Source organism: Variovorax sp. KBW07 (assembly GCF_003852515.1).
GTDB lineage: Bacteria > Pseudomonadota > Gammaproteobacteria > Burkholderiales > Burkholderiaceae_C > Variovorax.
Genome location: NZ_QAJK01000037.1, coordinates 1 through 54883, shown reverse-complemented (window position 1 = coordinate 54883; position 54883 = coordinate 1). Strand labels below are relative to the sequence as shown.

Annotated in this window: 57 protein-coding genes and 2 tRNA genes (1 of these 59 cut by a window edge); 23 read left to right on the top strand and 36 right to left on the bottom strand. The window is 65.4% G+C overall.

The genetic code is table 11. From position 1 onward, the window contains the following. Positions 1 to 416: the 3' portion of a YafY family protein gene (locus DBV14_RS08245; protein WP_124458698.1), read on the top strand. It extends 298 nt beyond the left edge of the window; only the last 416 of its 714 coding nucleotides appear in the window; its start codon lies beyond the left edge, outside the window; the stop codon is at positions 414 to 416. Between the two features lie 52 nt (positions 417 to 468). Here DBV14_RS08245 and dnaB read toward each other — a convergent pair whose 3' ends face one another. From dnaB to ppsA, 7 genes are all read right to left on the bottom strand, one after another. Next, positions 469 to 1875: a replicative DNA helicase gene (gene dnaB / locus DBV14_RS08240; protein WP_124458697.1), complete on the bottom strand. Its 1407-nt coding sequence runs from the start codon at positions 1873 to 1875 to the stop codon at positions 469 to 471. A 178-nt stretch (positions 1876 to 2053) separates the two neighbouring features. Beyond that, entirely contained in the window at positions 2054 to 2506 is a 453-nt protein-coding gene (gene rplI / locus DBV14_RS08235) for a 50S ribosomal protein L9 (protein WP_124458696.1), read from the bottom strand. 12 nt (positions 2507 to 2518) lie between these two features. After that, positions 2519 to 2800: a 30S ribosomal protein S18 gene (gene rpsR / locus DBV14_RS08230; RefSeq protein WP_007830781.1), complete on the bottom strand. Its 282-nt coding sequence runs from the start codon at positions 2798 to 2800 to the stop codon at positions 2519 to 2521. A 21-nt stretch (positions 2801 to 2821) separates the two neighbouring features. Then, positions 2822 to 3136: a primosomal replication protein N gene (gene priB, locus DBV14_RS08225; RefSeq protein ID WP_124458695.1), complete on the bottom strand. Its 315-nt coding sequence runs from the start codon at positions 3134 to 3136 to the stop codon at positions 2822 to 2824. Between the two features lie 4 nt (positions 3137 to 3140). After that, the gene (gene rpsF, locus DBV14_RS08220) at positions 3141 to 3515 is read right to left on the bottom strand and encodes a 30S ribosomal protein S6 (protein ID WP_124458694.1); all 375 of its coding nucleotides are present in this window, start codon (positions 3513 to 3515) and stop codon (positions 3141 to 3143) included. Between the two features lie 115 nt (positions 3516 to 3630). Beyond that, positions 3631 to 4125 (bottom strand): hypothetical protein, encoded by a 495-nt coding sequence (locus DBV14_RS08215; RefSeq protein WP_124458693.1) that lies wholly within the window; start codon positions 4123 to 4125, stop codon positions 3631 to 3633. A 239-nt stretch (positions 4126 to 4364) separates the two neighbouring features. After that, positions 4365 to 6758 (bottom strand): phosphoenolpyruvate synthase, encoded by a 2394-nt coding sequence (ppsA, locus tag DBV14_RS08210; protein ID WP_124458692.1) that lies wholly within the window; start codon positions 6756 to 6758, stop codon positions 4365 to 4367. Between the two features lie 189 nt (positions 6759 to 6947). Here ppsA and DBV14_RS08205 point away from each other — a divergent pair, with 189 nt between their 5' ends. Continuing rightward, complete coding sequence (locus DBV14_RS08205) at positions 6948 to 7769, top strand: pyruvate, water dikinase regulatory protein (RefSeq protein WP_093237002.1); 822 nt, start codon at positions 6948 to 6950, stop codon at positions 7767 to 7769. A 63-nt stretch (positions 7770 to 7832) separates the two neighbouring features. Here DBV14_RS08205 and DBV14_RS08200 read toward each other — a convergent pair whose 3' ends face one another. From DBV14_RS08200 to ahpC, 7 genes are all read right to left on the bottom strand, one after another. Further along, the gene (locus DBV14_RS08200) at positions 7833 to 8663 is read right to left on the bottom strand and encodes a heme ABC transporter ATP-binding protein (protein ID WP_260396875.1); all 831 of its coding nucleotides are present in this window, start codon (positions 8661 to 8663) and stop codon (positions 7833 to 7835) included. Beyond that, positions 8660 to 9697 carry an iron ABC transporter permease gene (locus tag DBV14_RS08195; protein WP_124458691.1) on the bottom strand — a complete coding sequence of 346 codons (1038 nt, stop codon included), beginning with the start codon at positions 9695 to 9697 and terminating at the stop codon, positions 8660 to 8662. The genes DBV14_RS08200 and DBV14_RS08195 overlap by 4 nt, the downstream gene beginning before the upstream one ends. Beyond that, positions 9694 to 10593, bottom strand: coding sequence for a hemin ABC transporter substrate-binding protein (locus tag DBV14_RS08190; protein ID WP_124458690.1), 900 nt, complete (start codon positions 10591 to 10593; stop codon positions 9694 to 9696). The genes DBV14_RS08195 and DBV14_RS08190 overlap by 4 nt, the downstream gene beginning before the upstream one ends. 23 nt (positions 10594 to 10616) lie before the next feature. Further along, complete coding sequence (locus tag DBV14_RS08185; protein WP_124458689.1) at positions 10617 to 11726, bottom strand: hemin-degrading factor; 1110 nt, start codon at positions 11724 to 11726, stop codon at positions 10617 to 10619. Between the two features lie 44 nt (positions 11727 to 11770). Beyond that, on the bottom strand, positions 11771 to 13984 hold the full coding sequence (locus DBV14_RS08180) for a TonB-dependent hemoglobin/transferrin/lactoferrin family receptor (protein ID WP_124458688.1): 2214 nt from the start codon (positions 13982 to 13984) through the stop codon (positions 11771 to 11773). 170 nt (positions 13985 to 14154) lie between these two features. Further along, on the bottom strand, positions 14155 to 15711 hold the full coding sequence (gene ahpF / locus DBV14_RS08175) for an alkyl hydroperoxide reductase subunit F (RefSeq protein ID WP_124458687.1): 1557 nt from the start codon (positions 15709 to 15711) through the stop codon (positions 14155 to 14157). Positions 15712 to 15802: 91 nt separating this feature from the next. Continuing rightward, complete coding sequence (gene ahpC / locus DBV14_RS08170) at positions 15803 to 16366, bottom strand: alkyl hydroperoxide reductase subunit C (RefSeq protein WP_028258851.1); 564 nt, start codon at positions 16364 to 16366, stop codon at positions 15803 to 15805. A 260-nt stretch (positions 16367 to 16626) separates the two neighbouring features. On the opposite strand from ahpC, the gene bfr reads away from it, so the two are divergent. The 12 genes from bfr to hemP all read left to right on the top strand — a co-directional run bounded on the left by bfr (position 16627) and on the right by hemP (position 25224). Continuing rightward, the gene (gene bfr / locus DBV14_RS08165; protein ID WP_124458686.1) at positions 16627 to 17103 is read left to right on the top strand and encodes a bacterioferritin; all 477 of its coding nucleotides are present in this window, start codon (positions 16627 to 16629) and stop codon (positions 17101 to 17103) included. A gap of 129 nt (positions 17104 to 17232) precedes the next feature. Then, positions 17233 to 17877, top strand: coding sequence for a PepSY-associated TM helix domain-containing protein (locus DBV14_RS08160; RefSeq protein ID WP_124458685.1), 645 nt, complete (start codon positions 17233 to 17235; stop codon positions 17875 to 17877). 72 nt (positions 17878 to 17949) lie between these two features. Then, the gene (locus DBV14_RS08155) at positions 17950 to 18450 is read left to right on the top strand and encodes a DUF2271 domain-containing protein (RefSeq protein WP_185545967.1); all 501 of its coding nucleotides are present in this window, start codon (positions 17950 to 17952) and stop codon (positions 18448 to 18450) included. Positions 18451 to 18535: 85 nt separating this feature from the next. Next, positions 18536 to 19345 carry a DUF4198 domain-containing protein gene (locus tag DBV14_RS08150; protein ID WP_124458683.1) on the top strand — a complete coding sequence of 270 codons (810 nt, stop codon included), beginning with the start codon at positions 18536 to 18538 and terminating at the stop codon, positions 19343 to 19345. Positions 19346 to 19371: 26 nt separating this feature from the next. Then, a complete protein-coding gene (locus DBV14_RS08145) occupies positions 19372 to 20382 on the top strand; it encodes an FAD:protein FMN transferase (protein WP_185545964.1) in 1011 nt (336 codons plus the stop codon). Next, complete coding sequence (locus tag DBV14_RS08140; RefSeq protein WP_124458682.1) at positions 20379 to 21749, top strand: sulfite reductase subunit alpha; 1371 nt, start codon at positions 20379 to 20381, stop codon at positions 21747 to 21749. The genes DBV14_RS08145 and DBV14_RS08140 overlap by 4 nt, the downstream gene beginning before the upstream one ends. A gap of 140 nt (positions 21750 to 21889) precedes the next feature. Continuing rightward, positions 21890 to 22570, top strand: coding sequence for a Fe2+-dependent dioxygenase (locus tag DBV14_RS08135; protein WP_124458681.1), 681 nt, complete (start codon positions 21890 to 21892; stop codon positions 22568 to 22570). A gap of 121 nt (positions 22571 to 22691) precedes the next feature. Continuing rightward, positions 22692 to 22964, top strand: coding sequence for a bacterioferritin-associated ferredoxin (locus DBV14_RS08130; RefSeq protein WP_124458680.1), 273 nt, complete (start codon positions 22692 to 22694; stop codon positions 22962 to 22964). Between the two features lie 101 nt (positions 22965 to 23065). Continuing rightward, complete coding sequence (locus tag DBV14_RS08125; protein ID WP_185545966.1) at positions 23066 to 23758, top strand: energy transducer TonB; 693 nt, start codon at positions 23066 to 23068, stop codon at positions 23756 to 23758. Positions 23759 to 23780: 22 nt separating this feature from the next. Beyond that, positions 23781 to 24497, top strand: a complete 717-nt coding sequence (locus DBV14_RS08120) for a MotA/TolQ/ExbB proton channel family protein (RefSeq protein ID WP_124458678.1) — start codon at positions 23781 to 23783, stop codon at positions 24495 to 24497. A 5-nt stretch (positions 24498 to 24502) separates the two neighbouring features. Then, positions 24503 to 24916, top strand: a complete 414-nt coding sequence (locus DBV14_RS08115) for a biopolymer transporter ExbD (protein ID WP_124458677.1) — start codon at positions 24503 to 24505, stop codon at positions 24914 to 24916. 95 nt (positions 24917 to 25011) lie between these two features. Further along, positions 25012 to 25224: a hemin uptake protein HemP gene (hemP, locus tag DBV14_RS08110; RefSeq protein WP_056520696.1), complete on the top strand. Its 213-nt coding sequence runs from the start codon at positions 25012 to 25014 to the stop codon at positions 25222 to 25224. 180 nt (positions 25225 to 25404) lie between these two features. Here hemP and DBV14_RS08105 read toward each other — a convergent pair whose 3' ends face one another. Continuing rightward, on the bottom strand, positions 25405 to 25812 hold the full coding sequence (locus DBV14_RS08105) for a heme-binding protein (RefSeq protein WP_124458676.1): 408 nt from the start codon (positions 25810 to 25812) through the stop codon (positions 25405 to 25407). A gap of 166 nt (positions 25813 to 25978) precedes the next feature. Between DBV14_RS08105 and DBV14_RS08100 the strand changes: the two genes are divergently transcribed. Next, positions 25979 to 26680, top strand: coding sequence for a Bax inhibitor-1/YccA family protein (locus tag DBV14_RS08100; RefSeq protein WP_124458675.1), 702 nt, complete (start codon positions 25979 to 25981; stop codon positions 26678 to 26680). A 47-nt stretch (positions 26681 to 26727) separates the two neighbouring features. Here the strand turns inward: DBV14_RS08100 and rlmD are convergent, their stop codons facing one another. The 5 genes from rlmD to surE all read right to left on the bottom strand — a co-directional run bounded on the left by rlmD (position 26728) and on the right by surE (position 31713). Then, positions 26728 to 28164: a 23S rRNA (uracil(1939)-C(5))-methyltransferase RlmD gene (gene rlmD, locus DBV14_RS08095; protein ID WP_124458674.1), complete on the bottom strand. Its 1437-nt coding sequence runs from the start codon at positions 28162 to 28164 to the stop codon at positions 26728 to 26730. A 65-nt stretch (positions 28165 to 28229) separates the two neighbouring features. After that, entirely contained in the window at positions 28230 to 29258 is a 1029-nt protein-coding gene (locus DBV14_RS08090; RefSeq protein ID WP_124458673.1) for a sigma-70 family RNA polymerase sigma factor, read from the bottom strand. Between the two features lie 4 nt (positions 29259 to 29262). After that, positions 29263 to 30168 carry a peptidoglycan DD-metalloendopeptidase family protein gene (locus DBV14_RS08085; protein WP_124458672.1) on the bottom strand — a complete coding sequence of 302 codons (906 nt, stop codon included), beginning with the start codon at positions 30166 to 30168 and terminating at the stop codon, positions 29263 to 29265. Positions 30169 to 30179: 11 nt separating this feature from the next. Beyond that, positions 30180 to 30953 (bottom strand): protein-L-isoaspartate(D-aspartate) O-methyltransferase, encoded by a 774-nt coding sequence (locus DBV14_RS08080; RefSeq protein ID WP_124458671.1) that lies wholly within the window; start codon positions 30951 to 30953, stop codon positions 30180 to 30182. 1 nt (position 30954) lies between these two features. Then, positions 30955 to 31713, bottom strand: coding sequence for a 5'/3'-nucleotidase SurE (surE, locus tag DBV14_RS08075; protein WP_124458670.1), 759 nt, complete (start codon positions 31711 to 31713; stop codon positions 30955 to 30957). Positions 31714 to 31841: 128 nt separating this feature from the next. Between surE and DBV14_RS08070 the strand changes: the two genes are divergently transcribed. Then, positions 31842 to 32828 carry an NADPH:quinone oxidoreductase family protein gene (locus tag DBV14_RS08070; protein WP_124458669.1) on the top strand — a complete coding sequence of 329 codons (987 nt, stop codon included), beginning with the start codon at positions 31842 to 31844 and terminating at the stop codon, positions 32826 to 32828. Positions 32829 to 32926: 98 nt separating this feature from the next. Here the strand turns inward: DBV14_RS08070 and DBV14_RS08065 are convergent, their stop codons facing one another. From DBV14_RS08065 to DBV14_RS08055, 3 genes are all read right to left on the bottom strand, one after another. Next, positions 32927 to 33271, bottom strand: a complete 345-nt coding sequence (locus tag DBV14_RS08065; protein ID WP_124458668.1) for an H-NS family nucleoid-associated regulatory protein — start codon at positions 33269 to 33271, stop codon at positions 32927 to 32929. A gap of 274 nt (positions 33272 to 33545) precedes the next feature. Continuing rightward, a tRNA-His gene (locus tag DBV14_RS08060) sits at positions 33546 to 33621 on the bottom strand. Positions 33622 to 33705: 84 nt separating this feature from the next. Beyond that, positions 33706 to 34383, bottom strand: a complete 678-nt coding sequence (locus DBV14_RS08055; protein ID WP_260396874.1) for a YbhB/YbcL family Raf kinase inhibitor-like protein — start codon at positions 34381 to 34383, stop codon at positions 33706 to 33708. Positions 34384 to 34539: 156 nt separating this feature from the next. On the opposite strand from DBV14_RS08055, the gene DBV14_RS08050 reads away from it, so the two are divergent. Both DBV14_RS08050 and DBV14_RS08045 read left to right on the top strand, forming a co-directional pair. After that, entirely contained in the window at positions 34540 to 34788 is a 249-nt protein-coding gene (locus DBV14_RS08050) for a GlsB/YeaQ/YmgE family stress response membrane protein (RefSeq protein ID WP_185545963.1), read from the top strand. A gap of 29 nt (positions 34789 to 34817) precedes the next feature. Continuing rightward, the gene (locus DBV14_RS08045; protein WP_124458666.1) at positions 34818 to 35150 is read left to right on the top strand and encodes a hypothetical protein; all 333 of its coding nucleotides are present in this window, start codon (positions 34818 to 34820) and stop codon (positions 35148 to 35150) included. Between the two features lie 63 nt (positions 35151 to 35213). Here DBV14_RS08045 and DBV14_RS08040 read toward each other — a convergent pair whose 3' ends face one another. From DBV14_RS08040 to DBV14_RS08015, 6 genes are all read right to left on the bottom strand, one after another. Continuing rightward, positions 35214 to 35888, bottom strand: a complete 675-nt coding sequence (locus tag DBV14_RS08040; protein WP_124458665.1) for a histidine phosphatase family protein — start codon at positions 35886 to 35888, stop codon at positions 35214 to 35216. 147 nt (positions 35889 to 36035) lie between these two features. Beyond that, entirely contained in the window at positions 36036 to 37952 is a 1917-nt protein-coding gene (locus DBV14_RS08035) for a SurA N-terminal domain-containing protein (RefSeq protein WP_124458664.1), read from the bottom strand. A 75-nt stretch (positions 37953 to 38027) separates the two neighbouring features. Next, positions 38028 to 38103: transfer RNA gene (locus tag DBV14_RS08030), tRNA-Val, on the bottom strand. Positions 38104 to 38132: 29 nt separating this feature from the next. After that, complete coding sequence (locus DBV14_RS08025) at positions 38133 to 38405, bottom strand: HU family DNA-binding protein (protein WP_007830705.1); 273 nt, start codon at positions 38403 to 38405, stop codon at positions 38133 to 38135. A 210-nt stretch (positions 38406 to 38615) separates the two neighbouring features. Then, entirely contained in the window at positions 38616 to 39701 is a 1086-nt protein-coding gene (locus DBV14_RS08020; protein ID WP_124458663.1) for a tartrate dehydrogenase, read from the bottom strand. Continuing rightward, positions 39698 to 40633 (bottom strand): alpha/beta fold hydrolase, encoded by a 936-nt coding sequence (locus tag DBV14_RS08015; protein ID WP_124458662.1) that lies wholly within the window; start codon positions 40631 to 40633, stop codon positions 39698 to 39700. Before DBV14_RS08015 ends, DBV14_RS08020 begins: the two co-directional genes overlap by 4 nt. 70 nt (positions 40634 to 40703) lie before the next feature. Here DBV14_RS08015 and DBV14_RS08010 point away from each other — a divergent pair, with 70 nt between their 5' ends. Beyond that, positions 40704 to 41663, top strand: coding sequence for a LysR family transcriptional regulator (locus DBV14_RS08010; RefSeq protein WP_124458661.1), 960 nt, complete (start codon positions 40704 to 40706; stop codon positions 41661 to 41663). Positions 41664 to 41684: 21 nt separating this feature from the next. On the opposite strand, the gene DBV14_RS08005 is transcribed toward DBV14_RS08010, so the two are convergent. From DBV14_RS08005 to uvrC, 3 genes are all read right to left on the bottom strand, one after another. Continuing rightward, positions 41685 to 42572: a DMT family transporter gene (locus tag DBV14_RS08005; RefSeq protein ID WP_124458660.1), complete on the bottom strand. Its 888-nt coding sequence runs from the start codon at positions 42570 to 42572 to the stop codon at positions 41685 to 41687. Then, entirely contained in the window at positions 42569 to 43135 is a 567-nt protein-coding gene (gene pgsA / locus DBV14_RS08000) for a CDP-diacylglycerol--glycerol-3-phosphate 3-phosphatidyltransferase (protein ID WP_013540407.1), read from the bottom strand. The genes DBV14_RS08005 and pgsA overlap by 4 nt, the downstream gene beginning before the upstream one ends. A gap of 98 nt (positions 43136 to 43233) precedes the next feature. Further along, positions 43234 to 45225 (bottom strand): excinuclease ABC subunit UvrC, encoded by a 1992-nt coding sequence (uvrC, locus tag DBV14_RS07995; protein WP_124458659.1) that lies wholly within the window; start codon positions 45223 to 45225, stop codon positions 43234 to 43236. A gap of 146 nt (positions 45226 to 45371) precedes the next feature. On the opposite strand from uvrC, the gene ggt reads away from it, so the two are divergent. After that, complete coding sequence (ggt, locus tag DBV14_RS07990) at positions 45372 to 47447, top strand: gamma-glutamyltransferase (RefSeq protein WP_260396873.1); 2076 nt, start codon at positions 45372 to 45374, stop codon at positions 47445 to 47447. A gap of 92 nt (positions 47448 to 47539) precedes the next feature. On the opposite strand, the gene DBV14_RS07985 is transcribed toward ggt, so the two are convergent. Continuing rightward, on the bottom strand, positions 47540 to 48997 hold the full coding sequence (locus DBV14_RS07985) for a M20/M25/M40 family metallo-hydrolase (protein ID WP_124458658.1): 1458 nt from the start codon (positions 48995 to 48997) through the stop codon (positions 47540 to 47542). A gap of 86 nt (positions 48998 to 49083) precedes the next feature. Between DBV14_RS07985 and earP the strand changes: the two genes are divergently transcribed. The 3 genes from earP (at position 49084) to DBV14_RS07970 (ending at position 51910) form a co-directional block, all read left to right on the top strand. Next, a complete protein-coding gene (earP, locus tag DBV14_RS07980; RefSeq protein ID WP_124458657.1) occupies positions 49084 to 50184 on the top strand; it encodes an elongation factor P maturation arginine rhamnosyltransferase EarP in 1101 nt (366 codons plus the stop codon). Between the two features lie 174 nt (positions 50185 to 50358). Further along, positions 50359 to 50913: an elongation factor P gene (efp, locus tag DBV14_RS07975; RefSeq protein WP_093011949.1), complete on the top strand. Its 555-nt coding sequence runs from the start codon at positions 50359 to 50361 to the stop codon at positions 50911 to 50913. Positions 50914 to 51046: 133 nt separating this feature from the next. Continuing rightward, positions 51047 to 51910: a TIGR00730 family Rossman fold protein gene (locus DBV14_RS07970; RefSeq protein WP_124458656.1), complete on the top strand. Its 864-nt coding sequence runs from the start codon at positions 51047 to 51049 to the stop codon at positions 51908 to 51910. Between the two features lie 12 nt (positions 51911 to 51922). On the opposite strand, the gene DBV14_RS07965 is transcribed toward DBV14_RS07970, so the two are convergent. From DBV14_RS07965 to DBV14_RS07955, 3 genes are all read right to left on the bottom strand, one after another. Continuing rightward, on the bottom strand, positions 51923 to 52615 hold the full coding sequence (locus DBV14_RS07965; RefSeq protein WP_124458655.1) for a TetR/AcrR family transcriptional regulator: 693 nt from the start codon (positions 52613 to 52615) through the stop codon (positions 51923 to 51925). Positions 52616 to 52634: 19 nt separating this feature from the next. Beyond that, entirely contained in the window at positions 52635 to 53090 is a 456-nt protein-coding gene (locus tag DBV14_RS07960) for a hypothetical protein (RefSeq protein WP_124458654.1), read from the bottom strand. 82 nt (positions 53091 to 53172) lie between these two features. Next, entirely contained in the window at positions 53173 to 54702 is a 1530-nt protein-coding gene (locus DBV14_RS07955; RefSeq protein WP_124458653.1) for an MFS transporter, read from the bottom strand. Positions 54703 to 54883 lie beyond the last annotated feature (181 nt).

Sequence of the window (54883 nt, the reverse complement as noted above, 5' to 3'; positions counted from 1 at the left end):
CCGGGCTGGGCAAGATCCTGTCGGTGCTGCCGCCGGCCGCGCGTGTGTCGGCCGAGGCACTGGCGCTGTATGCGCCCGCGCTGGGCCTGCACGATGCGCTGCGCGCACGGCTGCAGACCCTACGGGAAGCGGTGCAGTCGCGCAACAAGCTGCGCCTGGACTACCGGGATGTGTCGGGCGACGCCAGCGTGCGCACGGTGCGGCCGCTGGGCTGCTTCTACTGGGGCAAGGTCTGGACGCTGTCGACCTGGTGCGAACTGCGCAACGACTTTCGCGGCTTTCGCCTCGACCGCATGGACGCCATCGAGCTGCTGCCCGAGCGCTTTCGCGATGAGCCCGGTAAGACGCTGGCCGACATGCTGCGGCAGGTGGAGACCCAGGCAGCCCACGGCAAGATCGAGCCTTTGAAGAAGTAGCCCGCCTTCGCGACCACGCACGCGCCTGGGTGACGGCGCCTTTCTCTGCCTGTCAGTACTGTTCGTTGTGGCTGTAGCTGGCCAGGTTCTCGAACTTGGTGATCGGCTTCAGGAACGCCAGCTTCACGGTGCCCGTAGGGCCGTTACGGTGCTTGCTGATGATCACCTCGGCCACGCCCGGCTCCTTGCTGTTCTTGTCGTAGTAGTCGTCGCGGTAGATGAACATGATGATGTCCGCGTCCTGCTCGATGGCGCCGGATTCGCGCAAGTCACTCATCATGGGACGCTTGTCGGTCCGGCTTTCCACGCCGCGGCTGAGCTGCGACAGCGCGATCACCGGGCACTTGAGTTCCTTGGCCAGCATCTTCAGGCCGCGCGAGATTTCGCCCACGGCCGTGGCCCGGTTCTCGTCGCCCGAGCTGCTGGTCGACATGAGCTGCAGGTAGTCGACGACGATCAGGCCGAGGCGCCCGTACTGGCGTGCGAGCCGGCGCGCATTGGCGCGCAGTTCGCTGGTCGACAGGCCCGGCGTTTCGTCGATGTGCAGCGACACAGTGCGCAGCTTTTCGATGGCTTCGGTCAGGCGCGGCCACTCTTCGTCGCTGAGCTTGCCGGTGCGCAAGTGGCCCTGATCGATGCGGCCGATGGAGCCCACGATACGCACCGCCAGCTGCGAGGCACCCATTTCCATCGAGAACACCGCCACCGGCAACCCCTCTTCGAGCGCCACGTGCTCGGCGATGTTGATCGCGAGCGAGGTCTTGCCCATCGATGGGCGCGCGGCCAGCACGATCATGTCGCCCGGCTGCAGGCCCGAGGTCATCTTGTCGAAATCGTGGAAGCCGGTGCGAATGCCCGTGATGTCGTTCGGGTTCTCGGCCATCTCGGTCACGCGGTCGAGCAGCTCGACCACCAGGGCATCCATGCTCTGGAAGCCCTGCTTCATCCGCGTGCCTTCTTCGCCGATGTTGAAGATCTTCTGCTCGGCCTCGTCCAGGATCTTGTCGACCTGCTTGCCCTGCGGGTTGAAGGCCTGCGTCGCGATCTCGTCGGCGGCGGACACCAGCTTTCGCAGGATGGAGCGCTCGCGCACGATCTCGGCGTAGCGCCGGATGTTGCTCGCGCTCGGTACGTACTGCGCCAGCGAATTCAGGTAGACCAGCCCACCGATCTCGTCGGCCTTGCCGAGGTTCTGCAACTGCTCGTAGACCGTGATCACGTCGGCCGGCTTGGTGGCGTTGATCAGCCCACCGATGGCCGCGTAGATCAGCTTGTGTTCGTGGCGATAGAAGTCGCCGTCGACCAGCAGGTCGCCCATGCGGTCCCACGCGCCGTTGTCGAGCAGCAGGCCACCGAGCACACTCGATTCGGCCTCGATGGAGTGAGGCGGAATGCGCAGTTGGGCGATCTGGCGGTCGGCCGACGAATTACCGTCGGGATAGGAGAAAACGGCGGACATGGACTTCCCTTGCAACCCTGCATGCTAAGCCGCGCACGGCGCTGCGCGTGTGGACAAGGTTGTGAATAAACGGTGATCTTCCAGTGCAATACCACCGGAGAACTTCAACCTCGGTCGCGGAAAAACAAAAGCCGCCCGGAGGCGGCTTTTTCGACAGCGCACGAGGCGCTGTTCGGGATCAGGCGGTTTCGCCGTAGACCGTGACGGTGATGTCGACCACCACGTCGGTGTGCAGCGCAACGCTCACGGTGCTGTCGCCGACGACCTTGATCGGGCCGTTGGGCAGGCGCACTTGCGACTTGACAACCTTGTAGCCTTGCTTGCCCAGTTCTTCGGCGATGTCGCCGTTGGTGACCGAACCGAACAGGCGGCCATCGACGCCAGCCTTTTGCGTGAGCTTGACGGTCGTGCCGCCGAGCTTTTCGCCCTGGGCTTGCATGTCGGCCAGCTTGGCGGCCGCAGCCTTTTCGAGTTCGACGCGCTTGGCTTCGAATTCGGCCTTGTTGGCAGCCGTGGCGCGGCGGGCGCGGCCCGTCGGGATCAGGAAGTTGCGTGCGTAGCCGTCCTTGACCTTGACGATATCGCCCAGGCCGCCGACGTTCAGAACCTTGTCCAGAAGAATGATTTGCATGGTCTCGGCTCCTTAGACGCGGTGCTGGTCGCTGTACGGCACCATGGCCAGGAAGCGAGCGCGCTTGATCGCGGTGTTCAGCTGGCGTTGGTAGATCGCGCGCGTGCCGGTCAGGCGTGCGGGGATGATCTTGCCGTTTTCGCTGATGAAGTCACGCAGCGTGTCGATGTCCTTGTAGTCGATTTCTTCGACGCCAGCGACGGTGAAACGGCAGAAGCGCTTGCGCTTGAACAGCAGCGACTGGGTGTTGCGCTTCGGGCGCTTGTCTTTGTTGAATTTCTTGAACGTGGCCATTTGGGGACCTCTTGTCGAAAATTAATCTTGCTGAAAATCCTGGATGTGCAGGACCGGATGCTTGCCGTTGCCCGGTGTCGCGAGAAATCCCTGAAAACGCCAGAGACTTCCCATCGACTGCGTTGCGAGCCGTTCGGCGATGGCGCCGAAGGCAACGGCCTTGAGGGCCGTCTTCACCTGCCTGGCTTTTCCTGCCTCGAGAAGCGTCGACTCATGGTCGAGCTTCAGATCGATGGCGGGCAAGCCGGCTGGCGTGAATCGCAGGGCTCCGAGTTCGGCGACAGAGGCGGTCAGCAAAAGCTGGTTGACCCCGGTTGCCGCAGCGGCAGCAGTCACGCCATCAGTTGTTGTTGGCGGCGTATTCGGCCTGCTGGGCCTTGCGAGCCTCTTCGCGCTCGACCGTCTTCATCATCGACGAAGGACCGGTGTCGGCCTTCTTCTTCTGAACGGTCAGGTGGCGCAGCACGGCGTCGTTGAACTTGAACGCGTGTTCGAGTTCGCCCATCACGGTTTGCTCAGCTTCGATGTTGACGCACAGGTAGTGGGCCTTGTTGAGCTTGTTGATCTGGTATGCCAGCTGACGGCGGCCCCAGTCTTCAACGCGGTGGATCTTGCCGCCGCCGGCCGTGATCAGGCCCTTGTAGCGCTCCAGCATTGCCGGAACTTGTTCGCTCTGATCCGGGTGGATCAGCAAAATGATTTCGTAGTGACGCATGGCACTCCTTGTGGATTCTTCCGTAGAAGAGGAAAAGCCACCTGCAGCGTCGGGCGCAGTGTGGCAAGGCAAAGCCGGCGATTATAGTCTTGAAATTCGCAACCTGGCAAATCGCTCAGTCGTTCAGGGCCTTGTCGAGGGCCGCGGCCTTCTCGGCGCCGACCGCGGCGCGGATCTTGGGAGCCAGCGCCACCAGGTCGTCGTAGCTGGTCGTGCCCTCGACCTGGAGATTGAGCCGGAACCCCATCAGGCCCAGGCTGCCGGTCAGTTGGGTCGCGATGGGATAGGCGTCTTTGTACCGTTGCTGCTTGCTTCGGCCGGAAGACGGCGGCACCGGGGGTGGCGCCGCAGCCTGCGCGGCAGGCCTGGAAGGCTCGGCGGGCGCCTCGCCCACCATCAGCGACGCTGTTTTGCCGCCCACCGGCTCCAGCACGCCCAGCGCGACCATCTGGTCGATGTCTTCACGCGCGATGCCCATGCCGGCGGCGAGCACGTCGTCGACCGAGCGCTTGCCGTCGAAAAGGATGAATGCGGAGCGCTGGCGCGGCGACAGCGGCACCGAGCGGTCCTTCAGGGCCTGGTGCCCCGCTTCTGTCTTGACAAGAATCATGGTGGTCTCCCCGCGAGGTGCTGGCAAGTCGCCGCGACGACCGAGGCCGCCCCAGGCAAGCTGCCGGGATGCGCCGCCCTGTGAATGTCACAAGTCTGACACCAGAAACACACTTTGATTCAATGACAGGAAGCTGACACGGGGAATCCCCCGATGGGGATTTCCGCAGTCTGTCGCACGGCGGGCACAGGGAGCGCCCGCCGCCGGGCGATCAATCGATCTGCTGCAATCAGCAGCAATCAGCGATTTGCCAGCTGCTGCCAGGTGTCGATCACGCTGTCGGGGTTCAGCGAGATCGATTCGATCCCCTCTTCCGCCAGCCAGAGCGCGAAGTCCGGGTGGTCGCTGGGGCCCTGGCCGCAGATACCGACGTACTTGCCCTGCGCCTTGCAGGCCTTGATGGCACGGCTCAGCAAGGCCTTGACGGCCGGGTCGCGCTCGTCGAAGTCGGCGGCCAACAGCTCGAGGCCGGAGTCGCGGTCCAGGCCCAGGGTGAGCTGGGTCAGGTCGTTCGAGCCGATCGAGAAGCCGTCGAAGAACTGCAGGAACTCGTCGGCCAGGATGGCGTTGCTCGGCACTTCGCACATCATGATCAGCTTGAGCTCGTTCTCGCCGCGCTTCAAGCCGTGCTCACCCAGCAGCGTGGTCACGCGCTCGGCCTGGCCCAGGGTGCGCACGAAGGGCACCATGATCTGCACGTTGGTCAGGCCCATGTCGTTGCGCACGCGCTTCAGGGCTTCGCATTCCATTGCAAAGGCCTCGCCGAAGTCGGCGCTCAGGTAACGCGCGGCACCACGGAAGCCGAGCATCGGGTTTTCTTCTTCCGGCTCGTAGCGGCTACCGCCGATCAGCTTGCGGTACTCGTTCGACTTGAAGTCCGACAAGCGAACGATCACAGGCTTGGGCCAGAAGGCCGCGCCGATGGTGGCAATGCCTTCGGCCACCTTGTCGACGTAGAAGGCGCGCGGCGACGCATGGCCGCGGGCCACCGACTCGACGGCCTTCTTCAGGTCGTTGTCGACGTTCGGGTAGTCGAGGATCGCCTTCGGGTGCACGCCGATGTTGTTGTTGATGATGAATTCGAGGCGCGCCAGGCCCACGCCGTGGTTCGGCAGTTGCGCGAAGTCGAAGGCGAGCTGCGGGTTGCCCACGTTCATCATGATCTTCAGGTCGATCTCGGGCATCACGCCGCGCTGCACTTCGGTCACTTCGGTTTCGAGCAGGCCGTCGTAGATGAAGCCGGTGTCGCCCTCTGCGCAGCTCACGGTGACCAGCGTGCCTTCTTTCAGCAGATCGGTCGCGTCGCCGCAGCCGACCACGGCCGGAATGCCGAGTTCACGCGCGATGATGGCCGCGTGGCAGGTGCGCCCGCCGCGGTTGGTGACGATGGCGGCGGCGCGCTTCATCACCGGTTCCCAGTTGGGGTCGGTCATGTCGGTGACGAGCACGTCGCCGGCCTGCACCTTGTCCATTTCGCTGATGTTGTGCACCAGGCGCACGGGGCCGGTGCCGATCTTCTGGCCAATGGCACGGCCTTCGGCGAGCACTGCGCCCTTGCCCAGCAGCTTGTAGCGCTGCTCGGCCTTGCCCTGCTGCTGGCTCTTCACGGTTTCAGGGCGTGCCTGCAGGATGTAGAGGTGGCCGTCGGTGCCGTCCTTGCCCCACTCGATGTCCATCGCGCGGCCATAGTGCTCTTCGATGACCAGCGCGTACTTGGCCAGTTGCTCGACGTCGGCGTCGCTCAGTGAGTAGCGGTTGCGCTGCTCGGCCTTGACGTCGGTGGTCTTCACCAGCTTGCCGCTGGCCTTTTTCTCTTCGGGCGTCGCGAACTCCATCTGGATCAGCTTGGAGCCCAGGTTTCGGCGGATCACGGCGCGCTTGCCGGCGCGCAGCGTCGGCTTGTGCACGTAGAACTCGTCGGGATTCACCGCGCCCTGCACCACCGTTTCGCCCAGACCGTAGCTGGAGGTGATGAACACCACGTCTTCGAAGCCCGATTCGGTATCGATGGTGAACATGACGCCAGCGGCGCCGAGGTCGGAGCGCACCATGCGCTGCACGCCGGCCGACAGAGCGACCACGTCGTGCTCGAAGCCCTTGTGCACGCGGTAGCTGATGGCGCGGTCGTTGTAGAGGGAGGCGAACACCTCCTTCATCTTGTGCAGCACGTCGTCGATGCCGACCACGTTCAGGAAGGTTTCCTGCTGGCCCGCGAACGAAGCGTCGGGCAGGTCTTCGGCGGTGGCCGAGGAACGCACGGCGAACGAGGCGGCCGGGTTGCCGGCGCTCAGCTTGGCGTAGGCCTCGCCGATGGCCTTCTGCAGGTCGGCCGGGAAAGGCTGGGCCTCGACCATGGCGCGAATCTCGGCGCCGGCCACGGCCAGCGCGCGCACGTCTTCGGTGTCCAGCGCGGCGAGCCGCTTGCTGATCTTGTCGGCCAGGCCGTCGTGGGCCAGGAACTGGCGGAATGCATGCGCCGTGGTCGCAAAACCGGTCGGTACGCGCACGCCCTGCGGCAGCTGCGAGATCATTTCGCCGAGGCTGGCGTTTTTTCCGCCAACCGCCTCGACGTCGGTCATTCTCAGGTTTTCAAACGGTACGACCAGGGCGGTCGCGTCGAAAAGTGCAGACATGGGGAAGCTCCAGAAGTTGAAACCGGCGCTGCATGCAGACGGCGCGGCACGATCGTTGTCGTTGCTTTGGGTGCGGTCGCGGTGTGCATGGAAAGAATTGGGCTGGGAAAGCGGATTCCCGATAATGGCCCGGATTGTAGGCGTGGCAAGGTCGCGCGCGCCGCAGGACAAGGCCGCAAGAGCAACACCATGCATACACGCACTGTTTTCTTCATTTCCGACGGCACCGGCATCACTGCCGAGACTTTCGGCAACGCCGTGCTCGCCCAGTTCGAGATGAAGCCCCGCCACGTGCGGCTGCCTTTCACCGACACCGTCGACAAGGCGCACCAGGCGGTGCGGCACATCAACCACACCGCCGAACTGGAGGGCGTGCGCCCCATCGTCTTCACCACGCTGGCCAACATGGACGTGCTGGAAGTGATCGAAACCGGCTGCAAGGGCATGCTGCTCGACATGTTCGGCACCTTCGTGCGCCCGCTCGAAATAGAGCTGGCCGTGAAGTCGAACCACCGCATCGGCCGTTTCAGCGATGTCAGCAAGAGCAAGGAATACAACGCCCGCATCGCCGCCATCGACTTCAGCCTGGCGCACGACGATGGCCAGAGCAACCGCGACCTGCAGGGCGCCGACGTGATCCTGGTGGGCGTGAGCCGAAGCGGCAAGACGCCCACGTCGCTCTACCTGGCGATGCAGCACGGGCTGAAAGCGGCCAACTACCCGCTGATTCCCGAAGACTTCGACCGCCGCCAGCTGCCACCGGCCCTGCTGCCGCACCGCAAGAAGATCTTCGGCCTGACGATCCAGCCCGAGCGGCTCAGCGAGATCCGTAACGAGCGCCGGCCCGATTCGCGCTACGCCAGCCTCGAAAACTGTCGCCACGAGGTGAGCGAAGCCGAAGCGATGATGCGGCGCGCCGGCATCCGCTGGCTGTCGACCACCACCAAGTCGATCGAGGAAATCGCGACGACGATCCTGCAGGAACTGCGGCCCGAGCGGCTGACGTACTGATTTTTGCTATCTTTTGAATAGCGCCCGGCGACCATCTGATGGCCGCGAGGCGCTATTTCTTATTCAGCCGAACAGGTACTGCACGGTGCCGTCGGCGCTCGTCACGGGCTGGCAGGGCGTTCCCCAGACCGATTCGATCAGGGCCGGCTCCAGCACTTCGGCCGCCGCGCCCTGCCACACCCCGCCCGACGCACCGGCCAGCACCACCACCTCGTCGGCATAGCGCCGCGCCAGGTTCAGGTCGTGCAGCACGGCCACCACGCCCACGCCGCGCTGTGCCCAGGCACGCAGCAGGCGCATCGCCGAATGCTGGTGCGCCAGGTCCAGTGCCGCGGTCGGTTCGTCGAGCAGCAGCCAGCGGGTGGCGCCGTCGGGGCGCGCGTGCCACAGCTGGGCCAGCGCCCGCGCCATGTGGACTCGGGACTTTTCCCCGCCCGACAGCGTGTTGAGCACGCGCGACGCCAGCGCCGACACGTCGGTCAGCGCCATCGCCTCGGCAATGACCGCGTCTTCGTCGTGCCCCGGCGCCTTGCGGTGCGGGTAGCGCCCCAGCGCGACGATCTCTTGCGCGGTGAAATCGAAGGCGACCGCGCTTTCCTGCGGCATCAGCGCCCGGCGCAACGCCAGCGCCGGCATGCCGTGGTCCGCGAGCGCGCGGCCGTCGAGCGTCACCTTGCCTCGCGTCGGCACGCGTTGGCCGGCCAGCACCGACAGCAGCGTCGACTTGCCAGCCCCATTGGGGCCGAGGATGGCAGTCACTCGGCCCGGCGCCAGGCTGACCGAAGCGTCCGCCAGCAGTGTCTTCGCTCCGATCCGTACTTCGACACCGTCGCAACGCAGCGCCATCGGGTCGCGTTGCAGGGTCGCCGTGGTGGCCGTGGTCTCCGTCGTCATATGCGCCCCTTGAAGTGCCGCAGCATCAACAGGAACATAGGCACGCCGATGAACGCGGTGAGCACGCCCAGCGGCAGTTCGGCCGGTGCCATGACGGTGCGCGCCACGGTGTCGGCCGCGAGCACCAGTGCCGCGCCCAACAAGGCCGAAGCCGGCAGCACCACACGATGGTCCGGCCCGGCCATCATGCGCACCCAGTGCGGCGCGATCAGCCCGATGAAACCGATGATCCCGGTCGTGGCCGTTACCGCCCCCACGGCCACCGCCGTGACGACGATGGCGCGCCGCTTGGTGCGCTCCACGTCGACGCCGAGCAGCGCCGCCTGCGCCTCGCCGAGTGCGATGGCATTCAGCGGCGCCGCGAGCGACCGTGCCGCCACGCAAGACAGCAGCACCGCCACGCCGACCAGCAGCACGGCGCTCCAGCGCGCCCCGCCCAGGCTGCCGAGCAGCCAGAACTGCAGGCTGCGCAGTTGCTCGTCGGTCGCCATCACGCTCAGGAAGCCCAGCCCCGCGCCCGCCAATGCATTGACGGCGATGCCCGCGAGCAGCATCAACGCCATGCGCGTGCCGCCTTCGCTGCGCGAGAGGCCGTAGATCAGCAAGGTGACGGACAAGCCTCCGCCGAAGGCCATGAGCACCAGCGTCCAGCTGCCCAGCGTGCGGGGCAGCACCGGCCAGAGCCATGCGCCAAGCACGATCGTGACGCCCGCCGCCAACGCAGCCCCGCTGCTGATGCCCACCAACCCGGGGTCGGCCAGTGGATTGCGAAACAGCCCCTGCATCAGCGTGCCCGCCATGCCGAGCCCCGCACCCGCCGCCACGCCGAGCACGAGGCGCGGCAGGCGGATGTTGAGAAACACCAGGTGCTCGGGCGACTTGTCGGCCCCGCCCTGCCCCAGCGAAGTGAGCACGTTCCAGAGTTGCGAAAGACTGATGGCGTAGGCGCCGGACACCGCCCCCACCACGAAGGCCGCAACGAGCAGCAGCGCGCTGCCGCCCAGCACGGCCCGTGCCGTGAACCTCTGGCTCATGCCACGGCAGCCAGGAACTTGTCGTGCAGATCGGAGATGGACGCCGGCGTGCGCGGGCCGAAGCCCAGCAGCAGCAAGGCGTCTTGCGTGATCAACGCGCGCTTCTTGTAGGCCGGCGTGAGCACCAGTTCGGGCCGCTGCCAGAACTTGTCGACGCCACCATGGGCCTCGATGCTCTGCGTGCTGGTGAGGATGATGTCGGGCGCGGCACTGGCCATGGCTTCGGCCGTCATGGGCCGGTAACCCTGGAAGCCGCCCAGCGCATTCACGCCGCCGGCAAAGCCGATCACCGAATGCGCGGCGGTCTTCTCGCCGGAGACCTGCGGGCTCGCGCTGTGCGACAGCACGAACAGCACCTTCGGCTTGCGCCCCTTGGCGGCGCCCACGCGCTGTTGCACGGTGGCCCATTCGACATCGAGCCTGGCCTGCAGTTCGCGCGCCTGCGCCTCCTTGGCGGCGGCGCGGCCCACGGCCTGCACCTTGCGCTGCACCTCGCTCCAGCTGTGGTCGGCCTCGATGATCTCGACCTTGACGCCCGCGCTGCGGACCTGGTCGAGCACCACCGGCGGGCCCGATTCGTTGGTGGCAATGATGGCGTCGGGCTTCAGCGAGAGCAGGCCCTCGGCCGACAGTTGCCGCATGTAGCCGACCTTGGGCGTGCCGCGTGCCGCCGCCGGATACAGGCTGGTGGTGTCGGTGCCCACGAGTTGCCCTTCGGCGCCGAGCAGGTAGACGATCTCGGTGATCGCGCCACTCACGGTCACGAGCCTGGGCAGGCGCGACGGTGCTTGCGCGAATGCGGGCAGCACGGCGGCGCCCAGCGACGAAGCTGAGAGCAGGCGCAGCACGGTCCGGCGGCGCGGCGCCAAGGTGCCGATTCGTTCGAAGTCGTTCATGGAGGTTATGGAGGTCACGGAATTCAGGCCTGCTGCGTTGTCTGCTGCGTGGTTCCCAGGCGCGCCAGACCGCGCACGATGTGGCGCCACTCTTCGCGCTCGGGTACGCCGGGCTTGCGCGCGCCGAAGAACATGGCCATGAGCTCGCCCTGGCCATCGAAGGCTTCGACCGAGGTCACGACACCGTCGCTGGTCGGCTTTTCGACGATCCACACGCTGGCGATGCGGTCTTCGCGCAGATGCAGGTTGAACCCCGGATCGAGCACATTGAGCCAGCGGATCGGCGGCGCGTTTTCGTCGGCGCCGCGCATTTCCATCGGCTCGATGCGCGTCACGGGGCCGCTGTGAATCTGGATGCAGCCGGGGCTGCCGACGAACACCATGATCGGCGTGCCGTCGAAAGCGGCTTCATTCAGCAGGTCGCGAATGGCGCTCAGAGCGGCGCGCTGCGTGAACTCGCCTTCGGTCAGGCGAAAGCTCTGCTGGCGCTCGACGTCGAACTTGTTCAGCAGGCCGAAGAATTCGTGCGTGTCCTGCATGCCGCGCCAGGCCTCGGCCAGCCCCACGGCATCGATGACACCGTCGTCGCGCGGCGCGGCCTTGGCTTCGGCCGGCACGAACACCACCGGTTCGTCAGCGGCGGTGTAGGTGTCGATGACCGACTGCAGCGCATCACGGTCCGTCGCATCGCGTGCAAAGATCTTGTGAACCGCCATGCCGCTCGCGTCGAAGAACTGCAGGCTCAGCGACGGCGGCACGCCGTGGTTGGCCGCCGCTTCGCTCACGGCAAAACCCGCGTGCCAGCGGCTGAAGAAAAGCCGCAGGTCGATGGCCTCGCCGAGTGCGAGCCCCATCTTGTCGCTGCCCGACACCTTCTCGTAGACACCGGTCTTTTCATGCACCGTGGTCTCGTTGCGCGTCAGCGCCAGCACGGGGCCGCAGAGTTCGAGCGCCTGCAGCAGTTCGACCCACGGCCCCTTCAGGCGCGTGGCGCGCAGGCCCTTGTCGTGCGTGCCGGTGTGCGCGGCAATGGCGGCGCCTTCGGGCAGGCCCATGGCCGCGGCGGCGTCCTTGTGGCGCATGCCCTTGGCACGCAGGGCTACAAAACGATCGCGTGTTTCTTCAGCGTTCATCGGGTTTTCCTTTTTTGGGGTGAAGTCTTCTCGAGGTCGTGGCTTCAGAAGTCGGCCACCAGCGAGACGTTGAAACTGCGGCCCGGCTGGGTGTACGCATCGCGCAGGATCGACGTCGTGGTGACGCCGCGCACGTCGCTCCAGTTCCAGTAGCGCTTGTTGGTGAGGTTGGTGACCGATGCGTTCAGGCGCAGGTCTTTTCGAATGCGCCATTGCGCACTCACGTCGAAGGTGGTGGCCGCGGGCGTCAGGAACTGGGTGCCGGTCGTGACCTCGCTGCGGTCCACGTCGGACCACTTCTTGCGCGAATGATTCGTCGCATCCAGGCGCACGCTCCACACGGGCGCCTGGTACTTGATGCCGATGCTGGCCTTCTGCGGATCGATCGAATTGAGCGGCCTGTTGTTGCTGCGGTCGGTGCCGCGCGTCTGGCCGTAGGCAAAGGGCACCGAGAAGCCGTTGCCGTTCTCGGTGAAGTCGAGCTCGCCCTTGAACTCGAAGCCGCTGATGCGCGCACGGCCGACGTTGACCGACTGGTAGATCAGCGGATCGATGCGCGGGATGCCGCGGCCGCCCACCAGGCGGTCGTTCTCGATGAGGTTCTTGTAGTCGCCGGTGAAGGCCGCCACGTCGAAGCTCAGCACGCCGGTCTTGCCGCGCACGCCAAGCTCGACGTTCTGGCTCTTCTCGGGCCGCAGGTTCGGATTGGGGATGGTCTTGTACCCCTGGATCACGTTCTCGAAGAAGTTGTTGACCTGGAAGGCGTTGGGCGCCTTGAAGCCCGAGGCGTAGTTGCCGTACACGCTGAACTGCGGCGTCGCGCGGAACAGCACGCCCAGCTTGGGCGACACCGCCGAGCCCGACAGCGACACGGCCTGCGCGCTGAAGCCGCGCTGGCTGGCATCGAGCGAGAAGCGGTCGAAGCGAATGCCGGGCGTGATGCTCCAGCGGTCGTGAATGAATTCGTCCTGCACGTAGAACGCCGACGAGGTTTCACGCGTGTCGGGGAAGCGCTTGAGCGGGTAGCTTTCGCCGGTCGGCGGCACCAGGCCGGTCTGCAGGTTCTCGACGTTGGTGCGCGTGTAGTCGAAACCGTAGGTGATCTTCTGGGCCCAGCTGTCGCCCATGCGGATCGTCTTGTCGGCCTGCAGGCCGAGCTGCCAGGTGCTCTCGTCGTAAGTGACGTCGCGCGTGCGGTCGGCGGCGGTGAAGCGGTCTTCGTAGATGAATTCGCGCGACCGGGACTTCTGGTAGCTCACCACGCCGAGCAGGTTGTCGGCCACTGCGCTGTTCAGGCGCAGCCGGCCTTCGTAGGTGAAGCGGTCGCGCTGCAGGTCGGTCTTGGCGTTCAGGCCGACGACCGATGTCGAGGCGAAGGGCGGCTTGGAAATGCCCGACAGCAGGTCGTAGCGGCTGGTCTTCTCGATGTGCTCGAGCGTGAAGCTGTGGCGCTGGTCGGCGTTGGGCGAGAGGATGACCTTGGCGAGCACGGCCGCGTTCTTGTCGCGCTGCGGATTCGGCGTGGTGCGGTCGACGTTGGCCACGTTGGCGCGGCCCATGTTTTCGAGTTCGTTCGCGCGGCCGAGGCTGGCCGACACGAGCCACTGCATCGTGTCGTTGGGCTTGCCCGCCAGCGTGACGCCGACGCGCTTGCCGCTGTCGTCGCCGCTGTAGCCGACGCTCGTGCTGCCGCCGAAGGCCTTGCCGTCGCGCAGGTACGACGAGGGGTCGCGCGTGATGAAGTTGACCAGGCCCGCCAGGCCATCGGAGCCGTAGAGCGCCGAAGCCGGGCCCTTGATGATCTCGATGCGCTCGACCAGGCTGATGTCGAAGTAGTCTCGCCCGAATGCGTTGGCGCTGAACACATAGCTGCGCGGCGTGCGGATGCCGTCGGTCAGCAGCAGCACGCGGTTGCCGTCGAGGCCACGGACGTTGAAGCCCGCATTGCCGTCGCGCCCGGTGTTGCCCTGCGCCAGCCCGAAGCGCGCGGGCGCACGCTTGACCGACACGTTCGGCAGGTCGCGCACCGCGTCGCGGATGTCGTTGATCTGCTTGGACTCGATGTCGTCGCGCGTGATGACCTCGACGCTCACGGGCAGGTCCTGGCGGGCCTGCTCCGAGCGCGAGCCGCTCACCACCACTTCATTGAGCGCGACCTGCTGCGACCAGGCGGGCGCGGCAATGCCGAAGCCGGAAGCGATCAGCAGCGGCAGGAGAGCGAGACGGTGAGGATGGGAGCGGAGGTGTGTGGCGGCCACGAAAAAGGTCCAGAAACAGTTGAACAACTGCTTGCTGGACCTTGGGCGCAAGGCTTTGCGCGCGTGACCTGGCTGGCGGCGATGGGATTGTTAATCCCGGCCTTTATTGTATGAGAATAATTCTCATCTGATACAACTTGTGCCTTACTAGCGCAGGGTCAAAGCGGGTGTCAGGCCGGTGCCGACGAGCGGATCAGGTGGTCGAACGCACCGAGCGCCGCCTTGGCGCCGTCGCCGGCCGCGATGATGATCTGCTTGAACGGCACCGTGGTGGCGTCGCCGGCCGCGAACACGCCGGGCACCGAGGTCTGGCCGCGGGCGTCGACGATGATCTCGCCGTGCTTCGACAGCTCGACCGTGCCCTTGAGCCAGTCGGTGTTGGGCACGAGGCCGATCTGGATGAACACGCCTTCGAGCTCGACCTTCTTCAGCTCGCCGGTTGCGCGGTCCTTGTAGACCAGGCCGTTGACCTTCTGGTCGCCGGTGATCTCGGTGGTCTGCGCGTTGGTGAACACGTCGACGTTCGTCAGGCTCTTGAGCTTGCGTTGCAGCACGGCGTCGGCACGCAAGGCGGTGTCGAATTCGATCAGCGTGACGTGGCCCACGATGCCGGCCAGGTCGATGGCCGCTTCGACGCCCGAGTTGCCGCCACCGATGACCGCGACGCGCTTGCCCTTGAACAGCGGGCCGTCGCAATGCGGGCAGTACGCCACGCCCTTGTTCTTGAACTCGTGCTCGCCGGGCACGTTGATGTTGCGCCAGCGCGCGCCGGTGGAAATGATGACCGACTTGCTCTTGAGCGACGCGCCGCTTTCGAGCTGCACTTCGATCAGGTCCTTGCCCGGGACCAGCGCCTTGGCGCGCTGCAGATTCATGATGTCGACGTCGTAGTCGCGCACATGCTCTTCGAGCGCGTGGGCGAACTTCGGCCCTTCGGTTTCCTTGATGGAAATGAAGTTCTCGATGCCGAGCGTGTCGAGCACCTGGCCGCCGAAGCGTTCCGAGGCCACGCCGGTGCGAATGCCCTTGCGTGCCGCGTACACGGCAGCCGCGGCGCCCGCGGGGCCACCGCCGACGATGAGCACGTCGAACGGGTCCTTGCCGGCAATCTTCTTGGCTTCGCGCTCGACACCGCTGGTGTCGATCTTGGCGAGGATTTCTTCCAGGCTCATGCGGCCCTGGCCGAACTCGGTGCCGTTCAGGAACACGGTCGGCACGGCCATGATCTGGCGTTCCTTCACTTCGTCCTGGAAGGTGCCGCCTTCGATCATGGTGGTGCGGATGCGCGGGTTCTGGACGGCCATCAGGTTCAGCGCCTGGACCACGTCGGGGCAGTTGTGGCAGGTGAGCGAGACGTAGATCTCGAACTCGAAGTCGCCGTCGAGCGCCTTGATCTGGTCGAGCACGGCCTGCTCGACCTTGGGTGGGTAGCCGCCGATCTGCAGCAGCGCAAGGATCAGCGACGTGAATTCATGGCCCATCGGCAGGCCGGCAAAACGCGGGCCGTGGTTTTCGCTCGGGCGGTTGACCGAGAACGAGGGCTTGCGGTGGTTGTCGTCGCGGCTCTCGGTCAGCTTGACCAGCGGCGACGCTTCGGCAACGTCCTTCAGCAGCGACAGCATTTCGCCCGACGCCTTGCTGTCGTCGAGCGAGGCGACGATCTCGATCAGCTGCGTGGCGCGTTCGAGGTAACTCTTCAATTGGGCTTTGGTGCTGTCGTCGAGCATGGCGGACTCACTTTCGATATCTGAAAACTATCAAACGGGGAACAAAAAAGCCCGGGGCCTCGTGAGCGCCCGGGCTTTCGCGCGGGAGCGCTTAGATCTTGCCGACGAGGTCGAACGACGGGGCGATCGTCTTGTCGCCTTCATTCCACTTGGCCGGGCAGACTTCGTTCGGGTGCGCGGCGGTGTAGACCGCTGCCTTGAGCTTGCGCAGGGTTTCCTTGACGTCGCGGGCGATTTCGTTGGAGTGCACTTCGGCGGTCTTGATGATGCCTTCGGGGTTGATCACGAAGGTGCCGCGCAGTGCCAGGCCTTCTTCGGGGATGTGCACGCCGAAAGCGTTGGTCAGCGTGTGGGTCGGGTCGCCGACCAGGGGGAACTTGGCCTTGCCGACGGCCGGCGAGGTGTCGTGCCAGACCTTGTGCGAGAAATGCGTGTCGGTGGTCACGATGTAGACCTCGGCACCCAGCTTCTGGAACTCGGGGTAGTTGTCGGCTGCGTCTTCGACTTCGGTCGGGCAGTTGAAGGTGAAGGCGGCCGGCATGAAGATCAGCACGGACCACTTGCCCTTGAGCGTTTCGTCGGACACATCGATGAACTTGCCATTGAGGTAGGCCTGGGTCTTGAAGGGCAGGACTTGCGTGTTGATCAGGGACATAGTGATTCCTTGGATGCTGCGGTTGGAAAAATAATTGCGAGCCATCAGTATAACTACCAATCTCATATTTTCAATAGTTATGAGCTATTGAAAGTATTGGAGCTTGCTATGTTTGCGATGGGCTTGGCGCGGGCTTTCGGCGGGCCTCAATGCGAACGTGTATCGCCATCACACGCATGCAGACCGGCGGAGCATGGGATTGCTTGCAAGTGCTCGTAAACCCCTCTGACAATCACCGCTTTCAGAACAAGGAAAAAACCATGAAGGGCGACCCCAAGGTCATCGAACATCTGCAGGCGCAGCTCAAGAACGAGCTGACCGCGATCAACCAGTACTTCCTCCACTACCGCATGCTCAAGCATTGGGGCCTGGACAAGCTGGCGAAGAAGGAATACGAAGAATCGATCGGCGAAATGAAGCATGCCGACAAGCTGATGGACCGCATCTTCATGCTCGATGGCCTGCCGAACCTGCAGGACCTGGGCAAGCTGAACATCGGCGAAGACGTGCCCGAACTGCTGCGCTGCGACCTGGGTGCCGAAACCGGCGCACAAGCCACCATCAAGGACGGCATCGCGCATTGCGAGTCGGTTCGCGACTATGTTTCACGCGACCTGCTGCAAGAGATTTTGGACGACACCGAGGAGCACATCGACTTCCTGGAAACCCAGATCGACCTGATCGACCGGGTTGGCCTGCAGAACTACCTGCAGACGCAGATGGGCGAGCTCGAATAAGCCTGGCTGCCGAGGCTTTAGCGCCAACAAATCAACGGGACTTCGGTCCCGTTTTTTATTGCTTTACGTAACTTAACCCACCCCAAATAGCAGTCATTCTCATCTGCGCAGATACAATCCGCGCCTTCGATGACCGCTGCCCGCTCCGACAACCGCCGACGTGCCTACTGGCTCAAGACCCTGCACGAATGGCATTGGGTGAGCTCCGCGATCTGCCTGATCGGCATGATCCTGTTCAGCGTTACCGGGTTCACGCTCAACCATGCGTCCCAGATCGAAGCCAAGCCGGTCATCACCAAGCTGAGCGGCTCCATCGACGAGGCCTTGCGCACGCAGCTCGAAAAGCAGTTACCCGCCGCCAAGGCCCAAAAGGGCAAGGCTCCGCTGCCCGCCGAACTCCAGGGCTGGGTACAGAAAAACTGGGACGTGGGCACCGCCGGCCGCGAGGCCGAATGGTCGGACGACGAAATCTATCTCTCGCTCCCCCGACCTGGCGGCGACGCCTGGCTGCGGCTGAACCTGGCCGACGGCGAGATCGAATACGAGCGCACCGAACGCGGCTGGCTCTCTTACCTGAACGACCTGCACAAGGGCCGCAACACCGGCTCGGCCTGGAGCTGGTTCATCGACATCTTCGCGGGCGCCGCACTGGTCTTCTCGATCACCGGGCTGTTCATTCTCAAGATGCATGCGGGCAACCGCCCCTTCACATGGCCGATGGTCGGCATGGGGCTGGTGGTGCCGGTGCTGCTCGCGCTGCTGTTCATTCATTGACCTGTTGGTTCACCGATTCAAAAAAAGAGGTTTCACGTGCACGTTCGCTGCTATTCACTCGCGCCGATTGCCATGTCGGCCCTGCTCGCCGCTCCCGCATTCGCGGCCGGCCTCGCGGTCAACATCGAGATCCCGCGCCTGAACGTTTCCGAGTACCACCGCCCCTATGTGGCGACCTGGATCGAACGCGCCGACAACACGGTGGCCGGCACGCTGGCCGTCTGGTACGACGTGCGCACCAAGACCAACAACCCCGAGGGCGAAGGCACCAAGTGGTTGAAGGACATGCGCCAGTGGTGGCGCCGTGGCGGCCGTGAACTGGCGGTGCCGGTCGACGGCGTGACCGGTGCAACCAAGCCGGCCGGCAAGCACCAGCTCAGCTTCACCGAAGGCACGGCGCAAATGCCCAAGCTCGCGCCCGGAGCCTACAAGCTGGTGGTCGAAGCCGCACGCGAAGTCGGCGGCCGCGAGGTCGTGAGCATTCCGTTCCAGTGGCCTCCCACGGCCGCCGCGCAGCCGAGCGCCTCCGGCAAGGAAGAGCTCGGTGAGATCAAGCTCGAACTCAAGCCCTGACCCATACCGGATATCGGACACCGGACGGATCGACTTTTCGCCTCGCTCTCCTTCCATCGACAGCCCGTCACTTCAAGGACACCCCATGACCCGCTTCAACCTGCGCGCTGCCAGCCTCGCCATTGCCCTGTCGGCCATCGCATCAGCCTCCATGGCGCACAACGCCTGGCTGCTGCCCTCTTCCACCGTGTTCTCCAAGGCCGACACGGTCACGGTCGATGCGTCGGTCTCGAACGACCTGTTCGTCTCCAACCATGCACCGCTGCGGCTCGATGGCCTGCAGATCACGGCGCCCGACGGCAGCATGGTCAAGCCCGAAACCGAAGCCAAGCTCAAGTTCCGCAACGTGTTCGACGTGAGCGTCGCGCAGTCGGGCACCTACCGCATTGCCGTCGTCAACGCAGGTGCCTTCGCCAGCTGGAAAGACAAGGCCACCGGCCAGAACAAGCGCGCACGCGGCACGGCCGAGACCATCGGCAAGGAAATCCCCGCCGATGCGCAAGAGGTCACCATCACGCAGTCGTCCGGCCGCATCGAAACCTTCGTGACGGTCGGCAAGCCCTCCGCGCTCAAGCCGATCGGCCAGGGCCTGGAACTGATTGCTGTCGGCAGCCCGACCGACCTGGTCAAGGGTGAAAAAGCCACCTTCACGCTGCACCTCGACGGCCAGCCCGCCAAGTCGCTCGAAGTGAGCGTGACCGCAGGCAACACGCAGTACCGCGACAAGCTCGAGGAGGTCAAGCTCAAGACCGACGACAAGGGCCAGTTCAGCGTGACCTGGCCGGCCGCCGGCATGTACTGGCTCGAAGCCACCACCAAGGACAACAAGACCACGGTGCCGCAAGCCAAGGAACGTCGCCTGAGCTATGCGGCCACCCTTGAAGTGATGCCCTGACGCAGACCCCGACACAGTCCGCAGCCTTGGGAATTTCGTTCAGCACCTGGCGCGCCGGCGGCTATGCCAACGCCGCCGTTCCGCGCCGCGCCGACCCCGCCACATTGCAGCATTTGGGTGGGCAGACCATGGGCACCACCTGGTCGCTGCGCTTCGACAATCCGCGCATGTTGCCGCTGGCGCAAGTGCAGGAAGCCGTCGATGCGGCGCTGGCACGGGTGGTCGCGCAGATGAGCCACTGGGAAGTGGATTCAGACATCGGCCGCTTCAACCGCGCGCCCGCAGGCTCGCGCCATGTGCTTGCACGGGAGTTCGCGCAAGTGATGGCATGTGCCCTGCGCTGGGCGGCGGCCAGCGGCGGCGCGATCGATCCGACCGTCGGCCCGTTGATCGCCTGTTGGGGCTTTGGGCCCGACGCGCAAGAAGACGGCGGTCTTCCCGCCGCGCAAGTGTTGGCGGACGCACGTGCACGCGTCGGCTGGCAACGGCTCGCTTTCGATGCGGACGAAGGCTCACTGCTTCAGCCCGGCGGCATCGCGCTCGATCTCTCCGGCATCGCCAAGGGTTTCGCGGTCGATCATGGCGTCGACGCGTTGCGTGCACTTGGCCTGCCCGACCTTCTGTTCGAAATCGGGGGAGAGTTGCGAGGCATTGGCCGGCGCCCCGGTGGACAACCGTGGCAGATACAGGTAGACAGCGAGCCGACCGGCGCGCGGCGCATCGCGCTGGCCGACATGGCCGTCGCCACGTCGGGCGACCGCTGGCACCAGCGCGCGCATGAAGGGCGCAGCTGGTCGCACACCATCGATCCGCGAACCGGTGAACCGACCGCGCATTCGCTGGCCAGCGTCACCGTGCTGCATGCGGAGTGCATGCAGGCCGACGCACTGGCCACGGTGTTGACGGTGCTGGGCCCCGACGAAGGATTCGACTTTGCGGAGCAGCACGGCGTGGCCGCGTTGTTCGTGAGTCGCGGCCCAACAGCATCGCCAGCCGTGCGAACCACGCGCGCGTGGCCCGCACCAAGCCAGGCATGAACGACGCTGCATGGCGCGCGCTGGGCGCAAGCTCCACCGTGGCAGCCTATGCGGCGCTCTGCGCGGCGATCTACCTGCGCGCACGCAGGCAAAAGACAGCCGCGGTGCGCGATGCCGCGGCGCTTTCTGGCAATGGCGGCCAACCCTCGACCCTGGTGCTGTTCGCCAGCCAGACGGGCCAGGCCGAAGCCATCGCCTGGCAGACCGCCCGCCGGCTGCACGCCGCCGGCACGCCAGCACGGGTGATGGAACTGAACGCCCTGGATGCCGCAACGCTGGGGAGCACGGAACGCGCCCTCTTCGTCGCGAGCACCTACGGCGAAGGCGATGCACCCGATGGCGCCAGCGTGTTTGCAGAACGGGTGATGGGATCGCCTTCGGCGCTGGCCTCGCTGCGCTACGCGGTGCTCGCGCTGGGTGATCGCCAGTACACCAACTTCTGCGGCTTCGGCCGCGCGCTCGATGCGTGGCTGCATGCCGCGGGGGCTGTTCGCGAATTCGAACGCATCGACGTGGACAACAGCGACCCCGCTGCGCTGGCCGAATGGCACGCGCGATGGGGTGCGGCAGCGGACCTCGAATCCAGCCTGGAAGAGCAGGCAGCGTCATTCGCACAGTGGCGGCTCGCCTCGCGTGAGTTGCTGAATGCTGGCAGTGCGGGCGCCCCGGTCTTTCATCTCGGCCTGGTGCCTTCACACGCCGGCGCGATGCCGCATTGGGCCTCGGGCGATCTGGTGCAGATTGCCGTTGCAAGCGACCCCACACGCCCGCGCGACTACTCGATCTCCTCGCTGCCCACCGACGGCGAGTTGCAGCTGCTCGTTCGGCAGGAGCAGCATCCCGACGGCACGCTGGGCAGCGCCTCGGGCCTGCTCAGCTCCACGCTTTCAGTCGGGGACACCGTGGCCTTGCGCCTGCGGCCGCACCGGGGCTTTCGTCTAGACGGCAACGAATCGCGACCGCTGATCCTCATCGGCAACGGCACCGGGCTGGCCGGCCTGCGCGCCCATCTGCGCGCACGCGCCGCGGCGGGGAGGCACGACAACTGGCTGGTGTTCGGCGAACGCCAGGCGGCGCACGATTTTCTCTACCGCGACGAAATAGAAGCCTGGCAGGCCGATGGCGTGCTGCAGCGGCTCGACATGGTGTTCTCGCGCGACCAGCCGGAGCGCTTCTATGTACAGCACAGGCTGCTGCAGTCGGCCGACACGCTGAAGGATTGGCTGCGCAACGGCGCGGCCGTCTACGTATGCGGCAGCCTCCAGGGCATGGCATCGGGCGTCGACGCCGCCCTGCGCCAGGTGGCCGGCGAAGCACTTTGGAGCGAGCTATCGACGACCGGGCGCTACCGTCGCGACGTCTACTGATACCCAGCGTTCCGGGCACACCCCGGAACGCGCTCGCCAGTTTTCTGATCGCCTTTGAGCCCGCCGGGGAAACCCGGTGCGGTGCGACACTCGAGTCCCTGCCAAAACCGGGGCCTTTTCTTTTGCGGAGTTTCTGAAAAATGATGCTGCATGTGCCTGATGTGCTCAGTCCCACCCAGGTGCGCGAAATGCGCGCGGCGCTGGCCGCCACCCAGTGGATCGATGGCCGCGAGACGGTCGGCGACCAGGGTGCGCAGGTCAAGCGCAATCGCCAGTTGCCGGAACAATCGGCCGTTGGGCGCGAACTCGGCAGCGTGGTGCTCGCCGCGCTGGCCCGGAACGCGCTGTTCTTCTCGGCGGCGCTGCCTTCGCGTTTTGTGCCGCCGCTGTTCAACAGCTACGAGGGCGGCGAGCATTACGGCGTTCATGTCGACGGCGCGGTGCGCTCGCTGCCGGGGAGCGGCCAGCAGCTGAGAACCGACCTGTCTTGCACGCTGTTCCTGTGCGACCCGGACGACTACGACGGCGGCGAACTCGAGGTGATCGACACCTACGGCTCGCACGAAGTGAAGCTTCCGGCCGGCGACCTCATTCTTTACCCGGCCAGCAGCCTGCACCGCGTTCACCCGGTGACGCGCGGGGCGCGGGTGTGTTCTTTCTTCTGGCTGCAGAGCATGGTGCGCAACGACCAGCAGCGCAGCATGCTGTTCGAGCTCGACCAGAACATCCAGAAACTGCGCGCCCGCCTGGGCGAGTGCGAGGAAACGGTGGCGCTGGCGGGCCACTATCACAACCTGCTGAGGCTCTGGTCGGAGGTCTAACCGCTGAAAAATGGGCCTTGGCGCTGAATTAGCCAGTAACACCATGGTTATTGCAAATGCGATGGATTCTTATTTATAATGAATCACATCCAACAGCCAGCCAACTGCCGCTTTCACAGCCATGATCGTTTGCGTCTGCCGCCGAGTCTCCGACCGCGAAATCGCACGTCATGTGCGGGCGGGCATGACTTTCGACGAAGTGCAATTCGAGCTCGGCGTGGCCACCCAATGTGGCCAGTGTGAAGGCTGTGCGCGCGATATCGTCGCGCAGTGCAGCGCTTCGCACCCGGTCGCCGCCTTGAATTGCGAAACGGGTCCGAGAGCGATCCAGCTTGCCAACTCCATCAAGGAAAGCAAGGCATGGAACTCGTCTCGGCACTCGGCGGCAGCCTGATCCTGGTCGCAGGATCGGTCTGGTGGATTTTTCACAAGTAATGTCGTCGTAGCGGTTTTGCTGCAATCGGGGTACGTTCCGTCGTGCCCGCACTCGAATGGTTGATCGTGTCTGACCGCTTTGCTCCCCCCCCTTCCGTCCTCGGCCTCTCGCGTACTGCCGTCATTGCCGGCAGCGTCATCCTGTTTCACGGCGCCGCGCTCTGGGCGCTGCAAAGCGGATTGCTGCGCCGCGCCGCCGAAGTGGTGATTCCCGTCGAAATACTGAGCCAGTTCGTCGAGCCGCCCAAGCCCAAGGCCGACCCTCCTCCGCCCCCACCGCCGCCGCCCCAGCCCAAGGTGAGCAAGGCGCCGCCGCCTCCGCGGCCGCAAGCCATTCGCGAACCGAAGCCCACGCCCGCGCCGCAGGCCCCCGTGGGCACGACGGAGCCGCCACCTCCGGCAACGCCACCGGCACCTCCCGCTCCGCCAGCGCCCCCCGCACCGCCGCCGGCACCTCCGGCACCGCCCGCGGTGCAATTGCCCTCGAGCAACGCCGACTACCTGCAGAACCCCAAGGCAACCTACCCCGCCATGAGCAAGCGGCTCGGCGAACAGGGCAAGGTCATCGTTCGGGTGCTGGTCGGCGTCGACGGCCTGCCCAAGAGCGCCGAAGTCAAGAAATCCAGCGGCTTCGATCGCCTCGACGAGGCCGCTGTCGAATACATCCTCAAGTGCCGGTTCGTGCCCGGCAAGGTCAACGGCGTGGTGCAGGCCATGTCCTATGACGCCCCCGTCAACTACGTCTTGAATTAATTTTTCTCTGGAGCAACTTCGTATGGATTCCCAATTTGGCTTGATGAACGTCTGGAACCAGGGCGATTTCGTCACCAAGGCCGTCGCGGTGCTGTTGATCGGCATGTCGCTCGCGTCGTGGATCGTGATCATCGTCAAGGCGCTCGACGTCATCAAGTACAAGCGCCTTGCCAAGCATTCGCAAGACTTCTGGCACAGCGAAGACTTCGCCACCGCGCTCAACAAGCTCGGCAAGGACGACAGCAACCCGTTCCGCGCCCTGGCGCTCGAAGGCCGCGAAGCCGCTGCGCACCACCGCAACACCAAGGCCCACCTGCACGATGCGCTCGACGTGAGCGACTGGATCACGCGTTCGCTGCGCAATGGCATCGACGCATTCACGGCACGCCTGCAGACCGGCCTGGCTATTCTGGCCTCGGTGGGCTCCACCGCTCCCTTCATCGGCCTGTTCGGCACGGTCTGGGGTATCTATCACGCGCTCATGAGCATCGGCTCGGCCGGCCAGGCGACCATCGACAAAGTGGCGGGCCCCATCGGCGAAGCGCTCATCATGACGGCGCTGGGCCTGGCAGTGGCCATTCCGGCCGTGCTGGGCTACAACGCCCTGGTGCGCGGCAACAAGTTCGTGCTGACCAAGCTCAACAGCTTCGCGCATGACCTGCACGCCTACTTCGTGACCGGCGCCCGCGTGCAAAGCGGCAGCGGCGAAGCCGTCGTGGTTCCGCTCAAGAAGGGCTGAGCATCATGGCTTTCGGAACGCAAGACGAACCCGATGAGGTGATGAACGAGATCAACATGACGCCGCTGGTCGACGTCATGCTGGTGCTCCTGATCATCTTCATCATCACCGTGCCGGTGATGAAGCACGCCGTCAACATCGACCTGCCGCGCGCCACCAGCGAGCCCGAGCAGCCGAAGCCGCAGAACATTTTGTTCAGCGTCACGGCCGACGGCGCCTACTACTGGAACGAACAGAAAATCGAAGACAGCGAGCTGCCGAACCGACTGGCCGCCGAAGCCGCCAAGGAACCGCAGCCCGAACTGCACATCCGCGGCGACAAGGCTGTGCGCTACGAGCGCGTGGCCAAGGCCATGTCGGAAGCCCGCGAAGCCGGCGTGCGCAAGATCGGCTTCATCACGGAGCCCGATTCGAAGTAATGAAGTGACCGCAAGAAAAAAAAGTTGATCGCAGCGATTGACTTCTTGTTGAGAACAATTATCATTCACTCATCGCTTCGATAAGGGAACTCCAGATGCCAGCCACACCGAATGCCTTTTCTGTTCTGAACCATCCTTCGCTCGACCAGTCGGGTGGCGGCCATGCGTCCATCCAGGCAACGCGTCCGGCGCCGATGGTCGAAAGCACGGAGCTTCTCAAGGGAAGCAAGACCGTGGGCATCATGCACAACGGTTCGCTCTATCGGCTTCAAGCCACCAAACTCGGCAAGCTGATCCTGACCAAGTAGGTCATTCAGCCCGCCCCTCGCGCAAGTTTCATCGTGGGGCGACTCAAGGAGATTCATCTCCGAAGGGTCGTTTTTTGCTAGCCAACGGTTCGCCGACTAGCCAAGCTTTTTTTCACGCTGAACACCGCCAAACGAAAACGCCGACCTCGAAGTCGGCGTTTTGCGTTGTGGCGGGAAAACTCAGAGGCCGAGGGCCGCGATGCCTGCCTTGGCGATCTGCGCGTCTTCGTTCGACTTCACGCCGCTCACGCCCACGGCGCCGATCACATGGCCGTCCTTCACGATCGGCACGCCGCCTTCGAGCAGGCCCTGCACCGCGGGCGCCGTCAGGAATGCCGTGCGGCCGCCGTTGATGATGTCTTCATAGACCTTGCTTTCGCGCCGGCCCATGGCGGCCGTGTGCGCCTTGGCGGGAGCGATGTGCGAAGACAGCGCCGCTGCACCGTCCAGGCGCTGCAGCCAGAGCAGGTTGCCGGCGTCGTCCGAGATGGCGATGGTCACGGCCCAGTTGTTCTTGAGAGCCTCGGCTTCCGCTGCTGCTGCAATGGCCTTGACGTCGGAGAGTTCGAGGAATGATTTGGTCTTCATGGTGCGCTCTGGTTGCGTAAAAACCCGACAGCATAACGGCCATGTCGCCAGAGGTGCCTGCAGCGCTTGGGAACACCCCTGCTACGGTCTTTCAGATACCCTGCTCTTGCAGCCCCCTAGAATGCGCCCCAACTGCGTGATTGCAGCAACCACAGGAGCTCCGGCCATGAACGACCGCGTTACCACTCTCGAAACCTCTACCGGCTACGGCCAGACGCTGGCCCAAGCCGACCGCCAGCGCGTGCTGCGCAATACCTACTGGCTGCTGGCCCTGAGCCTGCTGCCCACCGTGCTGGGCGCCTGGGTCGGCGTCAGCACCGGCATCACCCGTTCGCTCACGGGCGGGCTCGGCCTCATCGTCTTTTTGGGCGGCGCCTTCGGCTTCATGTTCGCCATCGAGAAGACGAAGAATTCCGCCGCCGGCGTGCCCGTGCTGCTGGCCTTCACCTTCTTCATGGGCCTGATGCTGTCGCGCCTCATCGCGATGGTGCTCGGCTTCAAGAACGGCTCCGAACTCATCATGACGGCCTTCGGCGGCACCGCCGGCGTGTTCTTCGTGATGGCCTCGCTGGCCACCGTCATCAAGCGCGACCTGTCGGGCATGGGCAAGTTCCTGTTCGTCGGCGCACTGGTGCTGATGCTCGGCGCCGTCATCAACGTGTTCGTCGGCTCGAGCACCGGCATGCTGGTCATCTCGGTGGCTGCCATCGGCATCTTCTCCGCCTACATGCTCTATGACCTGAAGCAGATCATGGACGGCGGCGAAACCAACTACATCAGCGCCACGCTGGCCCTGTACCTCGACCTGTTCAATGTCTTCCAGAGCCTGCTGGCCCTGCTGGGTATCTTCGGCGGCGAGCGCGACTGAGCAAGCGATTTACCGACAAAGAGCAAGGGCCCCGAGGGGCCCTTTTCTCATTCCAGCTCGAACACCGCAATCGACTCGACGTGCGCCGTGTGCGGGAACATGTTGACCACCCCCGCGAAAGTGCAGCGGTAGCCCGCCTGATGCACCAGCAACCCGGCGTCGCGTGCCAGCGTCGATGGATTGCAGCTCACGTAGACGATGCGCTTCGGCGGCGTCCAGCCATCGGTGCGCAACTCGGGCTGTTGATGCAGATCGGCCATGGCCTTGGCAAGAGCAAAGGCGCCTTCGCGCGGCGGGTCGACCAGCCATTTGTCGGCGCTGCCATCGGCGACCAGCATGGCCGGCGTCATCTCGAACAGATTGCGTGCCACGAACCTGGTATCGGACAACGCACGCCGGTCGCTCGTGGCAGGCTGGTTCTTCTTGAAGTTGTCCGTGGCGCGCGCCACCAGCGTGTCGCTGCCCTCGATGCCCAGCACCTCGCGCGCGCGGCTGGCCAACGGCAGGGTGAAGTTGCCCAGGCCGCAGAACCAGTCGATCACCCGCTCTTCGGGCTGCACGTCGAGCAGGCGCAGCGCCTTGCCGACCAGCGCCCGGTTGATGTGCGGATTGACCTGCGTGAAGTCGGTGGGCTTGAACGGCATGGTGACGCCGAATTCGGGCAGCCGGTACGCCAGCGGCGTGCCGCCCTCTTCCAGCAGCTTCACGGTTTCCGGCCCCTTGGCCTGCAGCCACCACTGAACCCCCTCGTTGGCGGCCGCAAAAGCCTTCAGGCGGTCGATGTCGGCAGCCGACAGCGGCTCCAGGTGCCGGAGCACCAGCGCGATGGTTCCGAGCGCCGTGGAGCCCGGTGCATCGCCGCAGGCCAGCTCGATCTGCGGACAGGTCTCGCGCGCGTCCATGGAGCCGATCAGCGCCCGCAGCGGCATCAGCATGTTGCTGACCTGCTTCGGCAACACCGGGCACACCTGCATGTCGGCAAGGTAGCGGCTCTTGCGCTCGTGAAAGCCGATCAGCACCGTGCCTTTCTTGACCACGTGGCGCACCGACAGCCGCGCGCGGTAGCGGTAGTGCCATGCCGGCCCTTCGAGCGGCCGCAAGACGTTTTCGGGGCGTACCTTGCCCAGGTGCCACAGGTTGTCTTCGAGCGCACGCTGTTTCACGGCCACCTGGGCCGCCGCGTCCAAGTGCTGCATCTTGCAGCCGCCGCAAGCGCCCGTATGGAGGCCGAAATGCGGGCAGCCCGGGCGCACCCGCTGCGACGATTCACGCCGGATGGTCGTGACCGTGCCTTGCTCCCAGTTGTTCTTGCGCCGATGAACGTTGAACTGCACTTCCTCGAAAGGCAATGCACCTTCGATGAAGACGACCATGCCGTCTGCCTTGTGCGCAACGCCTTGCGCATCGAGGTCGAGCGACTCGACCTGCAGCCATTCTTCGCCGGGATTCGTGGGGGTTTTCTTGTCTTCGATGGGTTCCGTCATCCCCCGATTGTCTCAGCGCGGCCGGGACCGTCCGGCGGGGCGGTGCGCGTTGTTCGCTCTGGCCGCTAGAACAGCGCGTCGCGGCCAACGCCGGAGCGCACCAGGTGCCTGCGCATCTTGGCGAGGGCCTCGTTCTGGATTTGCCTCACACGCTCACGCGTGAGGCCCAGGCGAACGCTCAGCACCTCCAGCGTTTCGGGCTCGCGGTCGTGCAGGCCATAGCGCCCCTCCAGCACCTCGCGTTCGCGTGCATCGAGGGCATGGACCCACTGGTCGAGCAGGCGCTCCACCTCGTGCGCCTGCGTCACGCCCGTCGGATTGCCCTGCTCGTCGTCCGACGCCACGGTGTCGGCCAGGGTGAAGCCCCCTTCTTCTCCACGCGCATCGCCGGCGTCCAGCGAGCGCGGCGCCTCGGAAAGCGCCAGCAGATCGGCCACCGCCTGCACGTCGCGGCCGAGCAGCGCGGCGATGTCTTCCACGCGCACGCCGTCGGGGCGGTGGGCAAGAAATTCGGCATCGCTTTCCAGTGTTCGGCGCGCCCGCAATACCTGCTGCAGTTCACGCACCACGTGAACCGGCAACCGGATCGCGCGCGCCTGCGTCATGACCGCGCGTTCGACCGACTGGCGAATCCACCAGGTTGCATACGTGGAAAAACGAAAACCGCGTTCGGGCTCGAACTTGGTGATGGCATGCATCAGCCCGAGATTGCCCTCTTCGATGAGGTCCGACAGTGGCACGCCGCGCCCGAGATAGCTCTTGGCAATGTTGACCACGAGCCGCAGGTTGTGCTCGATCATCGATTGCCGTGCCGCGAAATCGCCGGCGCGCGCGGCGCATGCCGCCTGGTATTCCTCGGCGGGCGTGAAGAGCTCGGTACGCCGGACCTGGCGCAGGTAGATGGTCAGAGCATCGGCGCCCTCGCCGCCGATCAGTTCGGCCAACGCGCCATTGGGCGGCGCGATGTCACCAGCGGAAGAGTCGGGAACGGGCTCCGAGGGGAGCGAGCCCTCGTCCTGCGGCTCTACCTCGCTGCTGCCTCGTCCCACCAGCCCGCGCACGGGCAGCGTGCGGCGGGGGCGGGAGGCAGCCATGGCATCACCGGCCGGGCAGGTAGCGCGAAGGATCGACGGGCTTGCCCTGGCGGCGGATCTCGAAGTGCAGCTTCACGCGGTCGGCGTCGCTGTTGCCCATTTCGGCGATCTTCTGGCCCTTCTGAACCGACTGGTCTTCCTTCACGAGCAGCGCCTGGTTGTGCGCATAGGCCGTGAGATAGGTGTTGTTGTGCTTCAGGATGATCAGGTTGCCATAGCCGCGCAGGCCGGCACCGGCATACACCACGCGGCCATCGGCGGCGGCCAGCACCGGGTCGCCCGCCTTGCCGCTGATGTCGTAGCCCTTGTTCTTGGCTTCGTCGAAGCCCGCGATCAGCGAGCCGCTGGCGGGCCAGATCCAGCCGAGGTCTTCATCACCCGAATTGCCGCCGCTGCCCGGACCCGCCGGAGAAGCCGTGACCGGCGCCGGTGGCTTGCTCGCACCGCTGGAGGGCGTGGTGGGCACCACGGCCGGCTGCGGCGCCACGGGCTTCGTGACTGCTTCGGGCGACGACGTTGCGGGCGCCGTGGCGACCACCGTTGCGGAACCCGTCGGCGGAATCACGCGCAACACCTGGCCGACTTCGATCAGGTCCGGGTTGTCGATGTTGTTCCAGCGAACGATGTCTTGCCAGCGCTGCCCCGTCTCGTTGCCGATGCGGCGGATCGTGTCGCCGGGGCGCACGGCGTAGTAGCCGGGCTTGCCGTAGTTCTCGATACCGGCGAGCGGCTTGCCGTTGGCGTCGGTGGTGATGGGTGGGCCACCAGGCACCGTTGCGCCAGGAGCGCGCGTCATGGTGCCGCGGTCCTCGACTGGCGCCGGCCCACGCGGTGCGGCACAGCCTGCGATCACGAGCACAACGGCCAACGTGACGCCAGCGAACCAACTCCGATTGCCAAAACCCTGCATTTGTTATTCCTTCAAGCGATGCCTGATTTTAGGGGGACAAAGTGGACCGCCTCAAGAATGAGCCGCTCCAGTCCCCGGGGGGTCTTGTCGATGACGACAAGGGCTTGGCCACCGCTCGCGGACTGGGTCGGCGCCACGATGCGCCCGCCCACGGCAAGCTGTTCGATCCAGGCCTCCGGCACGGCCTCGCCGCCCGCCGCGGCAATGATGCCGGCATAGGGCGCGCCCTTGGCATAGCCGACCATGCCGTCGCCCAGCATCAGGTGGACCGTGGTCAGGCGGAAATGCCGCAGGTTGGCGCGGGCCCGCTCGTGCAGGCCCCGCAGTCGCTCGATGCTGTAGACCTCGGCGGCCACGTGGTTGAGCACGGCCGCCTGGTACCCGCAACCGGTGCCGATTTCGAGCACGCGGCCCAGGCGATCTTGCGGCTTTCCAGCCAGCGCGGGGGCCCCCAGCAGCAGCTCGATCATGCGAGCCACCACATTGGGCTTGGAAATGGTCTGCCCCAGGCCGATAGGCAGGCTCGTATCTTCGTACGCCTGGTTGACCAGCGCGCTGTCGACAAAGCGGTGCCGCTCCACCGTGCCCATGGCGCGCAGCACGCGCGGATCGGAAATGCCCTGGGCGGCAAGCCTTTGCACCATGCGCGCACGCACGGCGTCGGACGCCATCGACGGCGTTGTCGGTACCATGGGCTTGACCGGCGCGGCAGGCATGCGCCCGCGCGTGGCGGCCGAAGCGGTGGGGGTCAGGCGAACCGGGAAACTGGGCCGTTGCGTGGCCATGTCAGCTGCCGAGACGGGCCACCGTCTCGCGCCATTGCCCCAGGTTGGCGTGGTCGGTCAGGTCGATCTGCAACGGCGTCAAGGCGATGTGGCCGGCCGAGGTGGCATGAAAGTCGGTGCCTTCGCCGCTGTCCTTGGCACTGCCGGCGCCTGCGATCCAGTACATGGTCTCGCCACGTGGGCTGTCCTGGGTGATCACTTTTTCCGCGGCGTGGCGGCGGCCGAGCCTGCAGACCTTGACGGGCTTCAGCTCCTCGAAAGGCCGGTTCGGCACATTCACATTGAGCAGGAACGCCGGGCCGCCGAGCATGCGCTCGCGCTCGATCTGCTGCACCAGCCGCCGAGCGACCTGACCCGCCGCATCGACATGCGCCCAGCCTTTCTCGATCTGCGAGAACGCGATGGCGGGAATACCGAACAGGTAGGCTTCCATTGCCGCGCCGACCGTGCCCGAATAGATGGTGTCGTCGCCCATGTTGGCGCCGTTGTTGATGCCGGAAACCACCAGGTCGGGCCGGTAGTCGAGCAGGCCCTTGAGCGCGATGTGCACGCAATCGGCCGGCGTGCCGGTCACATAGCGAAATCCGTTGTGCGCCTCGCGCACGTAAAGCGGCGCGGCCAGCGTCAGTGCATTCGACTTGGCGCTGTTGTTGTGCTCGGGTGCGACCACCTCGACATCGGCGATGTCCTTGAGCGCTTCGTACAGTGCGACGATGCCAGGCGCCTGAAAGCCATCGTCATTGGAAATAAGTATCTTCATGGTGCCTCTGGATGCACCGGATTGTAGGCGTCGGGTGCGTCGCAGCAGGGACAAGGACACCCCGCCGCGGCCCCTATCATCGCCCGCAGTCATTGCCCCAACATTACCCACCCGAAGGAGACCCGAGCATGCACGCATGGCTTTGCGAAAACCCCATTGGCGTCGACGCGCTGACCTGGAAGGAACTGCCGACACCGACCCCGGGCCCGGGCCAGGTGCTGATCGAAATCAAGGCGGCCAGCCTGAATTTCCCCGATCTGCTGATCGTGCAGAACAAATACCAGATGAAGCCGCCCCTGCCCTTCGTGCCGGGGTCGGAATATGCAGGCGTCGTGCAGGCTGTCGGTGAAGGCGTCACGCACCTGAAGGTCGGGCAGAACGTCGCCTGCCTGTCGGGCACCGGCGGCTTCGGCACCCATACGCTGGCGCCCGCCGCGCTATGCATGCCGCTGCCCGAAGGCTTCGGCCACGTCGATGCGGCGGCATTCATCATGATTTATGCCACCTCATGGCACGCGCTGATGGACCGCGCCCAGCTCAAGGCCGGGGAAACCGTGCTGGTGCTCGGCGCGGCCGGCGGCGTGGGCACCGCAGCCATCCAGATCGCCAAGGCGGCGGGCGCCAAGGTCATTGCGGCAGCCTCCACCGATGACAAATGTGAACTCTGCCGCTCCATTGGCGCCGACGCCACCATCAACTACACGACACACGCGCTGCCCAATGGTTTCCGCGATGCGATCAAAGCCGCGACCGATGGCAAGGGCCCGGATGTGATTTACGACCCCGTCGGCGGAGATTTCGCCGAGCCGGCTTTTCGCTCCATTGGCTGGCGTGGTCGCTATTTGGTGGTGGGTTTTGCGTCGGGCCCGATTCCATCGCTTCCATTGAATCTGACGCTGCTGAAAGGCGCGTCGCTGGTCGGCGTGTTCTGGGGCGATTTCGCCAAGCGTGAACCCAAGGCCAATGCACAGATGATGGCCGAATTGGCCCAGTGGTACGGCCAGGGAAAGATCAAGCCGGTGATCGACAGCACCATGCCGATGGCCGAATTGAAAGCCGCGTATGCCCACATGGGTTCGCGCGGCGTCAAAGGAAAACTCGTCATGGTGAACTGAGCGCGCCGCGCCTCATCGCCCAATAAAAAAGCCCGCATGCGCGGGCTTTTTTATTGGGCTTGAGCCCTGTTCTGTTCGAGGCACTGACTTGCTTCTTCTTACTTGATCTCGTAATCGGAAAGCGACTTGCCTGCTGCCAGCGCTTCGGTCACCCAGCGCGGCTTGCGGCCACGGCCACCCGACCAGGTTTCGCCCGTCGGGCCGCGGTACTTGGGCGCTGCCTTGACCGGCGCGGCGCCAGCACTGCGTTTCACGGCGCCTGCGCGGCCGGTGAGTTTCAGATCGGAAGCCGTCAGACCGAATTCGGCGATCTTCTTGCGCAACTCTTCGATCACGCCCGCGCGTTCATGGTTGCGCAGGTCTTCAGCCTGCTTGCGCAATTGCGCGATCTGCTCATCGTGCTTCTTGATCTGGGAATTGATATCGGCGAGGGTCGAAGCCATTGTTGGACTCCAGAAATTGAAAACGAGCGGATTTTAATTCAGTTTACATTTGCCACAAGCACGTCACCCAGAGAAAAAACGGATGTTCATTGGATTAATGCAACAGCACGCAACGCAAAGCGCACCAGTTTGGGCATTTATATAGAGCGGCGTGAAGGGGAAGAGAAGACGCGGCGCACGGGCAAAAAGCGGTGGCCGGAAATGACAACGCCGGGACTGGCCCGGCGGTGTAATCCTTTGAATGCTATTGAGCAATAGCGCAAAGGAGATATTTTGGGGTGGCTGATGGGACTCGAACCCACGACGACCAGAATCACAATCTGGGACTCTACCAGCTGAGCTACAGCCACCGCAGAGCCCACGATTGTAGCGTCAAAAATCGCGCTTTTGACGATTGCAATCCATCGCGGGGCCTGAAAGCCACATTTTCTTTATCAGCCTGCCACCAACGGACCGGTTGGAGCCACGCCGTCCTGGAGCTTGATCGACCCGTCCGCCCTTTCGCAGGTTCCGATCAGCAGCCCGCTGGCGATGGCGTGTTCACCCAGTGCCTCGAAGATCTCGTCGCGGCCGGGCGTTTCGGAAAACTCCGGAATGCTGCCGAGCGCGAACAGCTGGAATGCGTAGCGGTGCGTTCCATGGCCCGGCGGCGGATCGGGCGGCAACCAGGCCGCCTGCAAAGCCGAGTTGCGCCCGACGTGCAGGCCGATGCCTTCACTGTCCTGGCTTGGAATGGCCGCCTCGGCCAAGAAGCCGCTCTGTGCGTCCAGGCCCACCACGATGGCATGTACCAGCGGATTCGGCGTTGGCGAGTCGGCGTCTTCGACGATCAGCAGCAACGACGCCGTGCCGGCCGGCAACCCGGTCCACTGCAATGGCGGCGAGAGGCCTTCGCCATCGGCCGTGTAGCGCGCCGGCATCGGTGCATGGTCTGCAAAGGCGACGCTGGTGAGCGTGACGGAGGCCATGCCTTGCCGCATGCCCAGGGTGTTGAAAACGATGTGGTCCAGGCCGGCCCGCACACCCTGCAGTGCGTGACCGATGACTTCAGGCAATTTTTCCAGCATGCGCCGGTATACCCGCCCGCCGCACGCCATCTTGTAGGACGCCACGCGCCCTCTTCGTCACGGCGCCGGGCAAAAATTCTCGCTCGCATCTTCGATCTGCATCGTCGATGCCTGCGTCTACAAGGCTCCGCTATCATGGCCGCGACCCGTGCGGACGGGCACGGCTTTTTGCCACTTCCACCTCACCAAAGGAATTTCTTCATGAGCATCGTCTGGACTATTCTGATCGGTTTCGTCGTGGGTCTGGTGGCACGCGCCGTCAAGCCGGGCGACGATTCCGCAGGCTTCATCGTGACCACCGTGATCGGCATCGCAGGCTCGCTGATCGTGACCTACGCCGGCCAGGCACTGGGCTGGTACAGCGCCGGCCAGGGTGCGGGCTTCATTGCTTCGGTGCTGGGCGCCATCGTGCTGCTGATCCTCTACGGCCTGATCAAGCGCAAGAGCTGATACCCATGCGGCCGCAAGGCCGCCAAACCATGCCCCGCAAGCCACGCGCCAGGCACCACGTCTACGTGGTCGAGCTCGACGATCGCGTGTGGAACAGCAGCCGCTTCAGGCGCGCCAATCCCGACTACCAGCTCGGCAAGCCCTTCGTCTATGTGGGCATGACCGGGCTGGACCCCGACATCCGCTTCGACAAGCACAAGGCCGGAATCCAGGCCAACAGCTTCGTGCAGGAATTCGGCTTGCGATTGCTGCCCGCCCTCTACGAACGCTACAACCCCATGCCTTATGACGACGCCCGCCTGATGGAGGTCGACCTTGGCATCGCATTGCGCAAGGCAGGCTACGGCGTCTGGCAGGCCTAGCCGCCGCGGCGCTGCAATCGCGTTGCCAGTCAGTGCCTCGGCGCGTCAGCACGCGCCCATTCCTCAGGAATAGGTGACCCAGTCTTCATAGGCCGGACCGTCCAGGTGCGGCAAGGTGTTGTAGGTCACCAGCATGTGCCGCTTGGGCGTGAAGGCAAATTCCGTCACCGACGTGTTGCGGATGCGCAGGTTGAGCTCGATCGTCGTCTCCGCACTCGTTCCCAGCACGTGGCCGACCGCCGTGCTGATGGGGCCGCCGCTCGACACCACCAGCACCTTCGCGCCGTGATGCCGGTCGCGCACGTGGTCAAGCGCCGTCGTCACGCCCGCCAGAAAATCGACGTAGCTGGGCATTCCGACTGGCTGCGTCTTGCCCTGCATCCAGGCACCCAGTCCTTCGCGCAGCAGGCGGAAATGATGGCGGTACATCTCCGGTGAATCGGGCTTCTCGAGCTTGCCCTGGTGGATCGTGGCGATCACCGCTTCGCTGTCGTATTCGTTGAGGCCGGGCCACGGCAGCACGTCGTCGCGCTCGAGCCCCAGGCCCTTTGCAATGCCCTCCCATGTCTGGCGATGGCGCTTCAGGGTGCCAGTGATGACGGCATCGAACACCATGCCGCGCTCACGCCAGTATTCACCCAGGCGAACAGACTGCCGGTGTCCGAGTTCGCTCAGGTTGTCATAGTCGGCAGCACCAAAACTGGCCTGCCCGTGGCGCACGAGGTAGAGGGTTCCCATGTCCGGGATTCTGGCAAGAAGCGCAGGCGCCGCTTGTCCCTCGTGCGACCAGTTCGATCAACCGGCCCCTGAAACGAAAAAGCCCGAACCATCGGCTCGGGCTTTTTCGTTGGCTTGCGAGAAGCCTTCTATCTGTTTGCCAACTGATCAGCGACCTGCCGCACCAGGCAGCGTGTCCGCCGGCTTCGGCACAAGGATCTCGGCCTTGAAGCGATCCTTCAGCATGGTGTAGTAAGCGGCATCTTCGGCAGCGGCCACGGACTGGCCGACCTGCGCGTTTTCCTGCTGCGCGAGTTCAGGGGTCGGCGGCGTGCGCGGAACCACCTTGAGCACGCGCACCACGGCATAGCCTTGCGCACCGAGGTCCACGCCCACCAGCACGGGCAGCTTGGCGGCGTCGGCACGCAACGCGGCGTCGATCACCGGCAGCGGCTGGGACTGCGCTTCGCGGCGCGACACCGTGACCGGCGCAGCGAAGGTGGCACCGTCGGCCTTGGCGGTCCATGCCGCGAGCTTGGCTTCGCCTTCGGTCTTTGCGAGCACCGCGGCGCGCTCGTTCACGAGCTGCGCGCGAATGCGCTCCTTGACTTCGGCCAACGGCACCGGGTGCGCCGCCGTGTACTGCGTCACGCGGCCCGATGCCAGCTGGCTGGAACCGACTTCGATGGCTTCGGTGTTCTGCTTGCGGTCCAGCGAATCGGCCGCGAACAGCGCGCTCAGGAAGTTGCGGCTGGCCAGCGGACCAGTGGCGCCGGGCACGGGCGTGCGCCCCACATTGTTGGCCGTCTGGATCGTGAGCTTGAGCTTCTCGGCAGCGGGCTTGAGGCTGTCGGGCGTCTGGTAGACCGCGTCGGTGAACGTCTCGGCGGCCTTCGCGAATTCCTGCGTGGCCCGCTGGGCGCGGTATTGATTTTCGAGGGTGGTACGCACCTGTTCGAAAGGCGGCACCACGGCCGGCTTGATGTCGGTCAGTTGAATGATGTGGTAGCCGAATTCGGTTTCGACGATGCCGCTGATGTCGCCCTTCTTGAGCGCGAACATCGCGTCTTCGAAAGGCTTGACCATCGCGCCGCGCGTGACGAAATCGAGGTCGCCGCCCTTCTCGGCCGAGCCGGGGTCTTGCGAATTCTTGCGCGCCACGTCGGCGAAGGTGTTCGGCGCCTTCTTCACCTCGGCCAGCAGTTGCTCCGCCTTGGCCTTGGCCTTTTCGCGGTCGCCCGAAGACATGGTGCTCGGCGCGGTGATCAGGATGTGGCTTGCGCGGCGTTCTTCCTTCGTGCCGAAGCTCGCCTTGTTCTCTTCGTAGTAGGTCTTCAGGTCGGCGTCGTTGACGACGATGTTCTTCTTGGCCGTTTCAAGGTCGAGCACCAGGTATTCGATGCTCGCCTGCTCCGGCGCCTGGAACTGCGCCGTGTGGGCCTTGTAGTAGGCCTCGATGTCGGCGTCGCTCACGGTCACCTTCGACGCGAAGCTGTCGGGGCTGAAGCGGGCCACCTGGATCTGGCGCGTGTCGTAAAAGGCGTTGATCGTGGTGGCGGCCAGTGCCGGCGGCGTGAAGGTCGTGCCCGAGACGCCCAGCAGCACCTGCTGCGTTGCCATCTCGGAGCGCACGCCCGCTTCGTACTGCTCGGGGGTGCGGCCGGTCACACGCTGGAAGCTCTCGCGGTCGAACTTGCCATCGGGCGTGCGGAAAGCGGCCAGGCCCGTGTCTTGCGCAAAGATGCGCGACAGGCGCTCTTCGGACACCGTCATGTTCGCCTTGGCGGCGGCGGCGGCCAGCACGCGGTCGCGCACCATGCGTTCCAGCGTGGCATAGCGCAGGGCGTCCGATTCGAGCACCGTCGGATCGACGTTGGGCGACTGCTGGCGGATGCGGTCCGTCTCGACGCGGTGCTGCGCATCCCACTCGGGCTTCGTGATGTTGTGGCCGTCGACGCGGGCCACCTTCTCGTCGTTGCCGGAGCCCTGGTAGCGCTCGACACCGAAGAGCACGAACGAGGGAATGATCAGCAAGAACAAGAAAATCATGACGATCTTGTTGTACTTGCGGAAGAAATCAAACATGCTTGAACACTCTTTTCGACGGCTGTCGGACGGCAATAAAAAAGGCGAACTGGTGTTCGCCTTTGCATCGGGTGGTGGTGGGTGCTGAGGGGCTCGAACCCCCGACCTACGCCTTGTAAGGGCGCCGCTCTACCAACTGAGCTAAGCACCCCACCGGGAATACTCTCCGAGTCTAACGTCTTAGTTGAGGGCGTCCTTCAACGCCTTGCCTGGACGGAACTTCGGGATCTTGGCTGCCTTGATTTTAATCGCGTCGCCGGTGCGCGGATTGCGGCCCGTACGGGCGGCACGTTTACCTACTGCGAAAGTACCGAAACCGACGAGCGAAACGGAGCCGCCCTTCTTGAGCGTGGTGCGAATGGCGCCAATGGTGGATTCGAGCGCACGCGTGGCTGCAGCTTTGGAAATATCGGCGTTTTTTGCGATGTGCTCAATCAGTTCGGTCTTGTTCACAAGGGCCCCTTGTAGAAAAAAAGTTGGTCGGCTTCCGTCAGCTGCGACTTGGCCGCAAACGGTGCGACTCAAGAGCCTGGCAGGGCTGACGCCTCGGCAGCGCACTGCCAGCGAGGATTACAACCACTGGTCTGCAGGGTGTCAATAAGACACGAGGCCTTGCAGATCAGCGGAGCGCGCGATTTTAGGGGCGTTTGACGACCGGACTTTTCAAAGCGCCTCGGCGATTGCCTTGCCAAGGTCGGAGGTGCTTGCGGTCCCACCGATATCCGGGGTGCGGGGTGCGCCGCTTTGGGGCGCGAGCACCTTTTCGATGGTCGACAGGATCGCGTCATGGGCCTGCTTGTGGCCCAGGAACTCCAGCATCATGGCGCCGCACCAGATCTGCCCGATCGGGTTGGCGATGCCCTTGCCGGCGATGTCGGGGGCCGAGCCGTGCACCGGCTCGAACAGCGAAGGCGTGGTGCGCTCGGGGTTGAGGTTGGCGCTCGGCGCGATGCCGATGGTGCCGGTGCAGGCTGGGCCCAGGTCCGACAGGATGTCGCCGAACAGGTTGCTCGCCACCACCACGTCGAAGAAGTCGGGGCGTTGCACGAAGTGCGCCGTAAGGATGTCGATGTGGAACTTGTCGAGCTTCACGCCCGCGTAGCTCTTGGCCATTTCGGCCACGCGCTCGTCCCAGTAGGGCATGGTGATCGAGATGCCGTTCGACTTGGTGGCGCTGGTCAGGTGCTTCTTGGGCCGCGACTGCGCGAGCTCGAAGGCGAACTTCAGCACGCGGTCGACGCCAATGCGCGACATCACGGTTTCCTGCACCACGATCTCGCGCGGCGTGCCTTCGTACATGCGCCCGCCGATGCTCGAGTATTCGCCCTCGGTGTTCTCGCGCACGATGTACATGTCGATCTCGCCGGGCTGGCGCGGCGTGCCGTCGCGCCGCACCACGGGCGCGACGATGCCGGGCATCAGGCGCGCGGGACGCAGGTTGATGTACTGGTCGAACTCGCGGCGGAACAGCAGCAGCGAGCCCCACAGCGACACGTGGTCGGGAATCTTCTCTGGCCAGCCGACCGCGCCGAAGAAGATGGCGTCGTGGCCGCCGATCTGGTCCTTCCAGTTGTCGGGCAGCATCTTGCCGTGCTTCTCGCAGTAGTCCCAGCTCGAAAAATCGAAGTGGTCGAACTTCAGGTCGATGTTGAACTTGCGCGCAGCGGCTTCGAGCACGCGCAGGCCCTCGGGCGTGGTTTCCTTGCCGATGCCGTCGCCGGCGATGACTGCAATTCTCTGGGTGCTCATGGTGTGGCTCCGGGTTGTCCTGCGGGGTGTGGAAGAGAGGAAGAAGAGGAAGAAAAGAAAGCGAGCGCCTCGGCGAGCAGTTCGACCGGGGCTTCTTCGGGCACATAGTGGCCGCAAGGCAGCGCATGGCCCGACACATCGGCCGCGCGCTCACGCCACAGCGCCAGCACGTCGAAGGCCTTGCCGACCGCACCGTGCTCGCCCCACAGCACGCGCAGCGGCTGCACGAGCTGCCGGCCGGCGGCAATGTCGACGCGGTCGTGCGCCAGGTCGATGGTGGCAGAGGCGCGGTAGTCCTCGCAGATGGATTCGGCCGTGCCCGGAATGCCGGCACAGCGCTCGTACTCGGCCAGCACCTCGGGCGCGAAAGGCGCCAGGCCCGCATGGCGCCCGCCCATCACGCTGCGCACATAGCGCACCGGGTCGGAGGCGATCAGCGCCTCGGGCAACGGCGGCGGCTGGATCAGGAAGAACCAGTGCCAGTAAGCCTTGGCAAATGCCTCGGAAGTGTTCTCGTACATGGCGAGCGTGGGCGCGATGTCGAGCAGCAGCATGCGCTCGACCGCTGCCGGATGGTCCGCCGCCAGCCGGTGCGCCACGCGCGCGCCGCGGTCATGCGCCAGCACGCCGAAACGCTCGAAGCCGTGGTGCTGCATTGCAGCGAGCGCGTCGCGCGCCATTTCGCGCTTGCTGTACGCCAGATGATCGGCATCGGCTTGCGGCCGGCCCGAATCGCCATAGCCCCGAAGGTCCACCGCGACCACGGTGAAGCGCTCGGCCAGCGCCGGCGCCACGCGGTGCCAGATCGCATGCGTCTGCGGATGCCCATGCAACAGCAGCAAGGGCGCGCCGCGACCGCCGATACGGCCATGAATACGCACGCCGTTGCGCTCGATGTCGAAGGTGGGAAAAGCAAGAAATGAGGCAGTCACGCGGCGATTGTGCGTTGCGCCCCTTCGATCATCAAGCAACAATCAACCAATTCATACTTTCCAATATGGCATGAATTCTCCGTCGATGGACCGTGGCGACCTGGCGCTGGTGCTGGCCATTCGCGACCAGGGCAGCCTGGCCGGCGCGGCCGCCACGCTCGATGTCGTGCCCTCGGTCATCACCAAGCGGCTCGGCGCGCTCGAAGCCCGGCTGGGACAGCGCCTGTTCGACCGCACCACGCGGCGGCTCAGCGTCACCTCCGAAGGCGAGGCGGTCTGCCTGCATGCGCGAACTTTGCTCGATGGTTTTGCCGCGCTCGAAAGCGAACTCGGAGAACGCCAGAACGAGTTGGTCGGCACGATCCGCCTGGCCGCGACCTTCGGCTTCGGCCGTCGCTGGCTCGGGCCGGCACTGGCCGCATTCCAGTCGCAGCACCCCGCCCTGCAGATCGAGCTGACGCTGACCGAACAGTTGCCCGACCTCGGCGCCGAAGGCTACGACGGCGCGCTCTGGCTGTGGGCCGTGCAGCAGCGCCGCGCGGCCGATTGGGTCACGCGGCGCATCGCGCGCAACCAGCGCGTGCTGGCCGCCTCGCCCGACTATCTGCAGCGCCGTGGTACGCCGGCCACGGTCGACGCACTGGCCTTGCACGACGGCCTGGTCGCGCGCGAGAACGGCGACGCCAGCCAGCGCCAGTACGCGCTCTGGACGCTGCGCCACGCGCGCGACGGCAGCACGGCGCGCGTGCGGGTGCAAGGGCCGCTGACCAGCAACTCGGGAGAAATGGTGCGCGACTGGTGCCTGGCCGGCCACGGGATCATGTTGCGCAGCCTCTGGGACATCGCACCGCAGTTGGCCAGCGGCGAACTGGTGCGCGTGTTGCCGCAGTACGCCATGCCCGATGCCGACATCCACTGGGTCGCACCCTGGCGCCCGCGGACACCGCGCCGCGTGCGGCTGCTGGTCGATCACCTGGCGGAGCAGTTTCGTGGAGAGCCCTGGAAGCCGGGCAAGGCCGGCACGCGCTGAAAGCCCGGTGGCCGCTGTCGCTCAGCGCTCGCCGCGCACCACGAGGCTCACGCCAACGGCGGTCAGCCCGATGCCCAGCAGCGTCACCAGCGTGATCGGCTCGGCGAACAGCAACCAGGCCATGACCGCCGTGCAGGGCGGCACGAGGTACAGCAAGCTGGTGACGGCCGTGGCCGTGCCGCGCTGGATCAACATATAGAGCAGCGAGCTGCCGCCCAGCGACAGCGCCAGCACCGACCAGGCCATCGCACCGCCCGATTGCAGGTTCCACTCGATGCCCTGCGACTCCATCGCCGCGAACGGCAGAGTGACCAGCAATGCAGCCGCCATCTGCACCGCGCTCGCGCTGCGCACGTCGCAAGGCGCGACAAAGCGCTTCTGGTACAGCGTGCCCGCGGTGATCGACAGCAGCGCCATCACCGCGAGCCCCATGGTCAACAGGTTGACCTCGGTGCCCTGCCCCAGCTTGCGCGACACCACCAGCACCAGCCCCGCGAAGCCCAGCGCCAGCCCGGCCCACTGACGCCCGGCAATGCGGCCGCCGTTGAAAGACATCCACACCGCGGTCAGCACTGGTTGAATGCCGACCAGCAGCGCCACCAGTCCAGCCCCCATGCCCGCGTGCACGGCCGCCCAGACACCGCCCAGGTAGCCGGCCTGCATGAGCACACCGGTTACGGCCAGGTGCCCCCACTGCACACGCTCCTTCGGCCAGGCGACACGCGCCAGTGCAACCCAGATGCCAAAGCACACGAGCGACAGCGCATAGCGCACGGCCAGGAACTTGAGAGGTGGCGCATAGGGCATGCCATAGCGCGCGACGATGAAACCCGTGCTCCAGATCAGCACGAAGATCCCCGGCATCGCCCGCAGCCAGCCTGCGTTGCGGGCCGAGGCGGCCGCCGTCATTTGGAGTGGGCCCGGATCTCGGGAATGGCCTTCTGCAGGTAATAGACCATCGACCAGACGGTAAGCACCGCCGAGATCCAGATCAGCCACTGGCCCCACAGGCCGGTGTCGATCACCTTGAACAGGTGCCCGTCATAGAGCAGGAAGGGAATGGCGACCATCTGCACGGTGGTCTTGACCTTGCCGATCATGTGGACCGCCACGCTCTTGCCGGCCCCGATGCGCGCCATCCATTCGCGCAGCGCCGAGATGGCGATCTCGCGGCCGATGATGATGAGCGCCACGAACACGTCGGCACGCTGCAGGTGCACCAGCACCAGCAGCGCGGCGCACACCAGGAACTTGTCGGCCACCGGATCGAGGAAGGCGCCGAAGGACGAGGTCTGGTTGAGCTTGCGCGCCAGGTAGCCGTCGAGCCAGTCGGTGGCGGCGAAAACGATGAACATGACCGTGGCGATCAAATTGCGCATCGGCTCGGCCATCGGCAGGTAGAACACGCCGACGATCAAAGGGATCGCGACGATGCGCGTCCAGGTCATGATGGTCGGTAGGGTCCAGAACATCGCTTGATTGTGTCATGGTGGGAGTACCCCCCAGGGCCTGCTTATTTGAAGCGGCCATCGGGTGTCTCCCGCACGCCAGTCTCCCGGAATCTCAGGCCTCAGTGCAGCGCCTTGTAGATTTCCTCGGCCAGGTCCGTGGCAATGCCTTCGACCGACGCGATGTCTTCCACGCTCGCCGCCGCCACGCCGCGGATGCCGCCGAAGCGCTGGAGCAGCCGGGCACGGCGCTTCGGACCGATGCCCGGAATGTCTTCGAGCTGGCTGCCGCCCACGCGCACCTTGGCGCGCTTGGCGCGCATGCCGGTGATGGCGAAGCGGTGCGCCTCGTCGCGGATCTGCGCGACCAGCATCAGCGCGGCCGAGTCCTTGCCCAGGTAGACCTTCTCGCGGCCGTCGGCGAACACCAGCTCCTCGAGCCCGACCTTGCGGCCCTCGCCTTTCTCGACGCCGACGATCAGCGACAGCGCCAGGCCCAGTTCGCCGAACACTTCGCGCGCCATCGACACCTGCCCCTTGCCGCCGTCCACCAGCACCAGGTCGGGCATGCGCGCGGCCTTGGTCTTGGGTGGCGCATCGCTGCCCACGCCTTCGGCATCGCCCACGGGCGGCGCGTCGGTTTCGGCGGCCAGCACCTCGGCCAGCTTGCCGTAGCGCCGCAGCAGCACCTGGCGCATGGCGGCGTAGTCGTCGCCGGGCGTGATGCCTTCGATGTTGTAGCGGCGGTATTCGCGGTTCTGCATCGCGTGGTGCTCGAACACCACGCACGACGCCTGCGTGGCCTCGCCTGCGGTGTGCGAAATGTCGAAGCACTCGATGCGGAAGTTGTCGAGGTCGTCGGGCGCCAGCTCGAGCGCGTCGGCCAGCGCCCGGGTGCGCGCCTGTTGCGAGCCTTCTTCGGCCAGCAGCCGGGCCAGTTGCAGGCCGGCATTGGTCTCGGCCATTTCGAGCCAGTGCCGGCGCTGCTCGCGCGGCTGGAACACAGCGGTCACGCGCGAGCCCGCCTGCACTGAAATGGCCTCGATCAGTTCGCGGCCCACGAGATGGCTCAGCACCAGCGTCGATGGCACGGGCACGTCGATGTAGTGCTGGGCGATGAAGGCCTCGAGCACCTGCACCTCGATCGAATCGGCCACGGCGGGGCCGGTGTTCCCCTCACCGGCTTCGCCCTCGCCCTCGCCTTCTTCGTCGTCCAGTTCGCCATGATGGATCTGCGTCGCATCGTCCACGTGCACGGGAAAGTAAGGCCGGTCGCCCAGGTGGCGGCCGCCACGCACCATCGCCAGGTTCACGCAGGCCTTGCCGCCCTGCACCTTGACCGCAAGGATGTCGACGTCCTTGTCCGACGCGATCTCGATCGACTGCTGGTGCAGCACGCGCGAGATGGCCGACATCTGGTTGCGCAGCTCGGCCGCCTGCTCGAACTCGAGCTTCTCGGCGTGCGTGGTCATGCGCTGTTCGAGCTTGGACAGCACCAGTTGCGTGTCGCCCATCAGGAAGGCTTCGGCGCTGGCCACGTCCTGTGCGTAGGCCTCGGGCGCGATGTAGCCGACGCAGGGCCCGCTGCATCGCTTGATCTGGTACAGCAGGCAGGGCCGCGTGCGGTTGGCGTACACCGTGTCTTCGCAGGTGCGCAGGCGAAACACTTTCTGCAGCAGCAGGATCGACTCCTTCACCGCCCAGGCGCTCGGGTACGGCCCGAAGTAGCGGTGCTTCTTGTCGACCGCGCCCCGGTAGTAGGCCAGTCGCGGAAACGCGTGCGACGCGATCTTCAGGTAGGGGTAGCTCTTGTCGTCGCGGAACAGGATGTTGTAGCGCGGCTTGAGCGTCTTGATCAGGTTGTTTTCAAGCAGCAGCGCCTCGGCCTCGGAGCGCACCACGGTGGTCTCCATGCGCACGATCTTCGAGATCATGTGACCGATGCGGGTGCCCCCGTGACTCTTCTGGAAGTAGTTGGCAACCCGCTTCTTGAGGTTGCGCGCCTTGCCCACATAGAGCACCGCGCCGGCCGCGTCGAAATAGCGGTAGACGCCCGGCAGTTGCGGCAGGGCCGCGACTTCGCTGAGCAGTTGATCGGAATGCACGTCTGACATGGCGGCTATTGTGGCGCGCGGCGCGGCACCCGGCCGCGACACCCGCGCAAACCCCGACAGAGGGTGGAACGGAATGTGCTGAAGATGGCAACGGGCGCGAGGAGCGCCCGTTGTCTTTCAAACACAGATATCAGGGAAAACTCTCCATGCAGAAAAACTCCGCCCGCGTGTGGCTGGCGCTGACACCCCTCGCGCTCTCGTTGACCATGGCCGGCTGCGGTGGCGGCGCCAACAACGACGCACGCGATGCCGCGGCGCTGCTCGCGACCATCGCCGCGATCAATGCGGCCAACCAGCCCCCACCACCCGCCGCCGACAACGGTTGCCAGATACCGACCACCAGCGCGTCCGTGGTCGTCGGCTCCGGTGATCCGGGCGATCCGGCCGCGCCGGAGCCGGCTTCGGGCTACGTGCCCGGCCACAAGCTGGTCTACGCCAAGAACTACATGGTGGTGGCGAACCACCCACTGGCCACGCGTGCCGGCTGCGACGTCCTCAAGGCCGGCGGCAGCGCCGTCGACGCGGCGGTGGCGGTGCAAGCGGTGCTCGGCCTGGTCGAGCCGCAATCGAGCGGACTGGGTGGCGGCGCCTTCATGCTCCATTACGACGCCGCGACCAAGAAAGTGCAGGCCTACGACGGCCGCGAGACCGCGCCCGCCGCGGCCACCGAGAACTACCTGCTCTACGTGGACGATGTCAGCGACAAGACGTCGCCCAAACCAACGTCGCCGCGACAGGCCAGCGGCCGCGCCATTGGCACGCCGGGTGCGGTACGCATGCTCGACCTGGCCTACCAGGACCACGGCAAGCTGCCCTGGAAAGACCTGTTCGGCTACGGCATCAAGCTGGCCTCCGACGGCTTTCCGATCGGCGGGCGCATGGCAACCGCCATTGCCACGTCCGAAGCCAACCTGAAGCGCGATGCCGAAGCCACTGCCTATTTCTTCAACGCCGACGGCACGCCCAAGGCACTGGGCACCAGGCTCACGAACCCGGCCTATGCCAGGACGCTGAGCACCATCGCCACGCAGGGCGCCGACGCCTTCTACACGGGCGAAATCGCCAAGGGCATCGTCGCCAAGATCGGCGTCACCGCCGCCGTCGACGGCTCGGCCATCACCCCCGGCAAGACCACGCTGACCGACATGGCCAACTACAAGGCCAAGCGCCGCGCCCCGGTGTGCGGCACCTACCGCGACTACCACGTGTGCAGCATGTCTCCGCCGTCCTCTGGCGGCATCGCGGTAGTGGCGACCCTGGGCATCCTGGAGACCTTCAACCTGGGCCTGTACAAGCCGACCGCCATCGACCTTGAAGGCGGCAAGCCGACCGTGATGGGCGTGCATCTGGTGAGCGAGGCCGAGCGCCTGGCCTACGCCGACCGCGACAAGTACGTGGCCGACACCGACTTCGTTCCCCTGCCCGGCGGAAGCCCGGACTCGCTGATCAACAAGCCCTACCTGCAAGGCCGCGCCAGCCTCATCAGCCTGACGAAGAGCATGGGCCTGGCCGAGGCCGGCAACCTGGGCGACGTGCCGCTGGGCATCGACAAGACTGAAGAGCACGGCACCACGCACTTCACCATCGTCGACAAGCAAGGCAACGTGGTCGTGATGACGACGACGGTGGAGGCCAGCATGGGTTCGTTCCACATGACGCAGGGGTTCCTGCTGAACAACCAATTGACCGACTTTGCGCGCGACCCCATCGACACCTCGGTGACTCCGAACGTCAAGTTCGCCAACCGTGTCGCCCCTGGCAAGCGCCCACGCAGCACGATGGCGCCGACGCTGGTGTTCAAGAAGAACGCCGATGGCAGCATGGGCGAGTTCGTGATGGGCACCGGCTCGCCGGGTGGCGGCACGATCATCCAGTACGTGGTGAAGACGCTGGTCGGTGCGCTCGACTGGGGCCTCGATGCCCAGCAAGCCACGTCGCTGGTCGACTTCGGCGCCTCCAACAGCAAGCCGACGCCCACCTCCACCGCCTCGATGACCAACGTGGGCGGCGAGCATCCGAGCATCGATGCGACCAACGGAGGCGCCAACGATCCGCTGGTGAAGGGGCTGATCGCACTGGGTCACACAGTGGTGTCGGTAACTCCGCAATCGAGTGGCGTGAGCACCATCATCCGTACCAACGTGGGCGGCAAACCGGTGTTGACCGGCGGCGCGGACCCGCGCCGTGAAGGCATCGTGCTGGGCGACACCTTCACGCCTTGAGACCCGCAGGGCCGGCGCCGGCCCTGCCTTTCTTCTTCAGCGCCGCACGAACGCCCCGACAGCCGGGCCGACGAAAAAAGGCCCAAGCGCGCTTACTTCGCCAGCTCCGACACCAGCCGATACAGGAACTCGCGCCCGTCGTACAGGCGCTGGATCTCGATGCGCTCGTCGAGCCCGTGGGCGCGCGCATCCGCCGGCTCCAGGAACATGCCGGTCACGCCGTACATCGGAATGCCGGCGTTGCGCATGAAGCGGCTGTCGGTGGCGCCGGTGCTCATGGCCGGCACCACGGGCACGCCGGGCCACATCTGCTGGGTGAGCGTTTCCACCGTCTTCACGAGGTCGCCATTGAGCGGCGACGCCGGGCTGCGCAGCGGCCGGCCGACATTGCGCACCACGATCTTGTCGTTGCCGACCGCCTGGGTCAGCAGGCGCTCGACCTCGTCCGGGTCGTCGTGCGGCAGGATGCGGCAGTTGACCGTGGCCTTGGCCGATTGCGGCAGCGCGTTCTCGGCGTGGCCGGCCTGCACCATCGTCGCCACGCAGGTGGTGCGGAACTGGGCGTTGTAGGCCGGGTTGGCCGACATGCGCTCGATCACCGAGGGGTCGGGATTGCCGGCGCCCACGGCGCGCATGTCGTCGGCCAGCTGCCCGGTGGCAAAGGGCGCGCTGCGCGCGAAGTAGGTCTTGGTGACGTCCGCCAGCTTGACCGGAAAAGCAAAGTTTCCCAGCCGCTCCAGCCCCGCCGACAGCGCGTAGATCGGGTTGTTCTTGGTCGGCACCGAGCTGTGCCCGCCCACGTCGCGCGCTTCGAGCATGTAGGTGGTGTACATCTTCTCGGCCACCTGCATGCGGTGCAGGTTCGGCTTGCCGCCGCGCAGCTCGCCACCGCCGCCTTCGTTGATGCCGAACTCGGCCTGCAGCAGCTCGGGCTTGTTGTTGATGAGCCAGAAGGCGCCGTTGCTGAGCGCGTCGCCGCGCTCTTCGTCCGCGGTCAGCGCCAGGATGATGTCGCGCTTGGGCTTGAAGCCCTCCTGCTTCAGCTGCCCGACCACCGAGACCAGCGCCGAGGCCATGGCCTTGTCGTCGATGGAGCCGCGTGCCGTGAAGTAGCCGCCGGTTTCCTGCAGCTTGAAGGGGTCGGTCTTCCAGTCTTCGCGCCGGGCCTCGACCACGTCGATGTGGGCCAGCAGAAGCAGCGGCTTCTTGCTGCCGTCGCCCTTGAAGCGCAGCACCAGGTTGCCCTTCTTCGGGAAGGGCTCGAAGATCTGGATGTCGCCGGGCGCAAAGCCCGATTCGATCAGGCGCTTTTCCATGGCGCGCGCGGCCACGGTGTTGTCGCCCACCGAATGGGTGGTGTTGATCTCGACCAGCTCTTTGTAGATGTCGTGAAAGCGCTGCTGCTGCGGCGTCAGTTGCGCAGCCTGCGCCTGTTGCGCCAACGCACCGGTGCTTGCTCCGGCCAGGCCGGCCAAGGCCAGCGACAGGGCGAGCACGGTTCTCGCGGAACGAAAGGAAAACGGCGAACGGCGGCGGGTCTGCATCCTCATGGTCTCTCTCTCCGGTGGTTGTTGTGGCGTCCAGCATAGCAAGTGCCCCGGCCTGCGGGACGCCGAAGACGGGCACACTCGCGGCCATGCAATGGGACATCTTCTGCAAAGTCATCGACAACCACGGCGATCTCGGCGTGTGCTGGCGGCTGGCCTGCCAACTGGCCGCCTCCGGCGAGCGCGCGCGCCTGTGGATCGACGACGCGACGGCCCTGAACTGGATGGCGCCCACGGGCTGCGATGGCGTGCGCGTGATCGACTGGTGCGACCCCGTGGCAGTCCAGCGCGCTGCGGCCGAGCCGGCGCCCGACGTGCTGATCGAGGCCTTCGGCTGCGAGCCGGCGCCGGAGCTGATCGCGAAGTTCGCCGAAGCGGCCGCTGCCGGCAACGCACCGCAGCGGGCGTGGATCAACCTCGAATACCTGTCGGCCGAACCGTATGTCGAGCGGCTGCACCGGCTGCCGTCGCCGGTGTTCAAGGGGCCGGGCGTCGGGCTGACCAAGCGGTTTTTCTACCCCGGTTTCACGCCCGCCACCGGTGGCTTGTTGCGCGAGCCCGACCTGGCGCAGCGGCAAGCGCTTTTCGACCGCGCCCGGTGGCTCCAGGCAAAGCAGATTCCATGGCAAGAGGGCGAGCGCCTCGTCTCGCTCTTCTGTTACGAGCCCCCTGCGTTGGCGGCGCTGCTCGAACAACTGGCGGCAGGCCCCACGCCAACGCGGCTGCTCGTCACCGCGGGCCGCGCGACCCGGGCCGTCGAAGCCTGCATTTCAAATGGAAAGACGGCGACACCAACGTCCAGTGGTCTTGGTGCGCTATCAATTTCATACCTACCCTACCTCACGCAGCCGGATTTCGACCATCTGCTATGGGCCTGCGACCTTAATTTCGTGCGGGGAGAAGACTCGCTGGTGCGCGCCCACTGGGCCGGCGCGCCGCTGGTCTGGCAGATCTATCCGCAGGACGACGACGCGCACCACACCAAGCTCGGTGCCTGGCTCGACTGGCTCGGCGCCCCGCCCTCGCTCCGGCTTTTTCACCACGCCTGGAACGGCCAGGGCGACACCCCCCTCCCCCCGCTGGAAACGCAAGGCCCGTGGCGCGAAACCGCCCTGGCCGCGCGCGAGCGGTTGCGCGCACAGGACGATTTGCTCGCGCAACTGCGGCATCTGGTCGCCGGAAAAAGCTAAAATAGCGGGCTTTGCGGATTTCGGCCCGGGTCGTCAGGACCCGAGATGCTCTCCGCCAAACCTGCCGCGGGACCTGTACCGCGGGGCCAGACACACCGGCAAGAACGTTTCGAACGTCGCCAAGCGTCGCTGAAGGCCCCGTGCACCGAGCGGCCAACATCCAGAGAACCTGTTATGAAAATCGCTCAAGAAATCCGCGCCGGCAACGTCATCATGCACGGCAAGGACCCCATGGTCGTCCTCAAGACCGAATACAGCCGCGGCGGCCGCAACTCCGCCACCGTGCGCATGAAGCTCAAGAGCTTGATCGCCAACTTCAACACCGAAGTGGTGTTCAAGGCCGACGACAAGATCGACCAGATCGTGCTCGACAAGAAGGAGTGCACCTACTCCTACTTCGCCGACCCGATGTACGTCTGCATGGACACCGAGTACAACCAGTACGAAGTCGAAGCCGAAAACATGGGCGACGCCCTGAACTACCTCGAAGACGGCATGGCTGTCGAAGTGGTGTTCTACGACGGCAAGGCCATCTCGGTCGAACTGCCCACCAGCGTCGAGCGCGAAATCACCTGGACCGAGCCGGCCGTCAAGGGCGACACTTCGGGCAAGGTCATGAAGCCCGCCAAGATCGCCACCGGTTTCGAAATCGGCGTGCCGCTCTTCGTTGCGCAAGGCGACAAGATCGAAATCGACACGCGCACCGGCGAATACCGCAAACGCGTCTGAGCCTTCATCGGCTTGCCGGCTCACCGGCCGACCACCACCCCGAAAGGCTCCGCAAGGAGCCTTTTTTGTTTGTCGGGCATGCGGGTTGCAACGCTGCACAATCGCACAACAAGTCCTTCTGTCTGGTCTCTTCATGAACAACACGCACGATCTTCACGACAAACGCCTTGCCGACGCATGGGCCACGCTCCGCGCGCATTCCGACAAGGGCCTTCCGCTCGACCCCGATCCCTCGCGCATCGCCTTCGCCGACCCCGAGTTCCTGCTGCGCCGCGAAACGCGCGGCATCCGCATGCAGCTGGAGCTGATGAAGCCCGACCTGGAGCAGCGCGAGCACGGCATCGAGAACACCGTGGTGGTTTTCGGCAGCGCCCGCTTTCGCAGCGAGGAAGACGCCGCCGCACAGATCGCGCAGGCCGAAGCTGCCGGCGACACGGTGGCGGCCGAGCGTTGGCGCCGGCTGGCGCGCAGTTCGCACTACTACGAAAAGGCCCGCGCCTTCGGCAAGCTCGTTGCGCAATACAGCAACGGCAAGGAGCCGCAAGACAAGCTCTTCGTGTGCACCGGCGGCGGCCCCGGCATCATGCAGGCGGCCAACCGCGGCGCGCACGAAGGCGGCGGCCTCTCGGTCGGCCTGGCCATCGCGTTGCCGATGGAAGAAGAAGCCAACCCGTACGTCACGCCGGCGCTGAGCTTCAAGTTCCACTACTTCGCCATCCGCAAGATGCACTTCATGATGCGTGCGAAGGCGCTGGTGGCGTTCCCGGGCGGCTTCGGCACGCTCGACGAACTGTTCGAGGTGATCACGCTGGTGCAGACCAAGAAGTCGAAGCCGGTGCCGATCGTGCTGTTCGGCTCGGACTACTGGAAAAAGCTGATCGACTTCGACTTCCTGGTCGAAGAAGGCGTGATCTCCCCAGGCGACGTGAAGCTGTTCGAGTACGTCGACGCGCCGGACGACGCGTGGGACGCCATCAAGCGCTTCTACAAGCTCTGAGCTGACTCAGGCTCAGTCGTCGCTGTCGTCCACGTCCGGGCGCAGCGCCTGCTCGAAGAAGCGCGTGAGCGCGCGGGCACGCCGGCGGCGGTCGGCCACCGGGTCGCCGGCCGGCCCCATGGCCACCGCATCGTCGGCCACGCCGTGCAGCGCATTGAAAAGAATCACGGCCGTCAGCGTGGCGTCTTCCACTTCCCAGATGCCCGCGGCATCGCCCCGCTTCAACAGCCCCACGAGCTGCGTGATGACCGCGTTGTCGTTGCGCATGCGCCGGTCTTCGGGCCGGTATTCGTGGAAAACCACGTCGTGCAACGCGACGTTGTCCAGGTAGGTCTCCAGCCCCGTTTCCACCCAGGCCTTCAGGCGGGCGCGATGGTTGTCGGCGCGGTGCCGGTCCATCGCGTCCTGCAGCCGCGTGCAGAAGGTGTCGACGAAGCGCTGCTGCAGCGCACCGAGCATCGCTTCCTTCGAAGGAAAGTACAGGTAGAAGGTGCCCTTGGCCACCTGTGCGCCGGCCGCGATGTCGTCGATGCTGGTGGTGGCGATGCCCTTCTCGATGAAGAGCCGCTCAGCGGCATCCATCAGCGCGGCCGCGCGGGTTTCGGGGGCCTTGGTGCGGCGGCGCGGCGCGGCCTCGCCACCGGCCGGATCGGAAAGATCGGGAGAGGAAGAAGGAGGCATCGTGACCGGACCGCTTTTTGCCATGGCTTGCTTCAGGTTTTCATCAAGTGGTCGCGGCCGCTGCGCGGGCGGCACCGATGGCCGCGCGCACGGCGGCCAGGTCGAAACTCAGGCCGCGCGGCGTCATCACACGCTCGCCCAGCCACACCAGTGCATCGTCGGCATCGGCAAAGGTGCTGGCGGGCACGCCGAAGAGTTTCTCGACATTCATCTTGCGGATTTTCTCGTACTGGTCGGCGGGCACCACGCTCGCCATGCCCATCATATGGCGGCGGATATCGGCGCCGCGCTCCTGCAGCCATTGCTTGGCGCTCTGGGCGCTGCCTTCGGGGTGGACCAGCGCATCGGCATCGGCGAACACGCGCAACGATGCGAAAGGCTCGCCGCGGTCGAGCCAGCGGTTCCAGTCTTCGGTGAAGGCCTCCATGCTTTCGAGCGTCTGCAATCCACTGGAGACGCTGATGACGAGGGGCCACTGACTGAGTTCGTGATGGATCATGGAAAACTCCTTGGTGAAAATCGAATGAGGCCGCGCGCGAAGGCGCACCGGCACGAGCGCGGCGGGCATGGATGCAAGGTCCTCAGGCGCGAACGGGCAGCGCGGCGGCGCGGGGCCTGACGCTCAGCAGCAGCCCGGCCGCCAGCAGGCCGGACAAGCCGGCGAAAGCCATCGCGACGTGGAAGCCGCCGGCCAATGCGCTGGTCACGAGGCGATGCGCCGTGTCCGCATCGAGCGAAGCCAGTGCCCCCAGGTCGTGCCGGGAGATGGCTGCCACCGCCGCCTGTTGCGCATCGCGCAGACCGGCGCGTTCGAGCGCATCGGCAAGCAGCCACGTGGCGCGCGTGCTCATCAGCGTGCCGAGCAGCGCAATGCCGATCAGCATGCCGGCCTGGCGCAGCGCATTCATGGTGGCCGACGCCATGCCCGAACGCTGCGCGGGCACCGAAGCCATGACGGCCGTGCTGGTGGCCGGCACCGCGAGGCCGGAGCCCGCGCCGAGGAACACGAACAGCAGCGCCAGCAGTGCATAGGGCGTGTCGGCGGAGAACAGCGTGAGCAGCAGCATCGACGCGCCGATGAGGCCGTAGCCCGCAATCATCAGCGTGTGCACTTCGAAGTGCCGCGCTAGGCGGCCGAACTGCGAGGCCACGATGCCGGTCGCAACGAACTGCGGCACCAGCCGCCAGCCGGTGTCGCTGGCCGACCAGCCCTGCACCTGCTGCAGGAACAGCGAGAAGAAGAACAGGCTGGCGTACGACGAGAACCCGAGCACGAACGACGCGAAATTGGTCACCGAGAAACGGGCATCGCGGAACAGCGCGAGCGGCAGCAGCGGCCGTTCGACGCGCGCCTCCACCATCAGGAACAGCGCGAGCCCGACGACGGCGGCAACCAGCGCGGTGGCGGCAGGCATCGAACCCCAGCCGTACTCGCCCGCGGCAATCAGCCCATAGGTGAGCGCGCCGAGCCACAGCACGCTGAGCACCTGCCCCACCGGGTCGAGCGCGGCATGCTCGGGGTGCGAGGTTTCCTGGATGCCCCAGAGCCCGAGCCCCACGGTCAGCAGGCCGATCGGCAGGTTGATGAGAAAGATGCTCTGCCAGCCCGCATGGTCGACCAGCAACCCGCCGAGCATGGGCCCGAGGATGAGCGACAGCGCGGTGAACGACGACCAGCCGCCGATCACCTTGGCCCGGCTCGCGGGCTCAGGAAACGCATGCGCCAGCAGCGACAGCGCGCCGGGAATCATCAACGCGCCGGCCACGCCCTGCACGGCGCGCCCGGCCAGCAAGGTGGAGAGGCTGCCGGCCAGCGCGCACATGGCGGAGCCGATGGTGAACACGATGACGCCGGACAGCCATGCGCGCTTGCGGCCGTAGCGGTCGCCGAGCGGGCCGGCTGAGAGCATGAACGCGGAGAGGCAGAGCGCGTAGATGTCGATGACCCATTGCAGGCCGGCGAGGTCGGTGGACAGTGCGCGCTGAAGGGTAGGGAGCGCGACGTTGACGATGCTGACATCGAGCGTGGCGATGAAGCTGCCGAGGTACACGGCCGCCACGAGCGCGAGACGGCGGCGTGGGTCGGTCGACGGCTGAACAAGGGAGTCCATGGACGCCTTCGGGTCGTTGAAGAAGGTGTCGATACTGACTTTGGGTCAGTTAAATGTCAACTAAATGAGAATTACTCTTATTTGCGACGTGGGCTTCGTGCTGTCTTCATGTCGGTTTTTCGCGGGTGTGTTTTGGGTGCTCTTCTTCGGAGCTTTTGGCGGTTTTGGCGCTGTCGTTCAG

Coding starts and splice junctions, on each gene's coding strand:
- dnaB (WP_124458697.1), bottom strand. CDS start 1,875: ATGTCCGCCGTTTTCTCCTATCCCGACGGTAATTCGTCGGCCGACCGC.
- rplI (WP_124458696.1), bottom strand. CDS start 2,506: ATGCAAATCATTCTTCTGGACAAGGTTCTGAACGTCGGCGGCCTGGGC.
- rpsR (WP_007830781.1), bottom strand. CDS start 2,800: ATGGCCACGTTCAAGAAATTCAACAAAGACAAGCGCCCGAAGCGCAAC.
- rpsF (WP_124458694.1), bottom strand. CDS start 3,515: ATGCGTCACTACGAAATCATTTTGCTGATCCACCCGGATCAGAGCGAA.
- DBV14_RS08215 (WP_124458693.1), bottom strand. CDS start 4,125: ATGATTCTTGTCAAGACAGAAGCGGGGCACCAGGCCCTGAAGGACCGC.
- ppsA (WP_124458692.1), bottom strand. CDS start 6,758: ATGTCTGCACTTTTCGACGCGACCGCCCTGGTCGTACCGTTTGAAAAC.
- DBV14_RS08205 (WP_093237002.1), top strand. CDS start 6,948: ATGCATACACGCACTGTTTTCTTCATTTCCGACGGCACCGGCATCACT.
- DBV14_RS08200 (WP_260396875.1), bottom strand. CDS start 8,663: ATGACGACGGAGACCACGGCCACCACGGCGACCCTGCAACGCGACCCG.
- DBV14_RS08195 (WP_124458691.1), bottom strand. CDS start 9,697: ATGAGCCAGAGGTTCACGGCACGGGCCGTGCTGGGCGGCAGCGCGCTG.
- DBV14_RS08190 (WP_124458690.1), bottom strand. CDS start 10,593: ATGAACGACTTCGAACGAATCGGCACCTTGGCGCCGCGCCGCCGGACC.
- DBV14_RS08185 (WP_124458689.1), bottom strand. CDS start 11,726: ATGAACGCTGAAGAAACACGCGATCGTTTTGTAGCCCTGCGTGCCAAG.
- ahpF (WP_124458687.1), bottom strand. CDS start 15,711: ATGCTCGACGACAGCACCAAAGCCCAATTGAAGAGTTACCTCGAACGC.
- ahpC (WP_028258851.1), bottom strand. CDS start 16,366: ATGTCCCTGATCAACACGCAAGTCCTGCCCTTCAAGACCCAGGCCTAC.
- bfr (WP_124458686.1), top strand. CDS start 16,627: ATGAAGGGCGACCCCAAGGTCATCGAACATCTGCAGGCGCAGCTCAAG.
- DBV14_RS08160 (WP_124458685.1), top strand. CDS start 17,233: ATGACCGCTGCCCGCTCCGACAACCGCCGACGTGCCTACTGGCTCAAG.
- DBV14_RS08155 (WP_185545967.1), top strand. CDS start 17,950: ATGTCGGCCCTGCTCGCCGCTCCCGCATTCGCGGCCGGCCTCGCGGTC.
- DBV14_RS08150 (WP_124458683.1), top strand. CDS start 18,536: ATGACCCGCTTCAACCTGCGCGCTGCCAGCCTCGCCATTGCCCTGTCG.
- DBV14_RS08140 (WP_124458682.1), top strand. CDS start 20,379: ATGAACGACGCTGCATGGCGCGCGCTGGGCGCAAGCTCCACCGTGGCA.
- DBV14_RS08135 (WP_124458681.1), top strand. CDS start 21,890: ATGATGCTGCATGTGCCTGATGTGCTCAGTCCCACCCAGGTGCGCGAA.
- DBV14_RS08130 (WP_124458680.1), top strand. CDS start 22,692: ATGATCGTTTGCGTCTGCCGCCGAGTCTCCGACCGCGAAATCGCACGT.
- DBV14_RS08120 (WP_124458678.1), top strand. CDS start 23,781: ATGGATTCCCAATTTGGCTTGATGAACGTCTGGAACCAGGGCGATTTC.
- DBV14_RS08115 (WP_124458677.1), top strand. CDS start 24,503: ATGGCTTTCGGAACGCAAGACGAACCCGATGAGGTGATGAACGAGATC.
- hemP (WP_056520696.1), top strand. CDS start 25,012: ATGCCAGCCACACCGAATGCCTTTTCTGTTCTGAACCATCCTTCGCTC.
- DBV14_RS08105 (WP_124458676.1), bottom strand. CDS start 25,812: ATGAAGACCAAATCATTCCTCGAACTCTCCGACGTCAAGGCCATTGCA.
- DBV14_RS08100 (WP_124458675.1), top strand. CDS start 25,979: ATGAACGACCGCGTTACCACTCTCGAAACCTCTACCGGCTACGGCCAG.
- rlmD (WP_124458674.1), bottom strand. CDS start 28,164: ATGACGGAACCCATCGAAGACAAGAAAACCCCCACGAATCCCGGCGAA.
- DBV14_RS08090 (WP_124458673.1), bottom strand. CDS start 29,258: ATGGCTGCCTCCCGCCCCCGCCGCACGCTGCCCGTGCGCGGGCTGGTG.
- DBV14_RS08085 (WP_124458672.1), bottom strand. CDS start 30,168: ATGCAGGGTTTTGGCAATCGGAGTTGGTTCGCTGGCGTCACGTTGGCC.
- DBV14_RS08080 (WP_124458671.1), bottom strand. CDS start 30,953: ATGGCCACGCAACGGCCCAGTTTCCCGGTTCGCCTGACCCCCACCGCT.
- surE (WP_124458670.1), bottom strand. CDS start 31,713: ATGAAGATACTTATTTCCAATGACGATGGCTTTCAGGCGCCTGGCATC.
- DBV14_RS08070 (WP_124458669.1), top strand. CDS start 31,842: ATGCACGCATGGCTTTGCGAAAACCCCATTGGCGTCGACGCGCTGACC.
- DBV14_RS08065 (WP_124458668.1), bottom strand. CDS start 33,271: ATGGCTTCGACCCTCGCCGATATCAATTCCCAGATCAAGAAGCACGAT.
- DBV14_RS08050 (WP_185545963.1), top strand. CDS start 34,540: ATGAGCATCGTCTGGACTATTCTGATCGGTTTCGTCGTGGGTCTGGTG.
- DBV14_RS08045 (WP_124458666.1), top strand. CDS start 34,818: ATGCCCCGCAAGCCACGCGCCAGGCACCACGTCTACGTGGTCGAGCTC.
- DBV14_RS08040 (WP_124458665.1), bottom strand. CDS start 35,888: ATGGGAACCCTCTACCTCGTGCGCCACGGGCAGGCCAGTTTTGGTGCT.
- DBV14_RS08035 (WP_124458664.1), bottom strand. CDS start 37,952: ATGTTTGATTTCTTCCGCAAGTACAACAAGATCGTCATGATTTTCTTG.
- DBV14_RS08020 (WP_124458663.1), bottom strand. CDS start 39,701: ATGAGCACCCAGAGAATTGCAGTCATCGCCGGCGACGGCATCGGCAAG.
- DBV14_RS08010 (WP_124458661.1), top strand. CDS start 40,704: ATGAATTCTCCGTCGATGGACCGTGGCGACCTGGCGCTGGTGCTGGCC.
- DBV14_RS08005 (WP_124458660.1), bottom strand. CDS start 42,572: ATGACGGCGGCCGCCTCGGCCCGCAACGCAGGCTGGCTGCGGGCGATG.
- pgsA (WP_013540407.1), bottom strand. CDS start 43,135: ATGTTCTGGACCCTACCGACCATCATGACCTGGACGCGCATCGTCGCG.
- uvrC (WP_124458659.1), bottom strand. CDS start 45,225: ATGTCAGACGTGCATTCCGATCAACTGCTCAGCGAAGTCGCGGCCCTG.
- ggt (WP_260396873.1), top strand. CDS start 45,372: ATGCAGAAAAACTCCGCCCGCGTGTGGCTGGCGCTGACACCCCTCGCG.
- DBV14_RS07985 (WP_124458658.1), bottom strand. CDS start 48,997: ATGAGGATGCAGACCCGCCGCCGTTCGCCGTTTTCCTTTCGTTCCGCG.
- earP (WP_124458657.1), top strand. CDS start 49,084: ATGCAATGGGACATCTTCTGCAAAGTCATCGACAACCACGGCGATCTC.
- efp (WP_093011949.1), top strand. CDS start 50,359: ATGAAAATCGCTCAAGAAATCCGCGCCGGCAACGTCATCATGCACGGC.
- DBV14_RS07970 (WP_124458656.1), top strand. CDS start 51,047: ATGAACAACACGCACGATCTTCACGACAAACGCCTTGCCGACGCATGG.
- DBV14_RS07965 (WP_124458655.1), bottom strand. CDS start 52,615: ATGGCAAAAAGCGGTCCGGTCACGATGCCTCCTTCTTCCTCTCCCGAT.
- DBV14_RS07960 (WP_124458654.1), bottom strand. CDS start 53,090: ATGATCCATCACGAACTCAGTCAGTGGCCCCTCGTCATCAGCGTCTCC.
- DBV14_RS07955 (WP_124458653.1), bottom strand. CDS start 54,702: ATGGACTCCCTTGTTCAGCCGTCGACCGACCCACGCCGCCGTCTCGCG.